The 54,599-nt window shown below is 58.5% G+C and carries 56 protein-coding genes and 6 pseudogenes (1 of these 62 running past the window's edge); 18 read left to right on the top strand and 44 right to left on the bottom strand.

All coding sequences use genetic code 11. From position 1 onward, the window contains the following. The 5 genes from AC1DYW_RS13400 to AC1DYW_RS13380 form a co-directional block, all read right to left on the bottom strand. Window positions 1-260, bottom strand: partial view of a hypothetical protein gene (locus tag AC1DYW_RS13400; protein WP_477226494.1) — the beginning only. Its footprint begins 520 nt before the window's first position; 260 of the gene's 780 nt are visible here — the first part of the coding sequence; the start codon lies at window positions 258-260; its stop codon lies off the left edge, out of view. Between the two features lie 11 nt (window positions 261-271). Further along, window positions 272-859, bottom strand: coding sequence for a protein-S-isoprenylcysteine O-methyltransferase (locus AC1DYW_RS13395; protein WP_477227068.1), 588 nt, complete (start codon window positions 857-859; stop codon window positions 272-274). 197 nt (window positions 860-1,056) lie between these two features. Next, complete coding sequence (locus AC1DYW_RS13390) at window positions 1,057-1,629, bottom strand: hypothetical protein (protein ID WP_477226493.1); 573 nt, start codon at window positions 1,627-1,629, stop codon at window positions 1,057-1,059. 139 nt (window positions 1,630-1,768) lie between these two features. Continuing rightward, window positions 1,769-1,909 carry an ABC transporter gene (locus AC1DYW_RS13385; RefSeq protein WP_477226492.1) on the bottom strand — a complete coding sequence of 47 codons (141 nt, stop codon included), beginning with the start codon at window positions 1,907-1,909 and terminating at the stop codon, window positions 1,769-1,771. 204 nt (window positions 1,910-2,113) lie between these two features. Beyond that, a complete protein-coding gene (locus AC1DYW_RS13380) occupies window positions 2,114-2,710 on the bottom strand; it encodes a L,D-transpeptidase (protein WP_477226491.1) in 597 nt (198 codons plus the stop codon). A gap of 366 nt (window positions 2,711-3,076) precedes the next feature. Here AC1DYW_RS13380 and AC1DYW_RS13375 point away from each other — a divergent pair, with 366 nt between their 5' ends. Beyond that, a complete protein-coding gene (locus AC1DYW_RS13375) occupies window positions 3,077-3,829 on the top strand; it encodes an SDR family NAD(P)-dependent oxidoreductase (RefSeq protein WP_477227067.1) in 753 nt (250 codons plus the stop codon). A gap of 1,090 nt (window positions 3,830-4,919) precedes the next feature. Here AC1DYW_RS13375 and AC1DYW_RS13370 read toward each other — a convergent pair. The 3 genes from AC1DYW_RS13370 to AC1DYW_RS13360 form a co-directional block, all read right to left on the bottom strand. Beyond that, window positions 4,920-5,165, bottom strand: a complete 246-nt coding sequence (locus AC1DYW_RS13370) for a hypothetical protein (protein WP_477226490.1) — start codon at window positions 5,163-5,165, stop codon at window positions 4,920-4,922. A 20-nt stretch (window positions 5,166-5,185) separates the two neighbouring features. Then, on the bottom strand, window positions 5,186-5,395 hold the full coding sequence (locus AC1DYW_RS13365; protein WP_477226489.1) for a hypothetical protein: 210 nt from the start codon (window positions 5,393-5,395) through the stop codon (window positions 5,186-5,188). Window positions 5,396-5,804: 409 nt separating this feature from the next. Then, on the bottom strand, window positions 5,805-6,095 hold the full coding sequence (locus tag AC1DYW_RS13360) for a DUF982 domain-containing protein (protein ID WP_477226488.1): 291 nt from the start codon (window positions 6,093-6,095) through the stop codon (window positions 5,805-5,807). A 76-nt stretch (window positions 6,096-6,171) separates the two neighbouring features. Between AC1DYW_RS13360 and AC1DYW_RS13355 the strand changes: the two genes are divergently transcribed. Beyond that, window positions 6,172-6,552 carry a hypothetical protein gene (locus tag AC1DYW_RS13355; RefSeq protein WP_477226487.1) on the top strand — a complete coding sequence of 127 codons (381 nt, stop codon included), beginning with the start codon at window positions 6,172-6,174 and terminating at the stop codon, window positions 6,550-6,552. 129 nt (window positions 6,553-6,681) lie between these two features. Here the strand turns inward: AC1DYW_RS13355 and AC1DYW_RS13350 are convergent. Both AC1DYW_RS13350 and AC1DYW_RS13345 read right to left on the bottom strand, forming a co-directional pair. Continuing rightward, window positions 6,682-6,959, bottom strand: a pseudogene (locus AC1DYW_RS13350) (hypothetical protein). A 467-nt stretch (window positions 6,960-7,426) separates the two neighbouring features. After that, window positions 7,427-7,864: a response regulator gene (locus AC1DYW_RS13345; protein WP_477226486.1), complete on the bottom strand. Its 438-nt coding sequence runs from the start codon at window positions 7,862-7,864 to the stop codon at window positions 7,427-7,429. A 405-nt stretch (window positions 7,865-8,269) separates the two neighbouring features. On the opposite strand from AC1DYW_RS13345, the gene AC1DYW_RS13340 reads away from it, so the two are divergent. Then, the gene (locus tag AC1DYW_RS13340; RefSeq protein WP_477226485.1) at window positions 8,270-8,563 is read left to right on the top strand and encodes a hypothetical protein; all 294 of its coding nucleotides are present in this window, start codon (window positions 8,270-8,272) and stop codon (window positions 8,561-8,563) included. A gap of 77 nt (window positions 8,564-8,640) precedes the next feature. Here AC1DYW_RS13340 and AC1DYW_RS13335 read toward each other — a convergent pair whose 3' ends face one another. The 7 genes from AC1DYW_RS13335 to AC1DYW_RS13305 all read right to left on the bottom strand — a co-directional run bounded on the left by AC1DYW_RS13335 (window position 8,641) and on the right by AC1DYW_RS13305 (window position 20,370). Continuing rightward, complete coding sequence (locus AC1DYW_RS13335) at window positions 8,641-10,716, bottom strand: response regulator (protein ID WP_477226484.1); 2,076 nt, start codon at window positions 10,714-10,716, stop codon at window positions 8,641-8,643. A gap of 10 nt (window positions 10,717-10,726) precedes the next feature. Then, window positions 10,727-16,432: a HAMP domain-containing protein gene (locus AC1DYW_RS13330; protein ID WP_477227066.1), complete on the bottom strand. Its 5,706-nt coding sequence runs from the start codon at window positions 16,430-16,432 to the stop codon at window positions 10,727-10,729. A 198-nt stretch (window positions 16,433-16,630) separates the two neighbouring features. After that, on the bottom strand, window positions 16,631-17,632 hold the full coding sequence (locus AC1DYW_RS13325; protein WP_477226483.1) for a YihY/virulence factor BrkB family protein: 1,002 nt from the start codon (window positions 17,630-17,632) through the stop codon (window positions 16,631-16,633). A 122-nt stretch (window positions 17,633-17,754) separates the two neighbouring features. Further along, window positions 17,755-18,843: a L,D-transpeptidase family protein gene (locus AC1DYW_RS13320; protein ID WP_477226482.1), complete on the bottom strand. Its 1,089-nt coding sequence runs from the start codon at window positions 18,841-18,843 to the stop codon at window positions 17,755-17,757. Beyond that, entirely contained in the window at window positions 18,840-19,271 is a 432-nt protein-coding gene (locus AC1DYW_RS13315; RefSeq protein ID WP_477226481.1) for a low affinity iron permease family protein, read from the bottom strand. Before AC1DYW_RS13315 ends, AC1DYW_RS13320 begins: the two co-directional genes overlap by 4 nt. A gap of 17 nt (window positions 19,272-19,288) precedes the next feature. Further along, complete coding sequence (locus tag AC1DYW_RS13310) at window positions 19,289-19,501, bottom strand: hypothetical protein (RefSeq protein ID WP_477226480.1); 213 nt, start codon at window positions 19,499-19,501, stop codon at window positions 19,289-19,291. 338 nt (window positions 19,502-19,839) lie between these two features. After that, window positions 19,840-20,370, bottom strand: a complete 531-nt coding sequence (locus AC1DYW_RS13305; protein WP_477226479.1) for an inorganic diphosphatase — start codon at window positions 20,368-20,370, stop codon at window positions 19,840-19,842. 113 nt (window positions 20,371-20,483) lie between these two features. On the opposite strand from AC1DYW_RS13305, the gene AC1DYW_RS13300 reads away from it, so the two are divergent. Then, entirely contained in the window at window positions 20,484-20,693 is a 210-nt protein-coding gene (locus AC1DYW_RS13300; protein WP_477226478.1) for a hypothetical protein, read from the top strand. A gap of 159 nt (window positions 20,694-20,852) precedes the next feature. On the opposite strand, the pseudogene AC1DYW_RS13295 reads toward AC1DYW_RS13300, so the two are convergent. Then, window positions 20,853-21,126 (bottom strand): annotated as a pseudogene (locus tag AC1DYW_RS13295) (hypothetical protein). A gap of 354 nt (window positions 21,127-21,480) precedes the next feature. Between AC1DYW_RS13295 and AC1DYW_RS13290 the strand changes: the two are divergent. Further along, window positions 21,481-21,672 carry a hypothetical protein gene (locus AC1DYW_RS13290; protein ID WP_477226477.1) on the top strand — a complete coding sequence of 64 codons (192 nt, stop codon included), beginning with the start codon at window positions 21,481-21,483 and terminating at the stop codon, window positions 21,670-21,672. Between the two features lie 162 nt (window positions 21,673-21,834). Here AC1DYW_RS13290 and AC1DYW_RS13285 read toward each other — a convergent pair whose 3' ends face one another. Beyond that, a complete protein-coding gene (locus tag AC1DYW_RS13285) occupies window positions 21,835-22,518 on the bottom strand; it encodes a DUF1236 domain-containing protein (RefSeq protein WP_477226476.1) in 684 nt (227 codons plus the stop codon). 1,099 nt (window positions 22,519-23,617) lie between these two features. Here AC1DYW_RS13285 and AC1DYW_RS13280 point away from each other — a divergent pair. Continuing rightward, window positions 23,618-23,824 carry a hypothetical protein gene (locus AC1DYW_RS13280; RefSeq protein ID WP_477226475.1) on the top strand — a complete coding sequence of 69 codons (207 nt, stop codon included), beginning with the start codon at window positions 23,618-23,620 and terminating at the stop codon, window positions 23,822-23,824. A 159-nt stretch (window positions 23,825-23,983) separates the two neighbouring features. Here the strand turns inward: AC1DYW_RS13280 and AC1DYW_RS13275 are convergent, their stop codons facing one another. Further along, window positions 23,984-24,589 (bottom strand): cysteine hydrolase family protein, encoded by a 606-nt coding sequence (locus AC1DYW_RS13275; RefSeq protein WP_477227065.1) that lies wholly within the window; start codon window positions 24,587-24,589, stop codon window positions 23,984-23,986. 215 nt (window positions 24,590-24,804) lie between these two features. On the opposite strand from AC1DYW_RS13275, the gene AC1DYW_RS13270 reads away from it, so the two are divergent. Next, window positions 24,805-25,104, top strand: a complete 300-nt coding sequence (locus AC1DYW_RS13270; protein ID WP_477226474.1) for a DUF1236 domain-containing protein — start codon at window positions 24,805-24,807, stop codon at window positions 25,102-25,104. A 70-nt stretch (window positions 25,105-25,174) separates the two neighbouring features. Here the strand turns inward: AC1DYW_RS13270 and AC1DYW_RS13265 are convergent, their stop codons facing one another. The 4 genes from AC1DYW_RS13265 to AC1DYW_RS13250 all read right to left on the bottom strand — a co-directional run bounded on the left by AC1DYW_RS13265 (window position 25,175) and on the right by AC1DYW_RS13250 (window position 27,019). Next, the gene (locus tag AC1DYW_RS13265) at window positions 25,175-25,444 is read right to left on the bottom strand and encodes a hypothetical protein (protein ID WP_477226473.1); all 270 of its coding nucleotides are present in this window, start codon (window positions 25,442-25,444) and stop codon (window positions 25,175-25,177) included. A 9-nt stretch (window positions 25,445-25,453) separates the two neighbouring features. Further along, window positions 25,454-25,696 (bottom strand): hypothetical protein, encoded by a 243-nt coding sequence (locus AC1DYW_RS13260; RefSeq protein WP_477226472.1) that lies wholly within the window; start codon window positions 25,694-25,696, stop codon window positions 25,454-25,456. Window positions 25,697-25,767: 71 nt separating this feature from the next. Further along, window positions 25,768-25,989 (bottom strand): DUF768 domain-containing protein, encoded by a 222-nt coding sequence (locus AC1DYW_RS13255; RefSeq protein WP_477226471.1) that lies wholly within the window; start codon window positions 25,987-25,989, stop codon window positions 25,768-25,770. A gap of 169 nt (window positions 25,990-26,158) precedes the next feature. After that, window positions 26,159-27,019 carry an ATP-dependent DNA ligase gene (locus AC1DYW_RS13250; protein WP_477226470.1) on the bottom strand — a complete coding sequence of 287 codons (861 nt, stop codon included), beginning with the start codon at window positions 27,017-27,019 and terminating at the stop codon, window positions 26,159-26,161. A gap of 1,001 nt (window positions 27,020-28,020) precedes the next feature. Between AC1DYW_RS13250 and AC1DYW_RS13245 the strand changes: the two genes are divergently transcribed. After that, a complete protein-coding gene (locus tag AC1DYW_RS13245; protein WP_477226469.1) occupies window positions 28,021-28,425 on the top strand; it encodes a response regulator in 405 nt (134 codons plus the stop codon). A gap of 995 nt (window positions 28,426-29,420) precedes the next feature. After that, window positions 29,421-29,753, top strand: a pseudogene (locus AC1DYW_RS13240) (BA14K family protein); the annotation flags it as partial. Between the two features lie 1,207 nt (window positions 29,754-30,960). Here AC1DYW_RS13240 and AC1DYW_RS13235 read toward each other — a convergent pair. The 3 genes from AC1DYW_RS13235 to AC1DYW_RS13225 all read right to left on the bottom strand — a co-directional run bounded on the left by AC1DYW_RS13235 (window position 30,961) and on the right by AC1DYW_RS13225 (window position 33,565). Next, a complete protein-coding gene (locus tag AC1DYW_RS13235; RefSeq protein WP_477227064.1) occupies window positions 30,961-32,883 on the bottom strand; it encodes a hybrid sensor histidine kinase/response regulator in 1,923 nt (640 codons plus the stop codon). Window positions 32,884-33,047: 164 nt separating this feature from the next. Then, window positions 33,048-33,263: a hypothetical protein gene (locus tag AC1DYW_RS13230; protein ID WP_477226468.1), complete on the bottom strand. Its 216-nt coding sequence runs from the start codon at window positions 33,261-33,263 to the stop codon at window positions 33,048-33,050. A 59-nt stretch (window positions 33,264-33,322) separates the two neighbouring features. Continuing rightward, on the bottom strand, window positions 33,323-33,565 hold the full coding sequence (locus AC1DYW_RS13225) for a hypothetical protein (protein WP_477226467.1): 243 nt from the start codon (window positions 33,563-33,565) through the stop codon (window positions 33,323-33,325). A gap of 344 nt (window positions 33,566-33,909) precedes the next feature. Here AC1DYW_RS13225 and AC1DYW_RS13220 point away from each other — a divergent pair, with 344 nt between their 5' ends. After that, on the top strand, window positions 33,910-34,665 hold the full coding sequence (locus AC1DYW_RS13220; protein WP_477226466.1) for a DUF4142 domain-containing protein: 756 nt from the start codon (window positions 33,910-33,912) through the stop codon (window positions 34,663-34,665). A gap of 25 nt (window positions 34,666-34,690) precedes the next feature. Next, complete coding sequence (locus AC1DYW_RS13215) at window positions 34,691-35,293, top strand: hypothetical protein (protein WP_477226465.1); 603 nt, start codon at window positions 34,691-34,693, stop codon at window positions 35,291-35,293. A gap of 97 nt (window positions 35,294-35,390) precedes the next feature. Here AC1DYW_RS13215 and AC1DYW_RS13210 read toward each other — a convergent pair whose 3' ends face one another. Further along, a complete protein-coding gene (locus AC1DYW_RS13210; RefSeq protein WP_477227063.1) occupies window positions 35,391-36,542 on the bottom strand; it encodes an extracellular catalytic domain type 1 short-chain-length polyhydroxyalkanoate depolymerase in 1,152 nt (383 codons plus the stop codon). Between the two features lie 565 nt (window positions 36,543-37,107). Here AC1DYW_RS13210 and AC1DYW_RS13205 point away from each other — a divergent pair. Then, complete coding sequence (locus tag AC1DYW_RS13205; RefSeq protein ID WP_477226464.1) at window positions 37,108-37,272, top strand: hypothetical protein; 165 nt, start codon at window positions 37,108-37,110, stop codon at window positions 37,270-37,272. Window positions 37,273-37,381: 109 nt separating this feature from the next. On the opposite strand, the pseudogene AC1DYW_RS13200 reads toward AC1DYW_RS13205, so the two are convergent. From AC1DYW_RS13200 to AC1DYW_RS13185, 4 genes and pseudogenes are all read right to left on the bottom strand, one after another. Further along, a pseudogene (locus AC1DYW_RS13200) lies at window positions 37,382-37,630 on the bottom strand (hypothetical protein); the annotation flags it as partial. A 166-nt stretch (window positions 37,631-37,796) separates the two neighbouring features. After that, window positions 37,797-39,905 (bottom strand): catalase, encoded by a 2,109-nt coding sequence (gene katE / locus AC1DYW_RS13195; RefSeq protein WP_477226463.1) that lies wholly within the window; start codon window positions 39,903-39,905, stop codon window positions 37,797-37,799. Between the two features lie 649 nt (window positions 39,906-40,554). Beyond that, a complete protein-coding gene (locus tag AC1DYW_RS13190) occupies window positions 40,555-40,731 on the bottom strand; it encodes a hypothetical protein (RefSeq protein ID WP_477226462.1) in 177 nt (58 codons plus the stop codon). A gap of 379 nt (window positions 40,732-41,110) precedes the next feature. After that, on the bottom strand, window positions 41,111-41,590 hold the full coding sequence (locus AC1DYW_RS13185) for a YidB family protein (RefSeq protein ID WP_477226461.1): 480 nt from the start codon (window positions 41,588-41,590) through the stop codon (window positions 41,111-41,113). Between the two features lie 415 nt (window positions 41,591-42,005). Between AC1DYW_RS13185 and AC1DYW_RS13180 the strand changes: the two genes are divergently transcribed. Then, window positions 42,006-42,452 carry a Ros/MucR family transcriptional regulator gene (locus AC1DYW_RS13180; RefSeq protein WP_477226460.1) on the top strand — a complete coding sequence of 149 codons (447 nt, stop codon included), beginning with the start codon at window positions 42,006-42,008 and terminating at the stop codon, window positions 42,450-42,452. 294 nt (window positions 42,453-42,746) lie between these two features. On the opposite strand, the pseudogene AC1DYW_RS13175 reads toward AC1DYW_RS13180, so the two are convergent. Both AC1DYW_RS13175 and AC1DYW_RS13170 read right to left on the bottom strand, forming a co-directional pair. Continuing rightward, window positions 42,747-42,875: pseudogene (locus tag AC1DYW_RS13175) on the bottom strand (Hsp20/alpha crystallin family protein); the annotation flags it as partial. Between the two features lie 84 nt (window positions 42,876-42,959). Beyond that, entirely contained in the window at window positions 42,960-43,427 is a 468-nt protein-coding gene (locus AC1DYW_RS13170; protein WP_477226459.1) for an Hsp20 family protein, read from the bottom strand. Window positions 43,428-43,656: 229 nt separating this feature from the next. Here AC1DYW_RS13170 and AC1DYW_RS13165 point away from each other — a divergent pair, with 229 nt between their 5' ends. Beyond that, complete coding sequence (locus tag AC1DYW_RS13165; protein WP_477227062.1) at window positions 43,657-43,866, top strand: hypothetical protein; 210 nt, start codon at window positions 43,657-43,659, stop codon at window positions 43,864-43,866. A gap of 238 nt (window positions 43,867-44,104) precedes the next feature. Here the strand turns inward: AC1DYW_RS13165 and AC1DYW_RS13160 are convergent, their stop codons facing one another. Further along, a complete protein-coding gene (locus tag AC1DYW_RS13160) occupies window positions 44,105-44,404 on the bottom strand; it encodes a DUF982 domain-containing protein (protein WP_477226458.1) in 300 nt (99 codons plus the stop codon). 685 nt (window positions 44,405-45,089) lie between these two features. On the opposite strand from AC1DYW_RS13160, the pseudogene AC1DYW_RS13155 reads away from it, so the two are divergent. Continuing rightward, window positions 45,090-45,215, top strand: a pseudogene (locus tag AC1DYW_RS13155) (co-chaperone GroES); the annotation flags it as partial. Between the two features lie 269 nt (window positions 45,216-45,484). Here AC1DYW_RS13155 and AC1DYW_RS13150 read toward each other — a convergent pair. Both AC1DYW_RS13150 and AC1DYW_RS13145 read right to left on the bottom strand, forming a co-directional pair. Then, entirely contained in the window at window positions 45,485-45,820 is a 336-nt protein-coding gene (locus AC1DYW_RS13150) for a low affinity iron permease family protein (protein ID WP_477226457.1), read from the bottom strand. A 191-nt stretch (window positions 45,821-46,011) separates the two neighbouring features. Continuing rightward, window positions 46,012-46,518 carry a YciE/YciF ferroxidase family protein gene (locus AC1DYW_RS13145; protein ID WP_477226456.1) on the bottom strand — a complete coding sequence of 169 codons (507 nt, stop codon included), beginning with the start codon at window positions 46,516-46,518 and terminating at the stop codon, window positions 46,012-46,014. Window positions 46,519-46,895: 377 nt separating this feature from the next. On the opposite strand from AC1DYW_RS13145, the gene AC1DYW_RS13140 reads away from it, so the two are divergent. After that, window positions 46,896-47,213 carry a plasmid stabilization protein gene (locus tag AC1DYW_RS13140; RefSeq protein WP_477227061.1) on the top strand — a complete coding sequence of 106 codons (318 nt, stop codon included), beginning with the start codon at window positions 46,896-46,898 and terminating at the stop codon, window positions 47,211-47,213. A gap of 81 nt (window positions 47,214-47,294) precedes the next feature. Here AC1DYW_RS13140 and AC1DYW_RS13135 read toward each other — a convergent pair whose 3' ends face one another. After that, on the bottom strand, window positions 47,295-47,903 hold the full coding sequence (locus AC1DYW_RS13135) for a cysteine hydrolase family protein (RefSeq protein ID WP_477226455.1): 609 nt from the start codon (window positions 47,901-47,903) through the stop codon (window positions 47,295-47,297). An 898-nt stretch (window positions 47,904-48,801) separates the two neighbouring features. After that, complete coding sequence (locus AC1DYW_RS13130) at window positions 48,802-49,233, bottom strand: hypothetical protein (protein ID WP_477226454.1); 432 nt, start codon at window positions 49,231-49,233, stop codon at window positions 48,802-48,804. A gap of 258 nt (window positions 49,234-49,491) precedes the next feature. On the opposite strand from AC1DYW_RS13130, the gene AC1DYW_RS13125 reads away from it, so the two are divergent. Then, complete coding sequence (locus tag AC1DYW_RS13125; RefSeq protein WP_477227060.1) at window positions 49,492-49,986, top strand: DUF72 domain-containing protein; 495 nt, start codon at window positions 49,492-49,494, stop codon at window positions 49,984-49,986. Here AC1DYW_RS13125 and AC1DYW_RS13120 read toward each other — a convergent pair. The 4 genes from AC1DYW_RS13120 to AC1DYW_RS13105 form a co-directional block, all read right to left on the bottom strand. Then, window positions 49,918-50,589 carry a hypothetical protein gene (locus AC1DYW_RS13120; RefSeq protein WP_477226453.1) on the bottom strand — a complete coding sequence of 224 codons (672 nt, stop codon included), beginning with the start codon at window positions 50,587-50,589 and terminating at the stop codon, window positions 49,918-49,920. The genes AC1DYW_RS13125 and AC1DYW_RS13120 overlap by 69 nt on opposite strands. After that, complete coding sequence (locus AC1DYW_RS13115; protein ID WP_477226452.1) at window positions 50,570-50,983, bottom strand: phage holin family protein; 414 nt, start codon at window positions 50,981-50,983, stop codon at window positions 50,570-50,572. Before AC1DYW_RS13115 ends, AC1DYW_RS13120 begins: the two co-directional genes overlap by 20 nt. Before the next feature lie 13 nt (window positions 50,984-50,996). Further along, the gene (locus AC1DYW_RS13110; RefSeq protein WP_477226451.1) at window positions 50,997-51,515 is read right to left on the bottom strand and encodes a hypothetical protein; all 519 of its coding nucleotides are present in this window, start codon (window positions 51,513-51,515) and stop codon (window positions 50,997-50,999) included. Window positions 51,516-51,976: 461 nt separating this feature from the next. Continuing rightward, window positions 51,977-52,816, bottom strand: a complete 840-nt coding sequence (locus tag AC1DYW_RS13105) for a PRC-barrel domain-containing protein (protein ID WP_477226450.1) — start codon at window positions 52,814-52,816, stop codon at window positions 51,977-51,979. 591 nt (window positions 52,817-53,407) lie between these two features. Here AC1DYW_RS13105 and AC1DYW_RS13100 point away from each other — a divergent pair. Beyond that, entirely contained in the window at window positions 53,408-53,692 is a 285-nt protein-coding gene (locus AC1DYW_RS13100) for an SDR family oxidoreductase (RefSeq protein ID WP_477226449.1), read from the top strand. Between the two features lie 428 nt (window positions 53,693-54,120). Here AC1DYW_RS13100 and AC1DYW_RS13095 read toward each other — a convergent pair. Next, on the bottom strand, window positions 54,121-54,599 hold a 479-nt coding region (locus AC1DYW_RS13095; protein ID WP_477226448.1), incomplete at its 5' end, for a hypothetical protein.

Here is a 54,599-nt window from a genome sequence, read left to right as displayed (position 1 = left end):
ACCGGATACTCGTAAAGCTGCGGCCAGGGCAATTTGACATAGGCGCGTCGAAGCTCGGGCGTCTCTCGGGCGAGAAGCGCGTATCCCTTCAGGAAGATCGCGGTCCAGGAGGGCCTGGTCTGCTGCGCCATTCTAGCCCTTACGAGTGGGCCGAGGTTCATCTGACGCTGCACCGCGACCCGTGGCACGCCGATCGAAAACCTCATCAGATCGCCAACAAGGCGCCGGGGCGCCGATAGCTTGAGGGCTCGGCCTCGCATCAAACGGACCTCTAATAAAGATAAGGGACTATTCGCTTGGTCTTTTCCATATAGGCACGGTATTGCGGGCCGAAATTCTCCAGCATCATACGCTCTTCCTTGTCCACTCTCAGCAGGAAAAGGACTGCGAACCCAATCAACCCCGATATGCCCGCAATCCAGTTCGCCAGCAGAAAGGCCTGGGCGAGGCCCATGAGCAGGAACGAGGTATACATCGGGTGGCGGACCAAGGCGTATGGTCCGGCGCAGATGAGTTCATGCCGTTCGCGAATCTCCAGCGTAATCGACCAGTTCCGGCCAAGTTCCTTGTGGGATCTGCGAAAAACCCATAGCGCGGAGCAGAAGATGATTGTGCCGAGAGCCAGGGTCCACGCGCTGGCCGGGTGGTCAGCCGCTGCGGGCATGCCGGTGACAACATAGAAGGCAGGCAGGATTGCGAGGCCAAACAGAGCAGATGCAAGCCCGACGATGTCGGAACGTGAGCGGTAGCCAGTTACAATTCGCACGCGCCTCGCCCGGCGCTCGAAGGGATACCGGATCACGTACCAAGCAACGATGCCGATCACCCAAATGACCTCGCCAAGTGAGGCTGCCGCAATGCTCACGTCAGGTCACCGGCGCCCTTTCTGCGATCGCGATTGTAGCAGCCCCTGAGTATGGCCACTTCACCCATCGCCTCGATTTCGTAACCGGCCGACCTTCAGGCGCAGCGATCCTCTCCGATTTGGTCCGCAGACGCGAAAGCCGGAGGGGCAGTACCGAACGCATTCGGTCCCATTCATCCCTCGAATCTTTGCTATGTATTCATCTTCCGAAGCTCGGTTATGAATTGTTGGGGCCGGAGCTGAATGGCGGGAGTCTTATATCCCATGGAATGCGCGATGTCCGCCACGAAGCCGTTGCAGTTCAAGACCGTCGCCTGCCAGACATGCGAGCTCGCCTGCAGCTTGCGGATGTAGGCAACGACTTTGTCGTATTCGGCCCGGGTCAATATGATTTGCCAGCTTGCGGATCTGTATGGTTCTTCCAGATCACCGTCGCTCCACCCGGTTTCGGCTGGCACCGGCACGAAATGGCCCAGAACATAGGGAACCGCACTGTTCGAAGCCGGGTGAAGGCCCGCGACTTGGGGATCAATCATTTTCCCGGCCCGGTCTAGGCGCCCAAAAACTGCGTAGGTGTGGCCGTAGCTTAGGGCGTAGCGGGAGCGGAACTCGATGAAGTACCGCTCGTCCTTTTTTTGAGGCGCAGCTCCGCCATCGGCAGAAGATACGAAATTCGGCTGGGGCGGCAGGTCTTTCGTCTGACATGCCGCTGCCGGGAGGGCCACCAACGCCACAAGCAAGAGACGGCTATTTACAAGCGTCATCGCCGCGTCCATTCCCCGAACTTCACAAAGCACAGACCTAATAACAGCCTATGCCCGCCAACCGCGCGGCAGGCTATGAAGCCGGCCAAAGCGTATGTATGGGGAAGGGCTTGGCACCCTTCCCCATACAAGCCGGTCCTTACTTAATCACTGGTTGCTCTACCGGAGCGGGTTCCGGCGGCGGGGCCTTCCCCTTTCCTTTGCCGATCCAGTCGGTCGCGCAGCCGCTCAGGCTGGCAACGGCGAGCACAGCAACCATTGCAATCAATATCCTGCTCATCAAGCAATCCTTTCCCCGAGGGCGGAATAGCCGATACAATCGCCACAAATAACTTGCGACCGCACTAAAATACTCGCGAACTGCATCAAGGCCTAGTGCAGAAATGACACAGATGGCACTCGGTGGCCGGGCGGCACGTTTACGTGACGTGCTGGCAGAATTCACCATCGGCCGGAGATCAGGCGTGCGACGCACCTCAGACTATCAAATAACCACCACCGTCGTGCCCAAAGGGGTACGGTCATAGAGGTCAATGATGTCGTCATTTATCAAACGGATGCACCCGTTCGACACCTCAGTGCCTATCGTCCATGGCTCGTCTGTGCCATGCACCCGGAAGTGGGTGTCGCGCCCGCCTTGATAGAGATAAAGGGCACGCGCACCAAGCGGGTTGTTTGGTCCGCCGGGGACCCCCCCTGCATACTGCACCAAGCGCGGCTTGCGCTTCATCATGCTGGCGGTTGGTGTCCACGACGGCCATTCCGCCTTGCGGCCGACGGTCGCTGTACCCTTGAACGAAAGTCCCTGCTCGCCGACGCCGACGCCGTAGCGCGTCGCCCACCCGTCCCTCTCGACGGCATAGAGGAAGCGTTGCGAAGTATCGACGACGATCATTCCGGGCGGCTCGCTTCCAGAATACCTCACTCGTTGCCGCGTGAAGCGAGGATCCAGGCCACTCCTTGCTGCGAACGCGGATGAAATCGGCTCCGCCGCCTGTCGTAACGCTGACGTACATCCGGAAACCATCAGAGCCAGACTACCCAGCACGAGCCCCCGGCGCGCAATGTGGTTATTGTCCATTTCTACCTGCTAAGAAAATGGTCAGCCTACCGCCGTCGTCTCTAACACTCCAAGGCCCCTCGGCCAAGTCTACGCCTTGCCCGAACTGACCTAGAACAACCGGAACCAGGCGTTGTTGCGTTGCCGACCGGCCACGCTCGCCAGACCGCTTCACTGGTGTGATGCCTAGAAATCCAATCAGACCGGCTGCTTGATGTAAACCTTTCATCCGCGTTAGGCGCCACGCAGGTTGGCTGAGGTCGTCGGGCGCCAGGAGAGTTCACAGGACAGACAGGGACCTTGGCTGCAGAAATCTGCTATGAACAAGCCTCATGCGACAACCACCTGGTTCCATTCGGTCATGAAGCAGTGGGCATAAGGAAAGAGATGAAGCCTGACTTCCAAGATAAGATCGCGATTGTGACCGGCGCAGGCTCCGGAATAGGAGCGGCTGTTTCACGGCAACTCGCGCAAGAAGGAGCCGAGGTTGTTGTTGCCGACCTTGATGCCGAGGCTGCGCACAGCAAAGCCGCCGAAATACGCTCGCAAGGAGGCAGGGCCCACGACTTTGCGGTCGATGTCACTAATGCGGCAGCTGTGGAAAACCTGGTCGATTTCACTGTTGAAAAATGCGGTGGACTGGATATGGCGGTCAACAATGCAGGTATCGATGGCGTTCGAAAAGCAACGGCGGACTATCCCCTCGACAACTGGCACAAGCTGATAAACGTCAATCTAAATGGCATTTTCTACTGCATGAAATACGAGATCGCCGCCATGTTGGATCGGGGCGGAGGCGCTATCGTCAATATGTCTTCCGTTCTCGGTTCCGTCGGATTGCCAACGGCGTCCGCATACACGGCAGCGAAACACGGGGTCGTTGGACTGACCAAGGTTGCGGCGATGGAATATGCGAGATTGGGAATTCGAATCAATGTCGTCGGCCCCGGCTGGATCGAGACACCACTTTCGGAGCAAGTGGAGGCAGCAGCTAACCGGCGCATGGCAGACCTCCAGCCCATGGGCAGGCGCGGGAAACCGGAAGAGGTAGCTGCTCTTGTGTGCTTCCTCTTGTCCGATCAGGCTAGCTTTATTACTGGAAGCTACCATCTGGTGGACGGAGCTTACACCGCCCATTAGCCGCAGTCGCGCCGCAGTTCGTCTCAGCTCTTGAATAGCGGGCGGGCCGCGCCGAGACGGCGTCATGCTATTGCCGCCCGTCGACGATGAGACGCGCATCTGCACGGAGCGAGGCGGAGTTTGGTGAGTCGACCTAAGCGCGGTTCCGGCGAGGCCGGTCGTCATCAACGTATCCGAGGCGCATTTCAGTTGCCGTCATGGCGCCGCTCCGTGGAGAAGGTTGGATTCCGGTTCCTTTCCCTCTACCACTCAAATCTCCCGCAATGTTCTCCGCGGAAACCTGGCAGCCCAGAAAGCCCGCAGAACTGCGGGCTTCTGGTCGGAAAGCTGTGGAGCGTACATCGTAAGAGGTTTGCTCTCTGTCGGCCGGTATTCTCCAAAGCTGGGGACTGCGCCTTTTTACTCCCCAGCTTTCTCACATTGAAAAAGCTAGGTATTTTAGGCTCGAAGCTTGGGATCGTTTGCGGCGAGGCCGCTCGAAGGGCTGGGCGGAGTCTATTGCGAGAGTTCCAACGTCGCGTTGGCCGTGCCGGCCGACTCCCAGGAGATACTCGGCGTCCGGCCCTGGGCGATCGCGCCGGATTTGGCTGAGCGACTCTGGTTGGTCAGCAAAAATCTGACTGGTGTGGCGTTTCGACCAAGCGCATAAGTGCCGCCAAGCCGCAAAGATGTTCACTGGCAAGTACGAGCATCGGCAGATCGAAGTCGCCGGTTCGTGAGACTGTTAGGCGAGCCATGACGGCGTGAGCGTGATTTCGCCCCAGCGAGGTGGCCGACGTTCTGTTCGCATGACCTTCCCTAAAACCATGGAGGGCGCGAAGTAGCCGTTCGTCGGCGGAGCAGTGAGCGACTGCTATTCACGCAATCGCAACCTCCGGCAAGATCGCCAGCAAGTCTGCTCTGAGGATGTGCAAAGCCGTTTGGCCTAGGCTATTGGACCGGCAAGGTCCGCCATTCGCTATCCTACGAAAACCTTCGCGAGAAGAGACGCAAAGATCCTGCCTAAAAGCCAGGTTGTTTCATTGCCGCCCTCCGCGGCCTCGCCTCGCTCGGCTTTGCCACGCGACAGGAGAAGACGGGCCATATTCTATTAACCAGCAAGGGGCGGACTTGGTGGGATCATAGCTTCCGGTTTTCTTTCACTGATCGATATGATCCCGTGCTTGAAGAAGACAGTGCTGGTTTCGCTGCCAGGAGCGCCTAATTCTGCCGAAACGACAACGAGCTCGAAGTGTCCGTTTGAACTGAGCTGATCCACAAGGCTTTCCAATGGTGCGTTTTCGCTCTGGCCGAGATGCTGTCTTCCGTCAATTGTGGTCACAATAAAATCTGTCACACTGACCTCCTACCAGCCAATCAGGACAACGAAGTCACAGGCTCGACCGACGGTCCAGACCGTGGCGTTTTGCTCTCTTCGGCTATCACCAACAGCGCTTCAAGGGTCAGCGCAATGCCTGACATCAGCGCGGAAATATCGGTGTTGCCGCCGGGCAGTGCGAGTTCCGCCGCCCTGGTTTGCATGCTGGTGCTGAGTTCCTTCAGTTTCAGGCACAGGTCGTCGTCCATGACATTCCTCCGTTAGCTGGATGTCTAACGTATCGACGAAGGGGAAGTTGCCCCCACGCGTCTAATAGGCTGTCTTTCGCCGTTTAGGTCCTTGGTTTTCACAAGGACCTTCCTTGGCTTCCCGAAAAGCGCGTGTAGCTTGTCCGCGACCTCAATAACCGCAGAGAAAGCTGCATAGAAAATCGACATGGTGTCGCCTGCAAGGCCGTTGTGAGGTCAACGCTGACCTCCATCTCAAGACCCCATGGTTGGCATTTGCCGCGAGACGATAAGCTTCATCGCGCGGCAGTCCGATCAAGGTTCGACCCGCGAAATCGGCCGGCAGACCGAAAATCCCATCGAACACCGCCCACGTCCCCGACGGTTCCTGTACAACCGAGAACCTCATCCAGCGCTCCCCACAATCGGCTCAGTGCTGGACCGTCGGATCATAGTCGCTGGTTTCATACGGGAGAGTATTTTCCCCTTCGAACAGGATGTCTTTCCTGCGAGCGAAGGCGATAAGCACCCCACGAGCTGTCTCGGCGTCGACGTCACCGGTCAGCGCTGCCTTACAGGCGCGTATCGCGGCCCTTTGCTCAGGACTGTTTCCGCACCATTCCGTGACGAACTGATATGCATCGGCCACGGTGTTGAGTTGACGAGGGAAGCCAAGACCGACCCATACGCGGACGGGCTTTTCAAAAGGCTTCGCAAGCATAGTGACCTCCTTAGCTCTTGGCCGGCAACCCGGCTCCAGTTTGATGAATGGCCGCAACGCGGCGTGAAAAGAATTTGTGAAGCGCTGGCATTTTTTCAAGGGGCTACGCGCCACGATTCGCAGCTGTTACCAGCGGGCGTTTCCAACCGCTAATTCCTCACGGGGAGTCGAGTTCCTTGGCCGCCAGATACATGACGGCTGCGGCTGCTTGTCTACGCTCCCAACCGGCCGCTTCGATCTCCAGATCATCCTTCGCCGTACTGCCTTAATGCTCCGCAACGTCTCTGGCGTGCCACTGGAACCGGCAACAGAGGATGCGCTGAAGTCCATAGCTGCCGAGATGGGAATCGGTCAGTCAGAACTCATTCAGATCGTGCTGCGACAGTGGCTGGAAACGAACGCCTATCTGCCGGTCCAGATGATCTATGAGGAAAGCGAGACAGACGGGAGCGCTTAGTCGGACTTCCGCCGTGTGTCGCGGAAGCCCAACCCGGCCGGCGCTTTCAGGCAACCTTAGGGTGCCGCCGGCCACTACTCAATCGACTCGAAGGTGGGACCGCCCTCGCCTTCGACGTTCAACCCAGATTTAGCCGCCCATCATCTTTGCCATAGCGCAAAAATCTGCGTGCGACCTGTTGAGTGTGGTGTCGCCGCATCCTTCAACACCGCCTTCTGTTCGTCGGGTTTCATCGCCATCCATGCGGTCTTGAAATCCCTTCCGCCTTCAACGGTTTTCATGCCGGCATCGGTGAAGAACGGCGACATCTTTGCCGGATCGTCGAGCGCGGATGTGCTGCCAGCAAGAGCCGAACCAGTCATCATCGCAAGCGCCATCGCGCCCATTGTGAGCATCTTGATGTTCATTGTTTAGTTAGGTCATTGACCTTCCGGAAAAACATCATCTGCTGAAGCCGGTTCCCAGCGCCTGCGTCTTATGTTCCGCCCGATCAGGCTCAAGCTCCCGCAGAGGCGCGCCGGGCATTATCCCCAAAAGGTTGTATTCCGACAACTCTAGCGAGAACGCTATGCTCACTTCTCGGCGCCGCTTCCCTCAAAGCGCCGCCGGTAAAGGCTCGGCGCCCTCTGGTTTGTTCAGTGTCAAAAGAGGGGCGCCGGGTCGCGCCGACTGACGTCCTAGGCCGCGCTCCTTCGGTCAAGGCCCGCCGCCCACTTGCGAGCGCCGGGCCCACCCACCCGACCTACAGCAGGTGATGGAGGGCATCATCTGCCGCATCGAATAAACAATTAGAAGTATCTAATGTTCCAGCGTAGCTGATGATACATGCCGCAGTGCTGGGCCGGCCAGTCCGGTCCCGCTGCCCTGATGTGTTTCAGCCACTCCGAACTCCGCCGCGAGCCTTGCTCGAACTGACCAAGGCTGGGCTGTCGTCGACATCGCCTGCCAATGTGAGCGCGGACCGGACGGCCTCGATCAGAGCAGATGGCAGACAGGGCTTTGCAACCCACTCGCCCGTGAGGAATATCGGGTGATGGAAGCCAGAGTTGGCAACGCTTGCCGAATGGACGACGAACGGAACGTTGCGACTGTAGAGCAACTGGGCGATTTCTATGCAATCGCCATCCTGCAGCTCGATGTCCATGACCACCACATCTGGTGAATGAGCACGAAACCAGCCGAGCGCGGCCCTGTTAGATGAAAAAGTGGCTGCGACCTGGAAGCCTGCGTCGCGCAAATGGTCTTCGAGATCCACCGCAACCAGCGCTTCGTCCTCCAAGATGACAACCGCTGCAGCCGTCCGGCCGTCCATGGCTTGGCCCTCCGTGGATTTGCCAGGAACATTTTAACATTTCTTGGAGGGTTCGCTACTTCTGTACGGAATCGTACGCTCGGCTTGGACCTGCGCATGTTAATCACGTGGCGGTCTGGGTTGAGGTTGCCCCCTTCGAGCGGTGCTCCTTCTCCACGTCGAAATTTAAATGTCGGCTGGCATGAGAGGTGGCCCGCTGCCAGGGCACGGCAACGGGCCTTTGACACAAGCCGGACAAGGATTTCTGAGACGGGCATCCGACCGGCATTTTCAACGAGGGATGCAAAATTTTGTTCCCGCGCCGTTTGCATAAATTAGCACGCGCTTGACTAAGCCTTGGACATGGTGCGGGGAATTGCATTGGAGATTTGGTGGCTGTGACAGCCACCGTGCGAAGGCGGGTCAATGACGACCACCGTCAGCGTCTCGATTCCGTCCTACGATTTTCCGCACTCGATCCGAGATTCATCCAAGGTCAAACGCGGCCAGCAGCTAGAGTTGACTGGTGAGGTCATGCGCATCGATGACAAGACCGTGACGATCGCCCTGGGGCCGCTGGTGACAGTCGCCATCGACAAGGCGCGGCTGGCAGAGAGGCAAAATCTCTGTTATTTGGGTAGGTGGAACAGCCATTGTCGTCTGGCGTTCGTCGCGGTCGTGTCCGTGGACTACATGAGCAACAGACGGAAGCCACACTGAAGCACTAGCGCTTCTTAGGGTTTCGGCGTGATCTCCTCGATCCGCACCTTGTCGCCAATCTCCCTTACTGGGCTCCTCTACCCAGCGTTGATCGCCTTGGAGCTGGCATGGGCGATAACGTGGAAGATGCTCTCAATGAGATCCTTTTCGCGGAATGGCTTGCTTAGCAGCGGGACGTCCGACGGACGATCGGCAATCGCGCTCGCATCAGCGTATCCGGTTATGATTACCGCTGGCCAATCCGAGCGGAGATTGCGCGCAAACCGAATGACCTCCACTCCGGATACCAGTGGCATAGCGAAGTCTGTGACGATTACGTCGAAATCATGTGGCGTCCGTTCAATAGCCGCCAGCGCCTCGGCGCCCCCTGCTGCACAGGTCACGGAGAAACCCCGCTGCCGCAACGATTCAGCTGTCAGATGCCGAAGTGCGCTGCTGTCGTCAATCAGAAGGATCGAAGGGCGTTCGTTGCCCGCATAGACCAGAATTGGCTCTTTCGCGGATTCAACCACATCGCGGGCAGGCTGCTCGACCGAACGTGGCAACCACAGCTCCATGGCAGTTCCGCGTCCAACAACACTGTCTATGCGCAGCGAACCGCCGGACTGCTTCATGAAACCGTAAACCGTGCTGAGCCCTAAGCCCGTGCCTTTGCCGACTGGCTTTGTGGTAAAGAATGGTTCGACCACCTTGGCTAAAATATCCGGCGCGATGCCGGCACCGGTGTCCCTGACAGCGATAACCACATAGTCACCAGGCGCCAGGTCTTCTGATGCCGTCGTAATCGTCCTATTTTGCGCGTGCACGCTAATTGTTCCACCCGATGGCATGGCGTCGCGTGCGTTGAAAACCAAATTCATCAAGGCGAGTTCAAGCTGCCCGGCATCGACAAGAACCGGCCAAACCGCATCATCGATCCGCCAGTCGAAGCGGATTAGCCCTCCCAGGACCGGAGCGACCAACCCGTTCATGGTGTCGCCAAGCGCTGCAAGCCGCACGGCTTCCGGCTTCAGGGTTTGACGCCGCGAGAAGGCGAGCATTCGCGTAACAAGGTCAGCACCTTGTTTTGCAGAACGCCGCATCAGGTCGAGAACCTGTTGTGACTGATCATCCAACGTCCCTTGACGTTCTAGCAGTCCCAATCCGCTGAGAATTGCGGCGAGCAGATTGTTGAAATCATGAGCCAAGCCGCCCGTTAGCTTGCCGATTGCGTCAAGACGCTGTGATTGTAGCAGCTGATTTTCAAGGCCGCGCCGCTCGGTAAGATCAAGCAACGTGCCCCGTATCTCCGGGTCGCGGCCATCAGAGCCGTTCGACATCACACCTTGATCAAGAAAGATGCGATACTCACCATTGGCGCATTGCCAGCGGAATTCGCACGTATAGGAGCCGGTGATTTTTGCCTCGCGAAGTGCCTGTTTCAATCTTGGTAGATCGTCGGGGTGGACCCGGCTGAGGCCGAAGGCCGGATCGGCGGTCAGATCTTCGGCCGAAAACCCGGTCAGGCGCTCGACACCATTGGTCACAAAGCGCGTCGCGAAGGGTGGCTCGGCTGCACGCGCATGGAAGCAGACAGGCAGCGAACTCAAGATAGTATCCTGCCGTTCCTCCGCGCTGCGCAGAGCCCGCTCGGCCTGGAGCTTTTCCTTCTGCGACTGCAGCGCCTGCGCAAGCAGCCCTTGTTCGACCGCCGCCTTTCGCTGGATCTCCAGTGTCTTTTCGTGAAGCTCGACGAAAACCGCGACTTTCGAACGCAGCATTATCGGATCGAATGGCTTGAACACGTAGTCGACCGCGCCGGCATCGTAGCCGCGCAGCATATGGGCGTCCTCTTTGTTGATAGCGGTGAGAAAGATGATTGGCGTGCGCTTGGATTGCTCGCGCTTGCGGATAAGCGCGGCCGTTTCATAGCCGTCTATTCCCGGCATAAGCACATCCAGCAGGATGACAGCGAAGTCCTCCTTCAGTAGAAAGCGCAGGGCCTCTTCGCCGGATTGGGCGCAGATGACGTCCCCGGTTGTAGCGAGAACTTCGCTGATCGCCAGCAGATTGCGTTCATCGTCGTCCACGGCAAGGATGCGTGCTTTTGCGGGCCGTTCGGCCAGTTGCAACGCCTCAAGTTTTCTGACCCTGTTTCTGGGAAGCTTTTGCATGGACCGGCCGTCAGTTCGCTGCCATGAGCATTTTTTCCGGAGTCTCGGTGCGTGACCGAGAACGACCGATCCAGACGCGAAGCAATGCCAGCAGCAGGTCAAGATCGACCGGCTTGGCGATATAATCGGAAGCACCGGCGTCCAAGCATTTTTGCCGATCGCCCTTCATCGCCTTGGCGGTAACCGAAATGAGCGGGATGTGGGCAATCGACGGCGTTCCTCGTATGCGCCGCATCGTCTCGTAGCCGTCCATCTCCGGCATCATGATATCGATCAATGCCGCGTCGACGTCGGGGGTCTGTTCCAGAAGCGCAATGCCGTCACGGCCCCGCTCAGCGTGCATAACCTGTATGTCGTAGGTCTCCAGGACGCTGGTGAGCGAGTAGATGTTGCGGATATCGTCGTCGACGATGAGAACCTTCGCCCCCGCCAGATCGGACTTGCCGTTCTGTTCGGTTGCGCCCTCTTCGCGTCCTTCTCCCGGGAGTGTTGCCGACATATGAAGCGAGAGCTGGGCAAAATTTTCGGCCCGGGGCGCATTCGCAAAAGCCGGGTTCAATGCCAGCACCTGTTCAAGCGCATCCGGATGAGGGGCAAAGAACAACAACTGCGGTAGGCCGTCGCCGAATTGGCCAGTAACCTCGTCCAGCGTTTGTGCGTTGTCCTTGGCAGAGCGCCCAAAGCCAAGCACGATAGCGTCATACGAGGCCACGCCAACGTCGTCCGCATTTGCCGCGAGACGACCGACCGCAGTGACGGAGGTCACGCCGTCGCGGATCGCTTCGACAAGCGATAACCGGCGATCCGGATCGGCATCTGCGACCAGCACGCGGCGCTGGATACGAAGCTTCTTGGAATGGATGTCCTGGAACACCTTGATTAGTTCATCAGAGGACACCGGCTTGGTTGAAATGCTGGACGCTCCCTTGCGCGCAAGACTTTCGATGTCTTCCGCACCTGAAATGACGTGGACGGGAATTCCCTTGGTCTTCTGGTCATGACGCAACAGATCGAAAAGCACCCACCCGTCGATGTCCGAAAGCCCGAGATCAAGCGTAATTGCGTCGGGAACGAGCTTACGGGCCAGTGCAAGAGTGCCGGAGCCCGCGTTCGACAAGACGCCTTTCAACTCGGCCGCGCGTGCGAGACCAAGCAGCAACCCTCCAAAGGTCGGATCGTCTTCGACGATCAGCACAACCCGGTCGGTCGGAGATATGGAATCGCGGTCGTCGATCAGCTCTGCTGAAGGCTGACTGCCAAGCGATGCCGACACTGCGACGGCGTCCGTCGGAGGAAGCAGGGCTGATTGCGCCGCCGCCACCCGGGGACCAGCGAATGGGATGACGAGAGTAAACGTCGACCCTTTGCCCGGTGTGCTTTCGACCCGCAGTTCGCCGCCAAGTAAGCGTGCGATCTCCCTGCTGATCGAGAGCCCGAGCCCAGTACCGCCATATTTGCGGCTGGTGGTGCCGTCGGCTTGCTGGAAGGCCTCGAAAATTAGCTTCTGCTTGTCTTCCGGAATACCGATGCCGGTATCGGTCACAGCGATCGCGAGCGCCTTCGCCGGGTGCGCGGCGCTGTTGCGCCGCCCGGTCTTCTCAACCCGGAAATTCAGACTGACTTCACCCTCCGAGGTGAACTTGAATGCGTTCGAAAGCAGATTGAGGACAATCTGCTGCAGTCGCTTCTCGTCCGTGCGAACGGTATCGGGAAGTGCCGGGTCGACCTTGATGGTGAAGCCGAGGCCTTTGTCGGCCGCAAGCTGACGAAACGTGCGTTCCATATGCTGGCGCAGATGCGACACCGGCATATCGTTGATATCGATCGAAACCGTACCAGACTCGATCTTCGACAGATCGAGGATGTCGTTGATGAGGCTGAGAAGGTCGGTTCCGGCAGAGTTGATAGTGCGTGCGAACTCGACCTGCTTTTCGTTGAGATTGCCCTGCTGGTTGGTCGCAAGCAGGTTTGAGAGAATGAGCAGCGAGTTGAGCGGTGTGCGCAGTTCATGGCTCATGTTGGCCAGGAACTCGGATTTGTACTTGGACGTAAGCGCCAACTGCTCGGCCTTCTCCTCCAATGCGCGTCGCGCCATCTCGATTTCGAGATTCTTGTTTTCCACCTGCTTCTTTTCGTTTTCGAGCAGCTGCGCCTTTTCCTGCAGCTCCTCGTTCGTCGCATGCAGCTCTTCCTGCTTCTTGGTCAGTTCCGTCTGACGCGCTTGCAATTCCGAAGTCAGCAGCTGCGACTGCTTGAGCAGGCCCTCGGTGCGCATCGTTGCGGCAATGGTGTTGAGAACGATGCCAACGGACTCCATCAGCTGATTGAGGAACGACTGATGCGTGTCGCGGAATTCGCCGAACGAGGCAAGTTCGATGACGGCTTTCACCTCGTCCTCGAACAAGGCGGGGAGGATGATGACGTTGGCAGGCGATGCGCTGCCGAGACCAGAGGTGACGCGCAGGAATTCAGGCGGCACATTGTCCAGCATGATGGCACGCTTGTCGGCAGCACTTTGCCCGACCAGACCCTCGCGCAGATCGAGGCGCTGCTTGATGGACGCCTTGCTTTCGGCACCATAAGACGCCGCCAGCTCGAGATAGGATTCCTCCTCGTCTCGATTGGTTACATAGAACACCCCGTATTGCGCGTTCACCAGAGGAGCGAGCTCGGACATGATCAGCCGCGAAACGGTCGCAAGGTCGCGCTCGCCTTGCAGCATTCGCGAAAACCGGGCGAGATTGGTCTTCAACCAATCCTGCTCGGCATTTTTCAGCGTCTGATCCTTCAGGTTGCGGATCATTTCGTTGATGTTGTCTTTGAGGGCGGCGACTTCGCCGGAGGCTTCGACGCTAATCGAGCGGGTCAGATCGCCCTTCGTGACGGCCGTTGAAACCTCAGCGATGGCGCGCACCTGGGTGGTCAGATTTGCGGCGAGCTGGTTGACGTTGTCGGTCAGATCGCGCCAGAGGCCGGCCGCTCCCGGCACGCGCGCCTGTCCGCCGAGCTTGCCCTCAATACCCACCTCACGAGCCACGTTGGTCACCTGGTCGGCAAAGGTGGCCAGTGTTTCGATCATCCCGTTGATGGTGTCGGCCAGAGAGGCGATTTCACCTTTGGCGTCCACTGTCAGCTTGCGCTTGAGATTGCCCTGCGCCACCGCCGTCACGACGTCGGCGATGCCACGCACCTGATTGGTCAGGTTCGTCGCCATCAGATTGACGTTGTCGGTCAGGTCTTTCCAAGTGCCGGCGACACCTTCGACACGAGCCTGACCGCCAAGCTTGCCTTCGGTGCCTACCTCACGCGCGACCCGGGTCACCTCGCCGGCGAAGGAGTTGAGCTGGTCCACCATGGTGTTGATGGTCGACTTCAGCTCAAGGATTTCGCCCTTCACGTCGACCGTGATCTTCTTCGACAGATCACCGCGTGCGACGGCGGTCGTCACTTCGGCGATGTTGCGCACCTGACCAGTCAGATTCTCGGCCATGGAGTTCACATTGTCGGTAAGGTCCTTCCACGTCCCGGCAACGCCGCGCACCTGCGCCTGACCGCCGAGCTTGCCTTCGGTCCCAACCTCACGCGCCACGCGCGTCACTTCGCCCGCGAAAGAGTTGAGCTGGTCGACCATGGTGTTGATGGTCGATTTCAGCTCGAGGATTTCGCCCTTCACGTCGACCGTGATCTTCTTCGACAGATCGCCTAGCGCCACCGCGGTCGTGACCTCGGCGATGTTACGCACCTGGCCGGTCAGATTGGCGGCCATGGCATTGACGTTGTCAGTCAGGTCCTTCCAGGTGCCGGCAACCCCGCGCACCTGTGCCTGACCGCCCAGCTTGCCGTCGGACCCGACCTCGCGGGCGACGCGTGTCACTTCCGACGCGAAAGAATTCAACTGGTCGACCATCGTGTTGATGACGTCCTTGATCTGCAAAATCTCGCCCAAGGCATCAACAGTGATCTTCTGTGTCAGGTCGCCCGTCGCGATGGCTGTCGCCACCTTCGACACGTCGCGCAATTGTACGGTCAGATTGCCGGCCATCGCATTGACGTTGTCGGTCAAGTCCTTCCAGGTGCCGCCAACGCCTTCGACATGAGCCTGTCCACCAAGCTTGCCTTCCGACCCCACTTCGCGGGCGACGCGCGTGACTTCCGAGGCGAAGGAATTCAACTGATCGACCATCGTGTTGACAGTGTCTTTGAGCTCCAGGATCTCGCCTTTGACGTCGACGGTGATCTTCTTTGACAGGTCTCCACGAGCGACCGCCGTCGTCACCTCGGCGATGTTGCGCACCTGCCCGGTCAGGTTCGCGGCCATCAGATTGACGTTGTCGGTCAGATCCTTCCAAGTGCCGCCGACGCCCCTCACCTCGGCTTGGCCGCCGAGCTTGCCTTCGGTGCCGACCTCGCGCGCCACGCGGGTGACCTCCGAGGCAAACGAGTTCAGCTGATCGACCATCGTGTTGATGGTGTCCTTAAGCTCAAGGATTTCGCCTTGTACCGCCACGGTGATCTTCTTCGACAGATCGCCCGAAGCGACCGCCGTCGTCACCTCGGCAATGTTGCGCACCTGACCGGTCAGATTCTCAGCCATGGAGTTGACGTTGTCGGTGAGGTCCTTCCACGTGCCAGCGACGCCGCGCACTTGTGCCTGACCGCCGAGCTTACCCTCGGTCCCAACCTCACGCGCCACGCGGGTCACTTCGCCAGCAAACGAGTTGAGCTGGTCAACCATGGTGTTGATGGTCGATTTCAGCTCAAGGATTTCGCCCTTCACATCGACCGTGATCTTCTTCGAGAGATCGCCCAGCGCCACCGCGGTCGTGACCTCGGCGATGTTACGCACCTGGCCCGTCAAGTTTTCGGCCATAGAATTCACATTGTCGGTCAGATCCTTCCATGTCCCGCCGACGCCCTCGACGCGCGCCTGGCCACCGAGCTTGCCTTCTGTGCCGACCTCGCGAGCCACGCGCGTTACTTCCGACGCGAAGGAATTGAGCTGGTCCACCATCGTGTTGATGGTGTTCTTCAACTCGAGGATCTCGCCCTTAACGTCGACGGTAATCTTCTTCGAGAGATCGCCCGAGGCAACCGCGGTGGTGACCTCTGCGATGTTGCGAACCTGTCCGGTCAGGTTGGTCGCCATTGCGTTGACGTTGTCCGTAAGATCTTTCCACGTCCCGGCAACGCCTTTCACGCGCGCCTGGCCGCCAAGCTTGCCTTCGGTGCCGACCTCGCGTGCGACGCGTGTCACTTCCGAGGCGAAGGAGGCCAGCTGGCCGACCATGGTGTTGACGATCTTGCCGATGCGCAGGAATTCACCGCGCAGCGGTCGGCCGTCGATTTCGACCATCATTGTTTGGGAAAGGTCCCCCTTAGCGACCGCGCCGATGACGCGGGCAACCTCGGCTGTCGGCTGAACCATGTCCTCGATCAGATCGTTGACCGACCTGACGCTGGACTCCCAACTCCCAGTGGCGTTTCGAACGCGACCGCGCTCGCCTATCCGCCCATCCTTGCCGACGACCCTGCTGAGCCGCTCGAACTCACGCGTCACCTGATCGTTGAGATCAACAATTTCATTGAAAGTCTCTGCGATCTCGGAATCCAGACCTTCGTAAACGTTGTCCATGCGAATTGAGAAGTCGCCGCGCCGAAAGGCTTTCAGAGAATTCAATATGCTTCGACGGTCCAACTGCTTTTTGGATGCCTGCACGGTCACAGCGCCACTCCCAGCCTTGGTGGATTCTATGTTGGATGAAAATGCCCCCGCGGCGAGATGGTGCACCCCGCCGCAACGCCGAAAACGTACCAGTCTGGATATGGTTCCATGTTGGTTGTCAGGCTTCGAGCTTTCGATGCTGAGCCGTCAGCAGCCTGCGCTGTCCCGACGTGAGTCATCGGCTTCATCACGTCACGGACGGCCAAGGACAAGCAAAAGCGCGGTCATCGTTGCGCTGGCGCACGCAACCGCTATCAGCGCTACAACGCCACCGGAGTTGGATTTTCGCTTCGCGCGAAAGGGAACCTCTGTTGTGGGCGAAGCACTGTGAACCAGAGCGTCCAGATCGGACCGGCTGCCGTGTCGAACGGAATAGGCGCGAGTGAATTCGGCTCCGAGAAGAAAGATCTCCGATGAGTAGTAAACCCAGAGGAGGATGACGAGCAGTCCACCGGCGGCACCATATGAGGATGCGATCGCACTGGTGCCGATATACCAGCCGATAAGTGACTTTCCGAGCGTGAACAGAGCAGCGGTCACAACAGCACCAATGGCTACATCGCGCCATTCTAGGGTCCGATCGGGTAACACTTTGTAAATTGCGGCGAACAACGCCGAGATCAGGAAAAACGAAACGATGGCGTTAATCACGCCGAGTACGATGGTTCCAAACGGCAGATAGGCATTGATAAAATTGCCCAAAGCCGAAATGGCGGCACTTGCAATAAGAGAAACCAGCAACAGGAAGCCGAGCGCGGCCACCAAGCCCAGACTGGCGGCGCGGGCCCGCATCAGACGCGACAAGGAACTGCCTTGCGACTCGACCTTCCAAATTGTGTTCAGCGATTGCTGCATTTCGCCAAAGACGCCAGACGCGGCCACCAACAAGGTGACTAGCCCGATTACTGTAGCCCAGGTGCCGTACAGCTTGCTCGATGCACTCTCCAGCGCGGTCTGAAGGAGATCGGCGCTTTCTGGCCCCATCAGTCCTGAGATTTGGGCAGACAAGGCCACTTGTGCGGCATCATGACCGAAAGCGAGACCCGCGATAGCGACCACAATCAGCAGGATCGGCGCCAGCGACGTGGCGGCATAAAAAGCCATCGCAGCACCATGACTAAGAGCATTGTCGTTGATGAAGCCGACTACGCTTTCTCGCACCAATTGCCACACATTTGCGAACGAGGGCTTCACTTTAAGTCCGTAGCCAGGTGAGTTATAGCGTCATTAGAATGCGCCAGAACTCCCGATGTTCCGAACGGGTCGCGCCATTGGGTGCGACCGCTAAAATGCGCAAAGCCAGGAGGTGCTCTGGCTTAATCGGCTGGCTTTTCAACAGTATCCTGCATATCGCCCTTGAAGTTAACTTTCGTGCGTTTCTGCACCATAGACGCGAGGTCTTCGGCATCCCAATTGGTCAGCCGAATGCACCCATGCGAAAAAGTTTTGCCGATCTTGCCTGGTTCGGGCGTGCCGTGAATACCGTAGCTCTCGATTGAGAGGTCGATCCAGATCGACCCCACGGGATTATTCGGGCCGGCAGCGATGGCAAAAGGTCGCTTAGTCTTGACCCCCTTGAAAGCGAAGTCCGGATCATAGTGATAGGTAGGGTTGTGCACCACACGTTTGACCTCCGCCGTGCCGCTCGGCGCCGGCTTCTCGCTGCTTCCGATTGATGCGGGGTAAACGGCTATCAATTTGCCGGCTGGATCGAGCACGCGCACCAGGCGAGCGTCCTTGTCCACCTCAACGCTGATAACGGCAACAGGAGGACCGCCCCGGCCGACATCGGGTACCGTCAAGATCACGCCGGCCCTTCCGAAGCCGGCGCGGGGATTGAGCCTTCTCAGCAATTGTTCGCTAATATGGAAGCGTTCCGCCAGCTTCTCTACCGCGTTGCGATAGCCCAGCCGCGGCAGACCGGCCATCCTCTCCATGCGGGCCGGAATCCGCCTGGTAAAGGGCCCGCGTACATCCTTGGGTGTCAATTCGTTGGTCACCAGGACGGGGTTGGCGGAGGTCGCCATCAGCTTGTTCCAAGTCTCCAGGGAGAGCTTGCCATCGGAGGGAAATCCGTTAGCGGCCTGAAAGGCGCCAACCGCCTTGGCGAAGTTCTCTGAAAGCTTGCCGTCGATCTGGCCCGGCGAGAAGCGCGCGCGATCCAAAAGAACCTGCGCCTTGAGGACGGTCGGATCAATGCCCTTCGGTTCGCCGGTGCCGAATTGGGCCTGATTGACGACGGTTGGCGTCAGTTTGGCCGCCTCTGTTTGGCCGCATGCTAGGATGAGTGCGGCGGCAACGACGAAAAGGAGCCTGCACAGCGAGTCAATTCCGGGACTGGCCTGGAACGTCCTTCCATGACGTGGAACGGCCCCTCTGGTTCTGATCGCAAACCGCTGCTTCATCGGAATATCCTGTGGAGGCCCGCTATGTGGGTCTGACGAGCCCCACTGCGTGTTGCACTGTGGGCGGGACTGCTTGTTGCTGCCGTCATGCGGGCCTCATTGATCTGGGCAGCTTCTTCTTCGAGCATCACAAGCTTTTCCCAGATCTCCTCCGGGTCGGCATGTTCCAACCCGACAAGGTCGTTTCGGGTTTCGTCAAGTGCAATGATGATCTCATTGAGTTTGGCGTGAATGGCGGCAGTGTCGCGATAGCCCTGCATAAGGACAACACCAGTGATTGCGATGGCCGCAACCGAAAGGGCGTATGTAACCATATTTGTCATGCCAAAAGGTACAAGCGCCGTGCAAAGCACCATGGCTATGAGCATCAGATAGAAACCTGGAGGCCGCGAAAGGAAATCGGCTGCGACGAAAAGGAAGCGGTTCACTCTAATCGGGCTATTTATCATAACCTGGCCGAGGCGAAGACAGCGAACAGCGCGGTGACCGCCACGCAAATAGGCACAGCTAGAAGTAATCCCGCCTCAAGCAACCGGGTCTTCTTGTCGCTGACCGCTTCGCTGAAGATAGAGGGCTCGCACGCTTCAACAAAGAGAGGCGAGCGAACCCAATCGGCGCAGGAAGGGACATAGCTGCGACGATCTGGAAATTTAGCCAAGAAATATTCCGATCGCGAGAAAGGTGACGGCGGCCGCGAATACCGGAGCGAGCAACCAACCGCCTGAACAACACTTCTATCCACCTGATTTCTCCGAACTTTTCCGGAGAAACAACATCCCTGAAGGCAGGCCTGTTCCACGCAACGTCACGGGTAAGACCATTGCGTCTTTTGGTGGGACTTTAGCCCCATGCCTCGGCGTGTAAGCAAAGCGATTAGGCGATGGCCTTTCGTTCGGCTCATCTTCAGCGAGAGATCGAGATGGATCCGCAACCTCAGTCCGGCGCAGCGATGAGTCGAAACTCCTGCCGAGACGCTCAAGGTCGCGCCATGACACCTCAATGACTCGCTGCGAAAGCATTCATTCCTTTTTTGATTGCCCTCCGAGCTTCCGCACCGTTCTGCCACCCCTTGAACTTTATGGTCTTGCCGGTTCCAACCACGGACGAGTGAAAGAACAGCTCGATCTCGCGCCGCAAGTCATCGGGGACATGATCCGCCGCCGGCTCGGCGGGAGCATCTTCTTTGTGGGGACACAAGACATAGCGGTCGTTGCGCAGGACCTTCCCGCCCTCGTCTTTTTGCTTGACCCGCAAGGCGCCCAGCAGATCGCATTTGATCACAACGCCAGGCGCGGTCGATGCCTGATGGATCACAAGCCCATCCAGAGGGTCACCGTCTTCGCCCAACGTAGAGGGAATGAAACCCCAGTCATAGGGATATGTCATTCCGACCGGTAGGGGCCGGACGTAGCCAAACACCTGCGTTCCCGGATCGAACGCAAGCTTCGCCGCGGCGCCGCGTGGGGTTTCGATCACTACGCGAATGAGGCCTTTGGTGGTCGTCGGGAGCTTCAGGTAGTTGGGCATCGAGACGCCTCTCTTTCGGGTTGACTATCTGTCCGTCGCCAATCGCTCGGGCACGCGATGGAACTTCAGAGCGCACGGAATGTTCCGAAGAGCCGACTAAGGAGAGGTCCGATATGACAAAAGCTTCTTTGCACATGCTGAAGGGAGTGGGTTATCTCATCTCGACGACGAGCGTCATCATGCTCGCTATCGTAAGCTGGTCGAGCGCTTCGAAAAGCGATGTGCTCACAGCCTGCCTGGTTGGCGGCGCAGTCTTATCGATCCTCGGCATGTTCTGCCGTTGGATAACATATGAAATTGAGAAGCGCCGAGAGAAGAACTAGCCGGCGGATGGGTGGCTGGCGCGTTCTGGATATCCGCAGTTTCGGCGACGCCTGACCTGGAGGATGTGGGCGGCTGCGGGCAACCTCCCCGCCATGGCGCTCGCCTGCAATTGGTCGAAGGCGGGCTCGGTGCGCTCGCCTTCGACCTTCGACCTAAATTCAGCCGCCCATCTTCTTTGCCATAGCGCAGAAATCTGCGTGCGACTTGTTGAGTGTGGTGTCGCCGCAGTCCTTCAACACCGCCTTCTGTTCGTCGGGTTTCATCGCCATCCATGCGGTCTTGAAATCCCCTTCCGTCCTCAAGGTTTTCATGCCGGCATCGGTGAAGAACGGCGACATCTTTGCCGGGTCGTCAAGTGCGGATGTCGGCAAGAGCCGAACCAGACATCATTGCAAGCGCCATCGCGCCCATTGTGAGCATCTTGATGTTCATTGTTTCCTCCGTCGTTAGGTCATTCGTCTTGACCTTTCGGAAAAACGTCATCTGCTGAACTCGGTTCCCAGTGCATGCATCTTATGTTCACCGCACGGCGCAACCTCCCGTCGGGGGATCGTCCAAAAGGTTGTATTCCGACAACTCTGGCGAGAACGCTATGGTCGCTTCTCGGCGTCGTTTCCCTCAAAGCGCCGCCGGTAGGCTCGGCGCCCTCTGGTTTATTCAGTGTCAAGGTAGGGCGCCGGGCTGGCCGCACCGGTCGGCCCTTTGCAACAACATTTGATATTGAAATTCGTCTCGGATGAGCTTTATAAAAATGGACGTTCCCCATTGCTTTCTAGGGAGGCTGCGATGGATAGCGTGACGACGAACGGCAAGGTTTGCGCTTGCGTTGAAGTGGTCGAAGCCTGCGGAGAATGGTTCGTCCGCGTGGTCGATGGCGACGAAGAACTTACCCGATCATTCGAGCTGGAATCTTTCGCTCTCGCCTATGCAGAGGGCCAGCGGCTACGCTTAGGGCTTGCCGCATTCAAACGGATCTAGGCAGCTGCGGGTTCGAGCCGGGGGCTTTTTGCCGCGCCGGAATCTGCTTTCATGACGCGAAAGCCATTCTCCGTTCGCCCATAGTTGATTCATCGGTAGATTTTCATGGAAACGCCCGCCACCTGGATGTGGCGGGCCATTGGAGCGTTGGCCATAAAGTAGTCAGGTCAGGATAAGCACGATCTTCAACGTGTCTGGATCGACTATGATGATCCGACCGTCGGCCAATACGAAATACTCGTAGCTTTCATAGGCTGGTACGATCTTGACGATCCGCGCGGGCAGACGATGCAGCCGGATCTTGTGCCGGGGAACCTCGACGCCGACCGAGATGTCGAAATCGACATTGGACACCGGCTCGACGCGGGTCTCCTTGATGACCTGGGTGATCTGGGTTTTCTGTTCGACCGTCACATTGCTGATGGAAGCAGTTGACCCCTGATCAGTCTGTGTCGAGGTCTTGCCCTGGGCCTGCTCGTCGGTCTGGGCCTTGGCCTTCCCTTGAGCCTGCTGGTCCGTCTGGACCTTGGCCTTTCCCTGAGCCTGCTGGTCGGTCTGGATCTTGGTCTTGCCCTTGGCCTGCTGATCGGTCGCACCTGCCTTGCCCTGGGCCTGTTCGTCGGTCTTGAGCTTAGGCTTGCCTTGAGCCTGCTCATCCGTCTGGACCTTCGCCTTGCCTTGGGCCTGGTCGCCCATCTTCATCTTCGAGCCCTTTTGACAGTCTGCTGCGCCGGCCGCGCAATTGGCGTCGCCGCCCGACTGAGTTTCAGCCGGCTGTGTCTGAGCAACTGCGACACCGCATCCGATGCTGAGCGCGAGCATGCTGGTAATCAGAATATGCTTCATTGGAGGTCTCCTCGAAAGCATCAGTCCCTTCGCGGGGGTAAACCTCGACGAAAAAACTTAGTTCCAGGCGAAGGCAAAAGCCACAGGCAGAGACTTCTCGGAACAAGCTGAATAGAGTGCAGGCTGACCTTAGAGGACCGCTGCCGACAATAGCAGAACGAGGCCGATCCCCATCATCAGCAGGCCAGGCCAGTTTTGCGACGGGCCAAGGAATCCGAGACCGCGCCGACGCGGCTCAAGTGTCGGACCTGGGGTTGCGAGACTTGGCTTTGGGCGATCAGGCCTAGCAGCAGAAGGCACGGGATCGCTTAGTCGTCCGCGCCATAAGACCGCGCCGGCCATGTACACAATGCCAGCGACAGTAAGCAACGCTCCAACGATGATAACGGCCATTTCGAGAGAACGGTTGAAGATCCCCAGCGGTTCCACCAAAAAGCCAGGCCCAACAGGCGCCGGCCATCTTCGACGCGAGCGCCTTTTTCTTGTCTTTGGTGGCAAGCGCGGTGCGGCAATGCGGTTTCTCGAAAATGCTGACGAGATAGGTCGCGAGAGGCTTGTCAGACATCGCCCGGCGCGCTCACCTCAGCATCCACCAAACGATTGCGGAACACAGCAAAACCACGAGCGCGGCACACGTGATCAATATACCGCTTCGCGTTTGCCACCTTGGCGGCTTAGCCGGCACAAGCCTGAACTGCTGCGCATGCTCCGTAGCGATTTTCAGCAGGGATAAAGCAGTTTCGTGCGGCGTCCACCCCTGCGCTTCCGAGGCCGTCACCAGCGCTGCGAATGCGGCTTCCAAGGCGACTTCACAGTTGGCCTTCCGGTCTGGGCTATCCTTTGGCAGTATAGGCGGTTCGACGGCTCGGGACATGCAGACAAATCGGCTCGCCGATGAAAGGTTCCCGCGTTTAAGGCCTTCACTTTCGAAAGCCGGCTTCCAGTCGCGATTGCGCTTCCTCTGGCGGACCTGATTTTCCGCTTGGCCGGCGCCTTTCAGGCAACCTCCCCTATGGCGTCGGCCTTCTTCCTCCTAGCTTGCCTTCGCGCACAGGTTGCGCGATGCTGCCCTCGGGGAGTAAAGAGATGGGGCAATCCAATGGCAGCCGAGATCAAGAGCGAGAAGCAAGCAATTACCATCGACAAGTGGGAGGTAGCCATGAGTGAAGCAGTCGGAGGCGTCGTTCTACTACTGTTCCCGACCGATGGTGATGTTGTCCCGATCATACTTAGGCCTGCTCAGGCAACAAAATTGGGCCACGATTTACAATCGCCCAAGTTCGTACCGAAGCCGACAGTCCAATGATCTAGCGGCTACTGGCAGCCGCCAATGCGGCTCAAACACGCTCACCACGTAGGCCCTTGCGGGATACCTGTCATCGCCAGGTCTATGCGCTCTAGGCGCGTAACGTGGCCGGTCCGGGTTCGGTGGACCCTCGTGATAGCGCCGCATTCAACTTTGACATCACCAGCCTGAGAGAACCGTCTCCATCTCGACGGTCTCGACCTGCTGCGCGAAGCGCTGGTGATAGACTGTGAGGAGCGCATCATGTGTCGCGTCAGAAGAGCTGCACAGAGCGTCGGTGACGACAACCACCCGATAGCCGAAATCGATCCCGCCGAGTACCGTGGCCAGAACACACACGTCGGTTTCGCCGCCTGTGATGACCAGCGTGTCGACGTTCTGGCCTATCAGATGGGCTCTTAGGGGGCCTTCGAACCAAGGCGAATAGATATGCTTGTCGATCGTCGTTGCCGGCGGACAGTACTCCGCGAGTGTCGGCAACAGTTCGACCATTTCGGGGCCCATGTTTTCGATCGTCATCGAGGCCCAACGTTCATAATAGCGCTTCCATGTTCCGGTGCCTTGCCCGGATTTGCGAGCAGGAAGGAAGCGCGTGAAAACCGTCTGCGGCGCGCGCCTTGCGACAAGCCGCTCTATCTGGGGGAGGACGCGGCTGATCCAGGGTGTCGCCCATGGTGACGGTTCGGCAAACAGGCGCTGCATATCCACACAGATGTGCATACATCGATCGCCTAGCGGGCCATATACTAGTCCATGCATCGACATGCAGATAGACCTCGGCAGGCTGCGAATGTTCCAATGCTTCGGCGCCGCGCAGGAAGAGAAGCTGCGCCCGCGGCGGTCTGTGTTTTGCGACAAGACTTCGGTCCCATGTCCCGTCCGACCGAAGCCCAACCCTGGAACGTTTGCACTTGTCCAAGGTTCGGGTGACTTGGCGACTGACGATGTGGTCAACGCCTAGTGTCACGAAGGAGGAAATCATGAGAATGCATCTTACGGGCGCCGCTGCGGCGTTGTTGCTCTTCGCTGGTGTCGGCGCGGTCGCTGCTCAGGACGTCGTCATCACGCCTGAGCAGGATACGGTCATCCATGAGTATGTGAAGAAGCAGCCCTTGGCATCCGTGAAGATTCCCGGCGTCGAACTCAATATCGGCACAGCTCTGCCCGACACGGTCGAGCTTCATGAAGTGCCCAACGTCAAATACCGTTATGTCGTTGTCGACAACCGGACGGTTCTTGTGGATCCCGGCACGCGCAAGATTGTCAAAGTCTACAACTGACGAATCTAACTGTTGAAGCCCGTCGCCCAAATTGGCGGCGGGCTTACCCGATCATTCGAGTCAGAGGCGCTTAGTCTAAGCGCCGCTGCCCTGCTGTCCTCGGATGGCTGGTGAACGAGATGTTTCGGTCAGGGCGCCCCGCGTGCCGGCAGGGCTGGCAAAAGAGCACCTTGATCAAGTCCCAATGCAGGCAGCCGTAGTCCGCGCCGAGACGGTCAACCAGCGCCTGGATATCGATGTCCACATGGCGGCGGCATGTCATGCAGTCGACCGAAAGCCCCGACCCGATCTGCAGCTTCTTGCCGAGCGTGTCCTCGACAAACGGATATTTCATGGTCATGGGATTGCGCTACCCATCCTTGGGAGGCCGCACCGGTCCTGTCCCGAACCATTGAATGAAGGGCGCATCCTTGCCGGTGATGTCCTTCACCGTCTTCAATAGCGCTTCGTGGGCACGCTGGAGTGCCCGGTAATGCTCGCTGCTGGGTGATAGCAACGGCTGGACGATGCTTTTATGAAGTCGTTCCGCCGCCGTCAGGAAGCGCTCGATCTCAGCCTCTGAAAGCTGCTTGGAAAGCTTGGTTCTGGCCATAGGCGAACTCCGTTAAAGGGGATCGCCGCAACGGGAGGATTCTATTCCTCATCTGGATTGGCCGGCAAGGCCTATTCGGGCAAGCCCGATTCGTAATGCACAATCGCGTCGAGGATCGTTCGATAGAGGCTGTCGACTTCCTCGTCGATCTCGTCCCGCTTGATCCCGATCGACTTGGCGTCAGCGATCAGCTTGTGGGTGAGTTCGTCGACCGAAATGACATCGGCTTTCGTCGTCTCCGGCACGTTGTTGGCCAGCCATCGATCTAGGAAGTTGATGCCGCGTGTGCTCATTTAAAGATCCACCACCCAGCCAGCGCGCAAATGGCGACCACCAATGTTGCAGCCAAGATCAATATCCCCTTGCGGTTCTGCCGACGGAGGGCTCGGCACCAGTTTTTCGGGGTTCGATCGGTCGTCCATAGTTGAATGAATTTGCGTGCGGATATTAGGTTCCGCTAACTCATTTTTCCCAAAAGTCCTGAAGCGAGGCGTGACGCAGTTGCTCCTCGCCTTTCAGAAACTTGACGCGGCCCACAAGGCCAGGCTTGAGCCATTCGGCGTTTTTCTTCGCCAAGGCTACCGGCGCTGGAGCGCCCACCTTGCCTTCGACGCGATCCCAAAGCCCCTGGCGCTTGTCGTGCTTGAAGATGACAACGGCCCCGCCGACGTAGCGACCTTGGTCCGCCATCAGCACCATCGCCGGCTTGCCGCTTTCGCGCTGCACCCCGATGATGTCCATCTCCTTTTCGTCGTAGCACTTGATCTTGCGCCAGTTCATCGTCGGCCCGCTGCGATAGACGCTGTCCCTCCGCTTCGAAACCATGCCCTCCAGGCCAGCGTGATCCACAAGCCGATAGACAGCGTCACCTGTGCCCGGCATGGCTTCGCTGAATTGAATGCGGCTGGCGGCCGGGATCATCTCCCGCAGAATGTCGCGGCGGTCCCTCACCGGCATGTCGCGCAGATCGTGGCCGTTGATGTACAGAAGATCGAACGCTACCAGGTAGAGATCCTGTGAAGGCCGGCGCTTGGTGACGGCCGATTGCAGAGCATGGAAATCGGACAGGCCCGCCTCATTTGTCACGATGGTTTCACCATCGAGGATGAAGTTTTCAGCGTCGATCGAGGCCGCTTCCTTGGTAAGGTGTCGGTATCGGGACGTCCAGTCGTAGCCGTTCTTGGTGAACAGGCGGATGCCATCGGCATCCTTGATGATTTGGGTGCGGTAACCATCAACCTTGATTTCATGGATCCAGTCGTCGCCTTCGGGCGGCCAGTCGACCAACTCCGGCTCCATCGGCTTAATGAATTTCAGACGCATGCACTGACCCGCTAGTCGCGCTTCAATTAGCATACGCTAAAATATCTATGGAAACATTTTAGGCAAATTGAATGTTTGAAGGTGATGACAAAGCTATCCGACCTTGGACCGCCCATTCCTGGTAAGCGTCACGCGGGCGACCATTCCGACGAACAGGACAATTTCTATACCTGTCCAATCTGCGGCCAGATGGTCGACATGTGCGATCTGCGATAGGTCATTTGGCACGAACGGCCGAAGCACAAGCCGTTTATCGTGCTCGTTGATTAGACGCGGCGCTTCAGGAAAATTGCCCTTTCCGTTCCATTAGCGGCCAGTGAAATGTTGGTCGGAACCTTCTGCCCGGTCCACTGTTCTGCAGAAAAGTCCGTGGAGTGGAGATGTCACTTTGCGAAACCTGACGGCAGAGCAATCGCGAGCAGCGCGCGCGCTATTAAACTGGTCCTGCGTGAGGCTTGGCGCCAAGTCCAACCTGAGCGAAGACACGATCCGTGAGTTTGAGAACGGCCACAGAATGCCGGGTCCGGGCACCTCACGCGCATCCGACAGGCATTGGAAGCAGCCGGTGTTGTCTTTACCTCTGGAGAGCCGTCGCTAACCAATCTCTCTGAGGGTGAGGCCGGCGTAATCGGATCTAATGAGATGTAGTCCTCATGGCTAGCCACCGCAACGAGCCGAAAAACTAATCGTTCCAACAGGTCACAGAAAGCCGCAAGTAGACAGCGATCCAGCGCTTTAAACGGAACCCCGCCGACCGGAGCCAGCGGGGCCTTGAAATGCTGTTTTCAAACAGCCTGCCTGTGAGGCAACAGGCTTCTTTGAGAACTTCCTGAGAGTGTCGATGTTCCGCCCGAAAAACAAAAAGCCCAAGGCCTCGAGGTAGCGGGCGATGGGCCCAAAAAGACGCCGCCGAGGCCTTCGTGCATGCTTTCGACAGTTGACCAATTGGAACAAATACCGGCCTCGCGCGTAATCGGTGCGCAAACTGGGGAGATTAACAAATGTATGTCGGGGCGGTTCTGGTCGTTGAGGACGAGCCGCTAATCCTGCTCGATCTCGAATCGGTGTTAGAGGAAGCCGGCTTCGAAGTAGCGTCGGCCCCAGATGCCGCACAGGCTATCGCGGCTTTCGATGCAGCCCCGGACAAGTTTAAGGGCCTCATTACAGACGTCCGCCTAGGGGCCGGCCAGTCCGGTTGGGAGGTAGCCAGGCATTTGCGGCAAGCCAACTCAACCATTCCCGTGATCTACATCAGCGGAGACAGCGCCATTCACTGGGGCGCTGAGGGTGTGCCTAGTAGCGTGATGATCACGAAGCCGTTCGTCCTGGCCCAGATCATCACGGCTCTTTCCACGCTGCTGAACGAGCAGCCGACCATCGACCCAAATAACTCCACATCTCTTTGACGTTGGTCGTATTCGGCTGCTGCCAACAAAAGAGCCCGCCATCGGGAACGATGGCGGGAGCTTGGGTGGCTGCTCGGTGAGGGGAGCCGAGCAGGATCAGAACTTCCACCGTCTGCAACGGGTTCCAGCCTGGCACGCAAAAAAGCCCGCCACCTTTCGGCAGCGGGCCAGCTTTGGCGGAATCACTGGGTACAGTGATCTCGCCGAACGTCGTCGGTGCGAGATTGTTCCAACGGTCAGGAAAAATGCCCGCCCGAAATGGGATACGGGCGGGCAGGGTCTGGAGTGCGCCGGGATCAACCAGCATAGGGTCAACGATCGGCGCAATGGCCGGTTGCCGCTCATTTAGAAAATTTGAATTTTCGGATAGCGGCCTATAATTCGTCAGCCGGCAAAACCCACCCCTCTTTGCCGGTAGGCCCGGCGGTCAGTCCCCGAGCCCCCCGCTATGGCCGCCGGACCACGCGCTACAACGCGGCCTTGAGCGCGCGGTCCTGCCAGCGGATTGTGTTCACCCAGAAGCGGACAGTCAGACTTTCTGTCCATCACCAGGGCCACGCCCGGAGCCGCGAAGGGCATTCCCAGCCACGACATCGACGGCACCGTGCCTCATCGAACGTGACGAGTGTCAACTTGGGTCGTGAGCCGAAATTCAAATTTAGACACTCGGCTCATGCCGCGCCAGCGCACTTCCTGGAACCAGATCCATCGCCCCGCATTTTGTTTGGATGGGTAGGGTTGAAGGAGCGCAGCGTGAAGGCTTTGTTGGGAATCGCCGGAGGTTTCTTGCTGACGCTCGCGGTCTTCGCCAGCGGCCTTGCATTCGCCGCATGGCTTCTCGCGGCCCTGTGAAGACGGCGGCACAGTCCTTCGAGCGCATTCCGGCTGAGCAGGCTGAGATACCCGACGCCTCCGCCATGGCGAAAGCGCTACCCGACCCCATCGTGACTTCCGCCGTCCAGCCTTCGACAGGCGAGGTCAAGGCAACAACGGCCGAATTGCCGGCCGCCCATGTCGAATGGTGCGCGAGCCGCTACCGGTCCTACAACCCCGAGGACAACAGCTACAGGTCTTACACAGGGCGGCAACGCCCATGCATATCGCCCTATTCCGCCACAGCGCAGCCGCCCGATGCCGTCAGCTACGTTGAGGCAAACGATGCGTCGATGAATGGATACGTTCCGACGGATGAGTGGGCGACGGCGGAGGGCAGCCCCCAGCTTTCGTCCGACCACATTGACTATTGCTTCAGCCGTTACCGCTCCTTTCGGCCCGAAGACAACACCTACCAGCCCTATTCCGGCGGCCCGCGCAGGCAGTGCCAATAGCGCTGGTCGCTCAATCTCTCCATGAACGCAAAAGGCCCGCCACCTTGGGTAAAAGGTGACGGGCTCCAAAGTCGCCAGCAGAGGGACATTAGCTGGCAGAGAGGTAACTTTCTGCAGAAATATTAGTTGCGTCTAAAATAATAAACTCGCCTTTGGCTAGCCCGCCGGCCGAAGCCAGCGGGCGTGAACGACGTTCTTAGCGTCGGGATATGAGCAAGCAGAGCTCGCGGAGGTCGCGATCATAGGAGCCAGAGCTGCTCAGCACGTCCGCGCAGCGCTTCTTCATCCGCGCTAGTTGGCTGTCAGGCATGTCGGCGACGACACGTGTCAGCCTTGCCCTGCTGGGATTGGACGCGATGCTCGAGTTCGTCGGATTGGTTGGATTGGTGCCAACGCCGGCACCAACGCCGGTCCCTACCCCTGCACCGACGCTATTGGCCCCTCCTATATTCGCACCGGCACCGGCAGTGACGCCGCCAGTCCCGCCGACATTGGCGCCAGCACCTGCATTGACGCCATTGCTGCCACCGACAGAAGCACCGAGGCCAGCGCTGGCTCCATTGGAACCGCCAACATTTGCGCCGCCGCCAGAGCTAACCCCGCCGCTGCCGCCGACTGAGGCGCCTGTACCAGCGTTGACCCCGCCTCCACCGCCAACTGAGGCGCCAACGCCAGCATTGATACCGCCGCCGCCACCGACTGACGCGCCGGCTCCGACGCCTATGCCCGCAGTATAAGCCGGGAACGACAATGAGATTGCAAGTATGCTGCCAGCCAAGGTCTTGGCCAGACTTCTGTTCAGGGAGTACATGCGATCCTCCTTGGTTGCCTTAAACAGCCGTGAATGACTGTGCAGGAACAACTTGCGAAGGGCACATTAGCGCCATCGCATAAAAACTTACGCGGGAGCATGGCTTTCGAACCATCAATGCAGCTGTCTCAATTTGATTCGAACCTTCGGCAATAAAAAAGGCCCGCCGCCTTTCGGCAGCGGGCCGGGGTCTGGCATAGGCCTCGCCCCGCCCGGGGCGGACAACTCGGCCAGCCAGCCTGTGACCGCGCTTTCGGAAAAAGCCCGCCACACCATTCGGCGGGTGGGCAAGAGGCAGCAAATGGGAGGTGATTGGGGTCACCTTTGCCGCGTATCAGAACGCCGGGCGGCAGGCATAGTTCCATATGGCTGGCGCCCTACTCTCAAGGCAATGCGTCACCTTCGAAGCGCGAGATCCATGGCCTTCTCCAAGTCGTCGTCGAAAAACGGTTTGGCCAGGCGGGTTGCGGTCGTCTGTGTCCCGGAAGGAAGCTCGGCATAACCCGTCGCGAGAATTACAGGCAGGTGCGGGCGCTCGGCTCTAACCAGATCAATCAGTTCGACGCCGGTCATGCCTGGCATAGCATGATCCGTGATGAGCAAGTCCAGCTTCGGCTCCCCCCTGAGTACTTCCAGCGCACGTACCCCTGAACTTGCTTGGGAAACGGAATGTCCAAGATCCTCCAGCATCGCGACGGTGTTCATCAGCACCAGAGCATCGTCGTCGACAGCCAGGATTGTAAGTGGTTGCCGGTTCGTGCCGGGCATCTGCGGAGCAGGCGTGTCATCTGCAGGCCGCGACGACATCGCCGCCGGGAGCCAAATTTCCACCTTGGTGCCGGCACCGGGTCGACTGTCAATCATAAGCCGGCCTCCGGACTGTTCGGAAAAACCTTGCGCCATCGCGAGGCCTAGGCCGGTCCCTTTACCTACGCCTTTCGTCGTGAAGAACGGTTCGGTCGCACGGGAAAGTGTCGCGGCATCCATCCCTTGCCCTTCGTCTTTCACGGAAAAGCGGACGTAGCGACCGGCTTTAAGCTTGTGATCGTTGAAGACGTCCAGTTCTTCAGCGTGAGCGCTTATAACAAGCGATCCTCCAGAGGGCATGGCGTCGCGCGCGTTGACCGCGAGATTTAGAAGCACGGACTCCAATTGGTTGGGGTCAGTGACGACATTAGGCAGTGACAACGGAAATTGGGTTAGGATTGCGATCGTCGGACCAATTGCCCTTTCAAGCATATCCGTCATCCCACGCACGAGATCGGGAATCGAGACCGTTTGTTGATCGAGATCCTGGCGGCGAGCGAACGCCAGCATCCGCTGGGTGAGCGTTGCTCCTCTAGCAGCGGCTTGCGACGCGTTATCCAAAAGCGAGAGAAGCCTGGAATCATCCGAGACGCGTCTACGTATCATGGAGAGGCTGCTCTGGATCACCATCAGAAGATTGTTGAAGTCGTGCGCTACGCCTCCGGTAAGCTGGCCAATGGCTTCCAATTTCTGGACCTGAAAGAGCTGTTCTCGTGTTTGCTCCAGCTCCCTTAGCGCCTTGCTGCGCTCCGTCACGTCGCGGGTGATCTTCGCAAAACCGATCAGTTCCCCGCCCTCATTTCGAATTGCATCGATGATGACATGGGCCAAAAATGTGCTGCCGTCTTTGCGCACACGCCAAGCTTCGCGCTCGAAACGCCCCTCCTTGGCAGCAGTTGCAAGACTCTCTTCCGGAGCGCCGGCCTTTCGATCGGCCTCGGGATAAAAGCGCGAGAAATGCTCGCCAAGAATTTCGTGCGCCTTATAGCCTTTGATCCGCTCGGCGCCCAGGTTCCAGCTGCTCACAAAACCCTTCGGATCCAACATGTAAATGGCGTAGTCAGCGACGCTCTGGACCAAAATCCGGAACTGTTCTTCGCTGCTCCTCAGCGCTTGTTCAGCGCTTTTCCTTTCCGTTAGGTCTCGCGTGATCTTTGCAAACCCGACGACTTCGCCATCTGTGCCGCGGACGGGATCGATAACAACATGCGTCCAGAACTCGGTGCCGTCCTTGCGGACGCGCCAGCCCTCGGCTTCGAACCGACCTTCCGTTGCAGCCGTCTTCAGCGCCATTTCGGGCAAACCCGCAGCTCGGTCGGCCGGCTTGTAGAATGTGGAAAAATGCTGGCCAATGATTTCGTCAGCGGTGTAGCCCTTAGACTTCTCTGCGCCTGGGTTCCAGCTGATGACTGTCCCGTTCACGTCGAGAAGATACACCGCGTAGTCGGTAATCGATTCAACAAGCACACGAAACCGATCCTCGACCGGCAGAGACGAGGCCGTCCGTACGATGGGGGACTTTTGCAAAAGGTGCTGCTCCAAACGTCAACTAGCTGAAACGCTATGAAGCGCTTCCGGTTCCGACATCAAGGATCAACGAAATGGCGCTTGAACGAAGCGCTGTATCCGCAGCGGCACCGGTGCCAGCCATCATTTCGCGACTTGCTGGCTACCGCTCAGTCGACCTCGATAATCTTTCGTCCTGGTGTCTTGACGGCGCCTCGACGGCGTTTGGCCGGAGCCGTCTTTTCGACAGACGCTTCCACGGAAAGGCGCTGCTCTCGCAGTCGCGCCGTCTTGGCATCTCTCGCTAGGCGCTCAGCCTCGATCGTCAGTTTCGATTCGCGATCAGCGCGCTCAATCCGTTCCTTGTCGACGCGTCGTTGGGTCATGAAAGCCTCCACCGCCAGAGACCATGAATTCCTAGCCGGCAAAAATGTTCCTAAATCCATCAGCTGGTCGACTGACGCGGCTCGCTCACGCCAGTTTCGTCAACTTCCGCTTCCATCTGGTCGCCGACCAACCTGGCCTTGTCCGCGCCGATGATGGGTTCACCATCAAATCCCTGCAGCCATGCATCGGCGTATTCGTCCCAGACCTCGGGCACCACGCGCTCCTTGCCGTCCTTTCGAGCCTGCACGCCGTACATCCAAGCGTAGGTGATGCGCTCCTGGTCCTTCTTAGCCAGGGCCATTTTCGTCTACCTCCACTCCTCTCCTCGCGAACCCGAAATGCCCGCCTCGGTTTGTTTTGCCCCACCCCGAGACGGGCTGTGGAAGCTGTAGAGGCAACTTCCATGCCTTGGCCACGGGAGCAAACCAAGGCACAGTCAAAACTTCACTCCAATGAGAATGTTCCTCGGCGAATATTAGCAATCTTTTGACAGCCAAACCGACCGGTCCAGAGCGCGGTCGCCACTCTCCGAGCCATAAACAGGGTGCGCCGATCAATGCCAGTTTATCGCTGACCGTCCGGAACAAAGCCGACTGGCGCAGGTTAGGCCCTTAGCACATGTGTGCACAAACAAGGACCTATCCCATGAAAACCCGCCTACCCTTGGCCTCACTGGCCACAGCTACAGCTATGTCTTTCGCCCTGCCCGCCCTTGCTGCCGACAGCGCGCAAGACTTTGTCGACAAGGCCGCGGCAGGCGGAATGTTCGAAGTGGATTCCAGCAAGGTTGCCGAAACCAAAGCACAGGACCAGAGCGTCAAGGACTTCGCGCACAAGATGATTGACGATCATGGTGCGGCCAACGCCAAGCTCGAGACAATCGCCGGCGAGCAGAAGCTAACAGTCCCGAAGGAACTGGACGCCAAGCACAAGGGCGATGTCGATACTCTGCAAAATGGCAAGGATCCGATCGACACACCCTACGTCCAAATGCAGCGCGATGCGCATTCCGATGCGGTCAAGCTGTTCGAGAGCTACGCCAAGGATGGCGACAACGCTCAGCTGAAGACCTTCGCCCAGGAGACAATCCCGACACTCAAGATGCATCAGGAAATGATCGAAAAGATCGCGTCCAAGATCGATGACAAATCGGCGGCCACCTCCTCGACGACCCCGGCCGTAGCCACCACCGACACCGCGAACCCCTCCGCTCCCGTTCCTGGTGCGAACAGCTTCACCGAGGATCAGGCCAAGGATCGCATTCAGGACGCCGGCTTCTCCGATGTGTCCAAGCTGGCCAAGGATGATCAGGGCATCTGGCGCGGCCAGGCGAACAAGGGCGGCAAGACCACGGCAGTAGCGCTCGACTACCAGGGCAACGTCGTTGCCGGCACCAACTAACCAAACAGAAATCAGGAGATCCAAAATGAAAACCGTGACCGGACTATTCGACAATTATGACGACGCTTCCGATGCCGTTGGCGAACTGGAAGCGACGGGCATTCCGCATTCCAACATCAGCATCATCGCCAACAATGCGGACAACCGGCGCGACCATGACGAATCCAAGGCTGCGGACGATGCAGCGGGCGGCGCCGGACTTGGTGCCGTTGTCGGCGGCGCTGGCGGACTGCTGACCGGGCTTGGCCTCATGGCCATCCCGGGCGTTGGTCCGGTGGTGGCCGCCGGATGGTTGGCTGCCACTGCAGTCGGTGCGGTTGGGGGCGCCGTCGTCGGCGGCGCTGCCGGCGGCATCGTCGGAGCCCTCACTGATTCCGGCGTCGCAGAGGACGATGCCCACGTCTATGCAGAGGGTGTGCGTCGTGGCGGCACGTTGGTCACCGCCAAGGTAGACGACCCGCTGGTGGCAAACGCCGAAAGGATTCTGGGGCAGACCAAGTCCGTGAACCTGGAAGAGCGTCGTGGAGAATATCAGGCCGGCGGATGGACAGGTTTCGACGCCGATGCCGAGAACTACGCCTCGAATGAAATTGGGCGAGACGGCGCTCGTCGCGTCAATCGCATCTAACCGCGCGAAACTTCCCGGCCGGAACTTCGACCTTTCGGCCGGGAAACCTTCTTGGCATCAAGCCTTGTCGGTCTTACCCAGCCAAAGAGCTTTTGAGCTAACGCATCAAACCGGCTGCGCGCAGAGCGTCCTCAATCACCTTGGTAATGCCTGTGGCCGAACCGCCGCGAGCATCAGGCTGAGGCGCCTTTGCGGCATCGGCGCGTACTGCTCGCGGATTTTCCGCAGGTGCATAAGTCCTCACTGCTTTGCCCGCCGATCTTCCCGGCGCTTCCCCAGATCTGGCTTCAGTTCGGCTTGTAAGACCCCAGAAATCCGCAATATGGCGTGTTGATGAAATGCCGACGTTCAGCATGAATGGGGCGGCAACGCCCAAGCCATCATCACCGAGCGTCTGCAGTGGCGTGCCATGGCCCATGCCGGCAATCGTGTATTTCTCGATCAACTCCTTGCCGTCCGCGCCGCACCACACCTGACGTATCTGTCGATCGACCGTTTCTTTTCGGGTGGGGCTGGCGCCCACGCCGTGAACCGCTTGCCATTGGGCGAGAATGGAATCCGCGTTCGACGCGACCACGGTGGTGTCGGCCGCGCCCTGCCAGATTGAAATCTTCGGCCAAATCCCTTTGTGGGGCGAAGCTTCCGCAAGGCGCCTTTGAAGTTCAGCCTTCGAAGGGCCCCCATGGCCACGCATACGATCGAAGGCTTCCGGGATCGTCGACGCGCTGCCGTAGGCGAGCCCTGCTATGATTGCGCCGCCAGCGAACACTTCCGGATATGTTGCCAACATTGCCGCCGCCATGGCGCCGCCGGCGGAAAGACCCGTGATAAAAATGCGCCGGTCGTCGAGGCCATGCTTTGTCACCATGGCTTGGATCATCTGGCGGATGGAGAGCACTTCTCCACGGTCGCGCGTGATATCTTCGGGCACGAACCAGTTGAAGCAAAGATTGGGGTTGTTGCCGCGCTGCTGCTCCGGAAACAGCACTGCAAAACCCTGGTCGGTCGCCAGCTTCGACCATCCAGATCCATGATCGTACCCATCCGCCGTCTGCGTGCAGCCATGCAGGACGACAACTAACGCCGCTCCCCGCGGGAGATTCTCAGGTGCGTAGAAGCGCCCACGCAAGGCACCGGGATTGGATCCGAAACCGGCTATGTCGGACAAGCGGTCGTCGCGGTGCGCGGACAAACCCGGCCGGCCACGCATAGCGGTCAGGCGAGTGATTGTATCTGAGAGGTTTCGCAAATCGAGATCCTTAGCCGCCAGGGTGACGAAAACCGCGCACGATAATGCACAGGCAACAACATCGTTGCTGCACTGCACAATAGCAAGCTTACGTGATTCCAGCCGGCTCATGAGCGGCTCCGGTCGGCCAAATCGACTTTGTACGGAACCCCGAGCCCTCGCGTTGGAGCCCAATTGGACGGCATTCGGCTTATTCGAAGGAACCAAAGTCGCGGGAAGAGCTTCAATCATTGAGCGCCCCGACAGCGCGCATCGGACATGCAGGAGGAACGAATGGGGTTTTTCGGCAAGGTGTTCTCGGGCCTAACTGGCAGGAGAGCCGATGACAAAAAGACCACAGGGGACATGCGCAAGGCGACAGGCGCCGGGCCAGCCATAGCGGCGCACTCCAAGGACGCAAGAACCTCCGCTGCCACCGGGCAAAACCAGCAAGCCGCGCGGAAGAAGGCGCAGAAGTAACGACGGAAATGGCTTGATGCCATGCACGGGCACCTGCCTTGCGCAGTGGCAGAGGGGAACCGACCTGCGAGTTTGTTGTTGTCCTTCACACACCGGAGACAGCACCATGCCGAAGGACCAGACCAAATCCCAGGATTCCGACCGCGAGGCGATGCACCTCGCCGAGACGACCGACGTGTCGCCGAAGCAGGCGAAGGATCTTTTGCGCGAGCATGGCGGCGACAAGAAAAAAGCCACCGAAAAGGCCAAGAATTTCAAGGCTGAGGGATAGCGGTGCAAGCGGCGCACAAAGGCAAGTTGACACTTGGTCAGGCCAAACGGTCTTTTACCGCATTGGCCGCCCAAACGGGCATCCCGGTTGAGTATGGCGCAGAGTGAGGCGCTATGCCAAGGCCGATGAAGAAGCCGGTTCCGAGAGCACCCGGTTTCTGCTTGGCCAGGGCCTGCAACTGGTCGCGAATGAGATCGAGCCCGCCCGACGGCAGCAAACCGCCCAGATAGGCGACATGATCCGCGACCGTGACAGGATCCACGACGAAACCATAGATCGAAATGAGGGCCGCCAGCGCCGGAAAGCGATTAACCCTTCGGAGGCGAATGCCCCCGAGGGGATGGTAGCGCTTGCTCAGTTCCTTATTGGATGCACTCGGAAAGAGCCAGCCACTGGACTGCACCCCTGTGGCAGGCTCGTCAGGCATTACCGGCCCCGACCGAGCAACGCGTCAGCGCGGCGCCACCAACTGAACTTGTCTATCTCGTCGTTCTCCTGAGATGGCCCGATGTTGCTAGCGGAATTTAACCCAACTTCACCTTCGGCTCGCGCGCCCACCAGCGCAACTCTCCAAGCCTTGCAACAAAGCCCGAAATATCCTTGGCCGATCCAAGGGAGATAACCGCCTCATCTTCGACAACTCCGACCTTAGACAACAGCGGAGCTGCCGCCTCGACGAAGCCGATGAACTTGCAATGCGCGAACGCATCCGCGACGAAGTCGCGGGCGGTCGATTCCTTCATCAGGTCGTCCATCGCAGGCTTTGCCGGCAACAGCGCGATGGCGTCGTAGAGAACCGATGGCGCGCCCGATATCATCTGGTGCGCATCGATCCAGCTGCCGTCGCTGGCCTTGGCCCCGCCGACCTTCGGCGCGATGATCTCGAAGCTTGCGCCAGCCTTGGTCAACGCCTGCTGCATGCCCTTCAGCAGGCCGGCGTCTGTCCCGTCGGTCACCAGGATGCCGAGCTTGCGACCTTCAAAACGACCAGGTCCGTTCTTGAGGATGCTGAGCGAATCCAAAGCTGCGAGATCCCGGCGCGTTGCCACTGCCGCATCGGCAGGCTTCGGCATAGCCTTCAGACCGAGCGCGTCCGCCACCTTGCCGGCCAGCCCATCGTCGATGTTCAGAAGGTGGGAAACGATGCGCTCGCGAATGACCGGGGTTTGCACCTTGCTCAGCTCAAACGTGAGCGCCGAGGCGATGTGCGCCTGCTCTACGGGGTGCTGACTGATGTAGAACTGGCGTGCCTGGCTGTAGTGATCGGCAAAGGTTTCAGACCGCAACCGGGCCTTTGGGCCAGCTTCGACTTCGTCAAAGGACCGGGCACCCCTAGCGGGCGATTCACGTGGTCCTTCGTCCCATGAATTCGGCTGGTAGTTGGCACGCCCGACCGGGTTGCGCATCGCCATGTGTCCATCCTGTTGAAAGTGATGGAAGGGACATTTGGGTGCGTTGATCGGAAGGTGGGTGAAGTTGGTGCTGCCCAGCCGTTTGATCTGCGTGTCGAGGTAGGAGAAATTTCGGCCCTGCAGCAGCGGGTCGTTCGAAAAGTCTACGCCGGGCGGCACGTTCTGCGTCATGAACGCGACCTGCTCGGTCTCGGCAAAGAAATTGTCGGGCATACGATCGAGCACAAGACGGCCAACCGCGATCGGCGGCAGCACCTCCTCGGGGATGAGTTTGGTGGGATCGAGGATATCGAAGTCGAAGCTGTCGGCGAGCGCCTGATCAAACAGCTGCAGTTGCAGTTCCCATTCGGGGAAGTTGCCGGCGTGGATGGCGTCCCACAGGTCGCGGCGATGGAAGTCGGGATCCGCGCCGTTGATCTTGACCGCTTCATTCCAGGCGACGGACTGGAGACCGAGCTTCGGCTTCCAGAGGAACTTGACGAAGGTCGATTCATCGTTGGCGTTGAGCAGCCGGAACGTGTGAACACCAAAACCTTCCATGAAGCGCAGGGAACGCGGGATCGCCCTGTCTGACATCGCCCACATGATCATGTGCATGCTTTCCGGAGTGAGCGAGATGAAGTCCCAGAAATTGTCATGCGCTGTCTGCGCCTGCGGGAAGTCGCTGTTGGGCTCTGCCTTGGCGGCGTGGATCAAGTCGGGAAATTTGATCGCATCCTGGATGAAGAACACCGGCATGTTGTTGCCGACGATGTCCCAGTTGCCTTCTTGCGTATAGAGTTTGACGGCGAAGCCACGCACATCCCGGGCAAGGTCGGCAGAACCCTTGTTGCCGGCAACGGTGGAGAAGCGGACGAAAGCCGGTGTCTTTTCGCCGGCGCGCTGGAAGATGTCGGCACGCGTGTATTTCGCCAGCGATTCATAGGTTTCGAAATAGCCGTGCACACCATAGCCACGGGCATGGACGACGCGTTCGGGGATCCGCTCGTGATCGAAATGGAAGATTTTTTCGCGGAAGTGAAAATCTTCGAGCACGGTCGGTCCACGTGGGCCGATCCTGAGCGAGTTCTGGTCGTCCGCAACCGGCCCGCCCTGGGCCGTTGTCAGCACCGGTGTCGAGCCGGATGCGACCTGATGCAGTTCTCCGCCAACGCCACGCGCCAGTTTCTGATCATGAATTGTCGCAGCCGTCCCGGCCGATTTGGATGTTTGCTTCGCCATGCTGGAAATCCCTTGAGGTGAACGCGCAAGCTGCACTGCTTGCTCAATGTCCCGAATGGATTTGCGTTCCTTCTCGATTCCAGATCCTTAAACGACGAAGGCCGCCCGGTTTTGCCGGCGGCCTTTCATTGCCCTCAAAGGGCGAATGCGGTCAGAAGTTCTTGTTGATCGCGGCTGCCGTCTTTTTTGTCGCATCCTTGACGGCGGACTTCGCCTCGCCTACGCCTTCTGAACCTTGCCGTTGGCTTCCCGCGCGGCGGCCTTCAGCCCGCAGATGGTCATTGCCGACGGCCTTGCCGACGCCTTCCTTGGCTTTGCCTACTGCCTGATTGGCGCGACCCGAAGCCTAGTCGCTGGTGCTTCCCATGGAATTTTCCTCTTCCCGCCTGGCTTCTTGGCGGTACGACGACGTTTGAAACCGGAGAAGGCTGCTCGGCAGACAGGCGCTGCTCTCGCAGCCGCGCCGTCTTGGTCTCTCTCGCCAGACGCTCAGCCTCAATCGTCAGTTTCGATTCGCGATCAGCACGCTCAATCCGTTCCTTGTCGACGCGTCGATGGGTCACGAAAGCCTCCTTGGCCGACCGACCTGAATTCTCGTCCGGCTGAAATGTTCCTTCACCGGATCGAGACGGTAAGCCCGGCGGCGACCCTACGGTTTACGGGCAGTCAGAATGTGTGCTTCCCGCAATAGCGACGCCCAGCTGTGCACACCCAAGAATGCGATTAGCTCGCGGGCTTGCGTTTCCGTGATGCCAGTTTCATTGACCAGGCGACGCGCGACAGGATCGTCCGGCTTGCTGGGCGCTTTGCCCTGTTCGTCAGTCATCATCGTGTCCCTTGACGACCCAACGACAGGGCAGAGGCAATGGTTCCTTCGCCGGAATGACTCGCTAATCCTATCCGGAAGCGTACACTTCCTTTGGCGCTCGATATTGCAAGGCAATGGGCGCTTGGAAGAGTCGATCACGCTTTCACCCTACTCGGTAAGGGATTGCGGATATGAGGACTCTCTGGGGCATTGCCGACCCCGAACAATTGACTGCACTCGCTAAGCTCTTAGAGGAATACGCCCAGGACATGGGTATCTCCGGCGATCAAGAAGCACGCGACCGTTTGGCCGAGCGTATCCTCGCACTGTTCAACCAGGGTGCGACACCTCAGGAAATCAGACGGCGCCTGAATTCCAGTCCCGCAGCGCCTTCGCCTTAGGTCGTCCGGCCGCGGGTGGGTGTTGGTAACGAATCGAGGAGTGAAGGCTCATCGGTCTTCTGGGAGGGATTTGCAGCCGGCAGTTCACCTTCTGGCGTCAGCTTGTCGACTGCTTCGGGCAAGTCTTTCGTGATCCTGGCAATCAACTCATCGCGCGACAGACCGGTCTGCATCGAAAGAGAAGTGAGGGTGTCCTCGTCTATTGCCGTTTCCACGTCTTTCGGTTCGATCGGCTCGTTGGGTCCGGTACGAACCCACGAATCTACCTTCGACCCGACTCCTGCATTTCTGAAGCGGTCTAGGATGTCTCCAAGCGCCGTTCCGGACACACCCTTGGACAGCTGATCCATAAGCCCGCCTTGCGGGTTGTTGGGATCGCGATTTCCTGCACCGCGGATCAAGTCGCCGATCTTGTCGCGATTTTGGTAAGCCAAAATGCCGAGCATTGCGACAGCCAGTCTTCCCAGATTTGCCATTGTTTTCCTCCCTTAGGTCACAAAGGAGAAGGTTCCGTGCTCGTAAAGGTTCCTTCTGTTCGATCCCGGTAGACTTTTTCACACGAGTCCCGCGCTGGCCGGTCTCCTCCCGAACGCGTGGCGCAGTTTCGCCTCGCCCTCACATGACGGACCCGAGCGGTGAGGCCTGGCTTGACCCACTCGACGCTTGGGTCCGCCACCGCGGCAGGAATACCCGCGGGCCGTTCGGCACGACCGCGCTATGGACGCCTGAAGTCGCCGTGTCTAATGCCCCCGGGTCGCTTCCGGCGCTCGCTCGCCGAAGAGCTTCCGAGCGCCGCCGATCGCATCGCGGGCCATCGCAAGCCAGGCGTCCAGGTTGCGCACTTAAAGGCTCTCTAATAAAACATTGATCAGATAAACGAAGGGCCAGCATATGACCGACGAAGCCGAACATCGCGCCGTTGAGCTGGCTGAACTAACCGTCGAAATTGTATCGGCATTTGTAAGCAACAACTCAATACCAGCAGCAAGTCTGCCGGACCTGATTGCCTCGGTTCACCGGTCATTGTCCGGCCTAAGTCAGCCAGCGCCACCCGAGCCGCAGAGACCAGCGGTCAATCCTAACAAGTCCGTGTTTCCCGATTACATCGTAAGCTTGGAAGACGGCCGCAAGTTCAAGTCCATGAAACGGCACCTCGGATTGCTCGGCATGACACCAGAGGAATACCGCGCCAAGTGGAGCTTGCCGCTTGATTATCCAATGGTCGCCCCGAATTACGCCGCGAAGCGATCAGCCCTGGCGAAGGAATTTGGTTTGGGCCGTAAGGCTGCGCCTGACGCGCCAGCCACTAAGGGGCCCGGGAAGCGGAAGGCGAAGTGACCCGTCTAGCTATCGCCGAAGATCTTGAAAGCGCCGCCGGCGGCGCTGGCGTGAGGCTCAGGAAGGCTTAGGCTCGGGTTCAGGAGGCGGCGCGTCGGGTCGGGGCAATCAGACGATTGCTCACACGGAGAGGGCCTATCGCCAACGCCGCCATAGCGTTCCACAAGTTTGCGAAGCCGTAGGCGAGGCGGACAGAAGCGCCAGGATAACCACCATTCGGACGGCCATACGGATTGTAGCAGCATCATCCCGCGTTGGATGCCGCAATCCGCCGCGCTAACGCCGACCCACAAGGAACACCTCGTCGAATAGCCGGTTGACATTACGGTGCAACGACAGGAACGGATCCATGTCGTCACTGCGATAAATGCTCGGTGCCTGGCTGCCGCCACGGCTCCAGGGAATCAAGTCACGTACGCTCATTTGTCCTTCTCCTTTCCGTTCTATGGGTCGGACCCGGACCCCATCCACGAGGACGGGTGTCTGCTGCAGGCCGACCGCCAAAGATCAGGCCGCCGCGCTTTCAATGCCCTTGGAGGCCGCATTCTTGCCGGTATCGACATTAATCGCGATGCGGCGCGGCTTCATCTCCTCGGGAATCTGCTTCTTGAGGTCGATGATCAGCAGACCGTTTTCGAGCGTTGCCCCGACAATGGTCACATGGTCGGCAAGTTCGAAGCGACGCACGAACGACCTCAACGCCAAGCCATGATGGAGGTACTGAACCCCGTCGTTCTCTGTCTTGGCGCCCTCGATCATGAGCATATTTGGCTCCTGCGTGATCGTAAGCTCGTCTTCACCGAAACCGGCGACCGCGAGGACAATGCGGTAGGTGTCTTCGCCGAGCTTGGCAATATCGTAAGGCGGCCAGCTATCCGCGTTCTGCGGGGGGCTGGCGTTTTCAAGCAGGTTGAAGATGCGGTCAAAGCCGATGCTCGACCGATAGAAGGGGGAAAAGTCCAGGTTCGTTCTCATAACTACATCCTCGTTGGAGCAACATAGATACGAGGGAACGCCAAGAAGCCTGGCGCTCCCTGACACATCGGCCCCTTACGTGGCGACCGACGAGAATGAATTGGGAATTGACTTCCGCCGCGTCAAGAGGGTCCGCCAAGGCAGTTTCGCGACCGCCTTCAAATGGCTGGGTGGCAAGCGTTCCATCGAATACCCATCTGCTCGCTGGTATTTCGAACGGAGGAAAAGGATGACCATGACACGCCAAGACGTTGTCTCGGTCCTCGGATCCATAGACGGCGTGACGATTGCGGAGATCATCGCGTCCGGTGCCTCGCTCGAGGAATTGAGAGAGGCGTGGGCCTGGGCCTTTGGTGATGAGGCGCTGATGAGCCAGGGGCGACCGCTGCCGGGAACCCGGGTAGCAGCGCTAATCGACCTTATCGAGCCCGATGACTAAGGCGACCTGGCAGATCCGGCCCAGGTGCATCCGGGCGAAGCGTGAAGATGCCGCCGGCGGCTTGCTATTCAGGCAGACGCGCTTAATCCCGCGATCCGCTTGGTAGTTTGTCTGTGCTGACCGCACCTATATGAACAGACAACGAAAAGGGACTCGGCTTTCCGCTCCCCATGCCCCGGTGACGAACCGCTTTGATGCTGCGGCGGTAGATTGCTGCCACAGTATTAACCCTGACTATCTAAAGATGGTCTACTTTGCTGATCTTCGGCCCTGTCATCCAGTGCGGCGCTGCGGGCAGATCCTCGATGACGGCGACCCTGCGTGCCCAGATCGTAAAGGCCCTGTTCGCCGCCTCGACAGGCTTCCGGCCATCGTACGCGGAGTAGCATGCATCCGACGCCGCAGCGTGGAGGAGGCCGCGCCTTTCAATCGGCCATTCTTCCAGAAACTCTATCGCATCCATGACACAGCCGATCTTTTGGACAACATGGCCCTCGTCTCTTACGAAAACCGGTTGTTTGAACGTCGCACTTTCCATAGTGACCTCCCTTCAAATCATGGGGCAACCGGATCCTGCCTCACCGTGCGCGGCTCCTACAAACGAGGCCGGTGAGCTTGGCGAACGCCACGGCAAACCGCGGGGGAAACGGGATATCAAAGAGCATCGTTTCCATGCGATCCTTCCGCTCCTGCTCAACTCGACATCCGGCAAGCCGCGCTGGACACATAAAAAGATTGGAAACGCCTCTTTTCAGTTCAAGGGGAGCGGACCCGATGCCGGCAAATGAATTGTGAAGATGCCGTCTTACGCGGGCTCGCAGCACGCGGTAGTTTTCGCAGCGAGGGCATGGAGTCAACGGCGCAGTGTTCTTCGACAAAGTTCGTTCCACGATGGTCTCTGTTCCTAACAATATCCTTGGCGTCTTTGGTGTTGTCGTGACCCTTTCGGGACTCAACTGCAAAAAATTCGCGGAGTTCGGACCGAATCTCCAGAGCTGAAAATCGCGCGCCCTGGCAAAATAGCTCCATAAATTCAGTCGCTAGCACTCTGAAATGCCGAGTGCCAAAATTTCTTCGGCCACCTCTTGAAACTCAAACATGCAAAACTAGGTCGATATGCGCGCGATGCCTGTAGAAGGGTCGCGGCGCCCCGCACCTGCCCGATATTGCCGGTCCGGTGTGGAGGAACTTTTAAAAATCTGTTTGTCCTGAAGGAGAACGACATGACGTTCCGTCCACTGCACGACCGTATCCTGGTTCGCCGCATCGAGGTCGAGGAGAAGACGGCCGGCGGCATCATTATTCCCGACGCTGCCAAGGCGAAGCCGCAGGAGGGCGAAGTCGATGCGAGACGTGGTCGACTAAGCGAGAGCGGCGTATAATTCGCCAGCCGGCGAGTGCCCCAACCCCGCGCCGGTCAGGCCCGGTGATCTTACCCCAACCCGCCCATGACCACCGGGCCGCCATCACGAGAAAAACCTCGCTGGTGACAAATCTATATTACATTAGAGATCACGCAATTGAGACTGAAGTCCTTGGCTTCCCGGCTCTAAAGACCCACGACCGCGCTATGGACGCCTGAAGTCGCCGTGTCTAATGCCCGGCTCGACGGACATGCTCACGGCGGCCTGCAGGCCGCTTCTTCTTCGAGTTTCCCAAGTTTTTCCCTGATCTCCTCCGGCTCGGCATGCTCTAATCCAACCACATCGTTTCTGGTTTCCTCCAGTGAAACGATGATCTCATCGAGTTTGGCGTGGATGGCGGCGGTGTCGCGATAGCCTTGTATAAGGACGACACCAGTGATCACGATGGCGGCAACCGATAGGGCATAAGTAACCACATTTGTCAGTCCAAAGGGCACCAGGGCGGTGCACAATACCATGGCTATGAGCATCACGTAGAAACCCGGTGGCCGAGATAGAAAGTCGGCCGCCATGAAAAGGAACCGATTCATATCCTGGCCAAAGTCAACAAGGCGATCATTGGAAATCCAATTTAACGTTGAGAATGGGAAAAACGCAGGCGTAAATTCACGCTCAAACGTCCGGCGGGAGCGAGCCCGGTGGCCTGCCCATTTCCTGCGCACAAAGAACTGCCAGCCAGTCGGCCGACCTAATGCTGGCTGGTCGCCTCCGAGTGGTTGGGCTATTCGGCTGCCTGCAGATTGATTTTGTTTTCCGCCATTTCGGTGAGCTTGCGATCGGTCGCCTGCTCTTCCTTCAGGTTCTTGGCCAGCACATTGGCGCAGTCAGTACGGCCTAGCTGCTTCGCCCAGGCGATGAGCGTGCCATAACGTGTCATCTCGTAGTGCTCGACGGCCTGTGCTGATGCAATCAGCGCCGCATCGAGAACCTCCTTGTCGTCGACGTCGCCGCTCACATCGTCGGCTTCCTCGAGAATGCCGTCGATTGCAGGGCAGTTGACCTCCTTGGCCTTGACGCCATGCAATTTGAACACCTGTTCGACGCGCTCGATATGGCCCCTAGTCTGGTCCAGGTGTTTTTTGAATCCGGCTTTCAATTGCGGGTCGGTTGCCTTGTCGATCATCTTCGGCAGCGCCTTTTCGATCCGCTTTTCAGCGTAATAGATGTCGCGCAGCGTGTGCACGAAGAGATCGTCGAGTGTTTTGATGTCCTTCGAAAAGAAGCCCATGGCCTTGCCTTTCATTGCTCTTAATTTGATTTCGGTGGCGAGTTTACGCGCCACCCGCTAAGACCGGGATTGGCCCGGCTTGCGTGGTCAACGTGCCGATAGCGGAGGGGTTCCTCCCGGGACGAAAGGTCAGTGCTTTTTTCGAAAACCTGCGATCCTCCGATAAGGAGCCTTTGTCTCGTCACACGTTAAGGGCAGCCTCCGTCTCGAAGAAAATATTCTTGGCTCATCGTCTTGCTGCTACTGTCGTCAAAGGCCGATGCGGGAGCCGAAATCATTGCCGACAGCGTCCCCAAATGGAGTTTGGTTTTTCTCAAGAACGGTTGGAACTCACGCTTACCCTTTTCGTTCAGATCGTTTCAAAAGGAGAAATGGCCATGCCACGAGGCGACAAATCGAAATACACAGAAAAGCAGGAACGCAAAGCCGACCACATTGCCGAAGGCTACGAGAAGCGTGGGGTTTCCGAGAAGGAAGCCGAGCGCCGGGCATGGGCAACTGTCAACAAGGACGATGGCGGCGGTAAGAAAGAGGGCGGCTCCGGCCGTGGCAAGCACACAGGTCATCCCGCGGCCCACAAGGGCGGTGAAGCTGGCGGCAAGGCATCCGCCGCGCGCTCTGCTGCGAGCCGCTCGCAGTCGGCGAAGAAAGCTGCGGCCACGCGCAAGCGGAATGGCGAACATCGAGCCCATTGACCGCGACTTGAACCCCTCGAAAACTCGGCGCCCCTTTGATTGACCACGCCCGATCGGTCGACGATCCAGTTCAGGCGTATTTCAAACCCAGTTCGAAAGAACCGTCTCCATCTCCACGGTCTCGACCTGCTGTGCGAACCTCTGGTGATAGACGGTGAGCAGTGCGTCATGCGTTGCATCTGAAGAACTGCACAGTGCGTCTGTGACTAGGACCACGCGATAGCCGAAATCGATGGCACCGAGCACCGTTGCCAGAACACACACATCGGTTTCGCCGCCGGTGATGACTAGCGTGTCGACGTCACGCTCCCTCAGAAAGGATTTGAGGCGACCTTCGAACCAAGGCGAGTAAATGCACTTATCGATGACGGCAGCTGGCGGGCAGTAGCTGGCCAATGTCGGCAAGAGTTCGATCATATCGGGACCGATATTCTCGACCGTCATCGATGCCCAGCGCTCGTAGTAGCGTTTCCATGTCCCCACACCCTGCCCCGGCTTCAGCGCAGGCAAAAAGCGCGTGAAGACTGTCTGCGGCGCGCGTCTCTCTACCAACCTCTCGATCTGCGGGAGTACGCGGTTGATCCAGGGAGTCGCCCAACCCGATGGCTCAGCAAACAACCGCTGCATATCAACACAGATATGCATGGATCGCTCGCCCAAGGGACCATATGCCAGACCTGGCATTGACATCAGCACCTCCCGACCAACGGTGCCTTCTTGATTACTCCCCACCGCGGTCAAGGACACGAAACGTCACTTGTGCGGACTCGTTCCTAAGCCAGGTACAAGGAACCGACTCGGCGAGCCGGCGTCGCAGACGTTGTCCTGAAGGTCTGGGGCTCTGCCGGGAGGGCTAACGGGCCTGCCGCTCGCCGGGCGAAAGAGCAATACCCCTCCACGAAGCTCGCGCGACGAGGCGTCGAACCGCGGAAGCGATTTTCGTGTCGAAACGCAGTCACTTCTGGTCGATCGTCTCGACAGCGTCAAAGACCCAGTGGCCCTGCTCAATTTAGGATCGACCAGTCTGGACGCGTTGCGCTGCGTGAACTTGCTCTGCAATCTTGGCCGCCCAGTAGAAAATGCTCACTGCGACTGTCAGGAGCTGACTCGGACGACCAGCATTCTTTTGTGTCATCCGCAGTAGTCGCTTCCACCTCCTGCTTGATGTCCCGCCACGACGTCAAGCCCGAACGCAGGCGCGACGCACCGAACCCGCAAAAAACCAGGCACTGACGGGACTTTGCGGGCAAGGCAGCCAACTCCTGCGCCCAGTTCGGCGACCTGCCGCTAAGGAGCTTGTTCTGCGGGTTCCGCTGCCTCTCGACATCGAGAGTGTCGCGTTTCGCTTCAGCGTGCGCGAGGACATACACGGACGGCGCGTCCCAGGCGCCGAGGGTATCTTGCCGCCTGTCATCTTGAGTGGCGACCTCGGTATGCCCTCGCCTAAATCGTACTACCGGGCGTCACCTTAGCTGGAAAAACTTCCTCAACGCCAAAGCGGGGGACCAACGAAGCCAATAGCCCCCGCCAAATCGTGTTCTACATCCCTCCGAAAAAGGTCAAATGGATTTAGCTGTCTCAGGTGACCTCAGTGCCACATCCTCTCTCTGAGCCATCTGAAAAACCTGTTTTCATTGATCGTCCGGCGCACTCTTGCAGCAGCCCATTGCCCTCGCATCGTGGTCCCGACATGACAACTGCAGACGATATCGTGCAATTGCCAATCTGTCAGTTCGAAGAAGCGCTTTGCTTCCCCATAGGTATCATTCTTCAGGCCCAGTGAACGCAGTATTGGATCCTCGAAGGCCACCGTGATCGGCGAGTTCTCACTGCGTATTGCGTTGCGGTCTTCCCCCCTCTGATGCTCAGTGCCGGTAAGCGCTCCTAGGCGCCGCTCGGGATGTTCTTCCAGCAGGTCTGCCCAGCGCTCCATGCGCTGCTGCCGGGTCATGATCGGGTATGTCGAAAAGGGTTCCACTTCTGCGATTGTCTGCAGTTGGTCCAGGGTTTGGTGTTTCATAATCGGCTCCTTTGATCGAAGTCCCCTTCCCAACAAAAATTATCGCGCCCGGACGCGCTGACAAGAGCAGGCAGACGGCATCTCAACAGACAATCGCGGTTGCCAATTTTGACTGACACTTCGCATTGTGGGGCAGTCGGAGAAAACTCCTTAGCCTTGCAGGCGGGACCGTCGATTCATCCTTCATCGTTTGGAAAAGATCGCCCTTGGCGCCCGCGCCGATGACGCGGGCTACGTGCGGCTTCACGGCCCAGAGCGCTGGTACCGGGACGACTACGAAGACAGCTAACAGAATGGGCCGACAAAATCCGAGCCAGCGGCGCAAAGAGAACCTGGGTTTATTTCAACAACGACTATGAGGGCTTTGCGCCGAAGAATGCCCTTGCAATGCGACGTTTGCTAAGGAAACAAACCTCAGACTGCGCTTCCCGTTGCCCAATCCGGAAATCCGCCCCCGTGAGTAGCCAAAGTGCGACTGCCATGAGCCAAGGTTGCGCGCCAGGTCCGCATACTTTGCAGCGTCGCTGGACGGTTAAATGTGTGATCTTGGAAGGCGTCCTCATTCCGGACAGCACCTTCTTCTTCACCGATTATCCAGCAAACCTGCCAGGAAGGCGCGTTGAAGCGCTGCGAAATCTGAGTTCTGCACAGCGTGCTGGAAAAAGCCGCCATGATGTTGAGGATTTACTCGGGGCGGTCGCCACCATCGCTCGCACCCTTCATGTAATCGCTAACCGCAGCCATAACCGCTAGGAACGCGGCAGAGTATCTAGCGAATCCGAAGGCCTGAGCCGCCACAAGCTTTGCGCCATGCAAATGCTGACTGAAAAATTCGGAGGCTGCTTCCTGGACTTCGCCCGACGCTTTCCCGAACAGCTTACGTTCCGTTGCGGTTGGATCAAACGACCGGGCAATCACGTGGCCAATCAACAACCCTCCAACTGAACCGGCGAGCACCTTGGTCCGAGCAGCGTTGGTGACGGGCTGTCGTGAGGGTTTCGCCCTTGGAATAGTCGCCCCGCCCGGGCCATCCGGTGCCAGATGTGTTTCACTCGCCCAAGGAAATCCATTGGGGTTCGTCGGCGGTTTGCGGCTGTCAACACTTCTTCTGCCCGCATCAAATACCGCCACCGCGCCGAGTGCTACTGCAGCCGCAGTGCCGCCGTTTTCTTTGATGGCGTCTGACACACCACTCACCGCCTCGGCTACCTTGTCCTTGGCATACCGCGTAGTCACGTCGACCAAATGCCGGGGTTGCAAGCGGCGGCTTATTTCACTGACCGGGCCGAACAGGGCCTGACGTTCGGCCCTGCTTTGCGCCATGATCTCGTGGAGGTCATCGTTGTGTGGTGCCATAGCGTATTCCCTGCTTCAATGCGGCGATATCGCTTCGCACCTGATTTACGGTCTCGACGGGAGTGATGGTCCAGCCGATAAGCGCCCGCTTCGCCAGGTGAAGGGAGAGCAAACCTCCGCCAAACAAGACGATGCCAACTGCCAAGCAGGCGACTATGGGGCTGATGCCAAGATGGATCATCACCAGAATCAAGAATTGGACCATGGCAAACGATGCCAAGACAAACAGGGCAACAGCCGCTATCCCACAGGCGCCGGACGAGACGATTGTGGAAGTCTTGCTCTTCATTTCCGCCTCTAGCAGGCGCAAATCCAACCGGATCAACGATGCGAATTTTTCGAGCGCCTCGTTGACGATGCTGCCGAAGGGCCGGCGATCGATACCATCGTCCATCTAAGCAAGCCTCTCAGGAACGATCCGAGCTTCGCATGAGGCGGGTCAGCATCACGCCGGCGAGGATCCCGACTCCAAAGAACGCCGCCGGTTGGCGCTGCGCGAATTTCGTAACGGAGTCGAGCAGTTCGCCGACGTTGCGGTCTCTGACGTCGGTGGAGATTCGTTCCACACCTTCCGCTGCACTCCGCACCATGCTCGCGACCTGAGGCGATTGTTTTTCGATCCCGTCAGCGGCCTCCTTGACGGAGTGCGCGATGTTGGCAATCGCATCGGCTCCGGCAGTCTTGTTGGACTCGACCGCTTCCTTGAACGCACCAGCGGCGTCGGAAGCGACAGAGCCGGCATAGTCCTTAGCGTCGGTCGACACTGAGGCCGCAGCGCTTTTCAGGTGGGCGGCTGTCTCGGCAGCGCTCGTCTTCAATTTGCCGAGCGCCTCCTTGCTTTTGCCGGCACGGTTGGCATCAGCTTGCCATTGATTCTCGTTGGACAGACCCGATCCGAGAAAGTCGTTTGTGTCTGACGTGTTCACGATGTTTCACTCCTGTTGTGTAGAGTGGAACTTCGCCACAAGCCTGCGGTTCCTGCGTTTGCAGAATAATCCTGTTGCGCCTGCCCAGCGCCGCGAACGGCATTGGAGGCGGTCCTAACGTCTAACCAATCACCTCTGTCGGAAATGACATCGCGAGCAATCGACAAGGCTTACGCAGCGCTTTTTGCGAGCTCGCCAACTGGTGCAAATCAATCCGGGGCGGAAGGATCTAACATGAAGCGGGTATCGGCTCGCCACCGTCAATTTTTCAGAGGGAATGCTCGACCATTCCCAGCACCAAGAAATCCTGGCCACGGAAGAGCCGTGCGTCATGCGACCGGCATCCGAAGCACTAATTCAACTATCCGGAATTGCTAATGTTCCGCCTTCGCGATTCTCGCCAACCAGCATTCCCTCTAACTGGCTCGCGTCACGATCGACGCGAGCCAGGCCGAAAAGCTCTACTTGCCAAGAATTATGCGCTGCTTGTCGCGATTCTGGGCATAGGTGCCCTTGTCGTAGGCGGCCTGCGCTTCGAGCTGCGCCTTCGTAAGGTTTGTATAGAGGTAGCGGTTGCCGTTCTTGTCGGTCATGAACTTCAGCTGCTCCATTCCAACCGCGACCGACTTTTCTCCGATGCCAAGGAAACCACCGACGTCGACAACGATGGCATCAACCTTCTTGTCTGTGCTCAAAACAACGTCGCCGATCTCTCCAACCTTGGCATCATCGGCGCCGTACACGGTGGTTCCGATCAAATTCTCCGCGCTGATCTTATCCGCTGGCATCTCGGTCAGCGCCGACTTGTCAATGGCGGCGGTGGCGGTGTTGTCAGTGGCAACCGCAGGCGCGGCAGTGGGGGTGGCGACTGTGTTATAGGCCTTGGTGTCGAAGTTGGCCTGGGCCTGGAGATCTTCCTTTGTCGTCTTGGCGACCAACCACCGGCTGCCGTTCTTCTCAACCCATTCAGCCTTGCTGAAATCATAAGCGACGTTCTTTTCGCCAATCCCCAGGAAGCCTCCTACACCAATGATGATGAACTTGGCTTTACCGTCCTTGGCGAGAACAATGTCATTAACGTCACCGATCTTCTCGGCATTGTCTGCAGCACTGTTGTAGACCGCAGTGCCCATGATCTTGCTCACGAGGCTCCCGTCAGGGGCCATCACAGGCTCGGTTGCAGCAGCATTTTGCGTTGTGTTGGCAGGCTTTGTGGCATCTTCAGAATGGGCGCCCGATACCAGCAGGCCTGATGACATCAGCGTGACCACGGCGGTGGTGGTCAAAAGTTTGCGGATCATGGTATGTTTCCTTGTGCGTTTCGTTGATGCACGCCGCGCTCGGCTGAACCCGTGCAAGGCGGCTGGGCGCGGCATCTATGCACAGTGACAACGAGCCTCTCGTGGACAAGTTCCGTTTCCGCAGACCTGTGGTCTGCGCGTTGATATGGATTTTCCCGAACATGCAAGTCCGGGCCGAGATCGAGTTGAGCGGCGAGCTTGCCCTACCGTGCCTTGAATGCCTTAGACTGGTGAAAGATGCTCTCGATGAGATCCTTTTCGCGGAATGGCTTGCTTAGTAGGGGACGTCCGATGGCCGATCGGCAATCGCGCTAGCATACCGCTGGCCAATCCGAGATCGGGCCGCCCTGGGCTGTGGGCCAGAACGTCTGTTTTTGCCGGCAGCCATCTTATGCAGGTCCCGCCCTCCCTTCGAACTAGGGTTTGGTCGTGGGCGCACCATCGGGGTTAGGAAACGACTGCCTGTCGGACCCGTGCGACATGCTTGATTGAACTTGCGCCGAAAGGGGCGAATGTTCGAAAAGTTCAATCTCGAGATGTTGGATCTGCCTGAGGGTTCGCTACGCGGCTCCGGGCCACTGCTTCTGTTGCATGGCCACCCCCGACCTGCATGGTGGAATCGTTCTCGATCTGTCGGCAATGAACCATACGTCATTGACCCCGTGTCCCGCGCCGCTAAAGTCGAGGGCGGTGCATTGCTTGGGCATCGAGCAAGTGGAGGCAGCAGCTAACCGGCGCATGGCAGACCTCCAGCCGATGGGCAGGCGCGGGAAACCGGAAGGGGTAGCTGCTCTTGTGTGCTTCCTCTTGTCCGATCAGGCTAGCTTTATTACTGGAAGCTACCATCTGGTGGACGGGGCTTACACCGCCCACTAGGTGGATGGTCGCGTCAAAGCGCAGAACGACGAGCAAGCGTGGCGACCCAATTAAGCTTGTCAGCCTTCTGGGTGGCAGCAATTGGTCGCTCATGCGAGAAGCCAGGTTGCTGAGCCGAGCCGCTGGACGGCGCTATACGATTACAGGCACGGCAGAACACGGGGTCTTCCTCTGACTGGTCTATACCATCCTCGCGCAACCCAACCCCTCCGCCGCTCGTTGACCCATGTTGGTTGATCCCCAGCACTCCAACCCTTAGCCCGTTGCCGAAAGGTGGCGGGCTTTTTTGTGCACAAGAAGGGAACCTGTTGCGGAAGGTGAAGTTCTGATCATGCTTGGTCCCCTCAACCAGGGACAGAGAAAAAGGCCCGTCACGGCTTCCTCCGTGGCGGGTCTTTTGCGTTCCTATGGCCGGGTTGCTAGGCCATCTAATCAACGAGCACGATGAACGGTCTGTGCTTCGGCCGTTCGTGCCAAATGACCTGTCGCAGATCGCGCATGTCGACCATCTGTCCGCAGATTGGACAGGGATAGAAATTGTCCTGTTCGTCGGAACGGTCGCCCCCGTGACGCTTACCAGGAATTGGCGGTCCAAGGTCGGATAGCTTCGTCATCTCGCTCGAACATCCTGTCGCGGTAAAGGTTCCGATCGGCCGCCCGGTCGATACCGCGACTTCAGGATCGGCCGTGAAGAGATTGGCGCCACGGCCGCGTAGCTTCAGCAAGATCGAGCTGTCCATGTGGCTATGAAGCCTCCTCAAGCCGAGCTCGTTGTAGACATGGCCGGTCGAGCCGGGATTGATGCCCGATATGACGACAGTCGACGCGCCGCTGTTGAATGCATAGAGCACAGCGGTGATGCCGTTCGAAAACTTCCGTGCATTGTCCAACTCGCTGTGGCGCGCGC

This window comes from Mesorhizobium sp. P2_D5 (genome assembly GCF_056404355.1).
This window is presented reverse-complemented; position numbering and strand designations above follow the sequence as displayed.

What these genes read in the sequence shown, in the direction of transcription:
- AC1DYW_RS13390 (WP_477226493.1), bottom strand. Translation starts at nt 1,629, where the DNA reads ATGACGCTTGTAAATAGCCGTCTCTTGCTTGTGGCGTTGGTGGCCCTC.
- AC1DYW_RS13385 (WP_477226492.1), bottom strand. Translation starts at nt 1,909, where the DNA reads ATGAGCAGGATATTGATTGCAATGGTTGCTGTGCTCGCCGTTGCCAGC.
- AC1DYW_RS13380 (WP_477226491.1), bottom strand. Translation starts at nt 2,710, where the DNA reads ATGGACAATAACCACATTGCGCGCCGGGGGCTCGTGCTGGGTAGTCTG.
- AC1DYW_RS13375 (WP_477227067.1), top strand. Translation starts at nt 3,077, where the DNA reads ATGAAGCCTGACTTCCAAGATAAGATCGCGATTGTGACCGGCGCAGGC.
- AC1DYW_RS13365 (WP_477226489.1), bottom strand. Translation starts at nt 5,395, where the DNA reads ATGGACGACGACCTGTGCCTGAAACTGAAGGAACTCAGCACCAGCATG.
- AC1DYW_RS13360 (WP_477226488.1), bottom strand. Translation starts at nt 6,095, where the DNA reads ATGCTTGCGAAGCCTTTTGAAAAGCCCGTCCGCGTATGGGTCGGTCTT.
- AC1DYW_RS13345 (WP_477226486.1), bottom strand. Translation starts at nt 7,864, where the DNA reads ATGGACGGCCGGACGGCTGCAGCGGTTGTCATCTTGGAGGACGAAGCG.
- AC1DYW_RS13340 (WP_477226485.1), top strand. Translation starts at nt 8,270, where the DNA reads ATGACGACCACCGTCAGCGTCTCGATTCCGTCCTACGATTTTCCGCAC.
- AC1DYW_RS13335 (WP_477226484.1), bottom strand. Translation starts at nt 10,716, where the DNA reads ATGCAAAAGCTTCCCAGAAACAGGGTCAGAAAACTTGAGGCGTTGCAA.
- AC1DYW_RS13320 (WP_477226482.1), bottom strand. Translation starts at nt 18,843, where the DNA reads ATGAAGCAGCGGTTTGCGATCAGAACCAGAGGGGCCGTTCCACGTCAT.
- AC1DYW_RS13305 (WP_477226479.1), bottom strand. Translation starts at nt 20,370, where the DNA reads ATGCCCAACTACCTGAAGCTCCCGACGACCACCAAAGGCCTCATTCGC.
- AC1DYW_RS13300 (WP_477226478.1), top strand. Translation starts at nt 20,484, where the DNA reads ATGACAAAAGCTTCTTTGCACATGCTGAAGGGAGTGGGTTATCTCATC.
- AC1DYW_RS13290 (WP_477226477.1), top strand. Translation starts at nt 21,481, where the DNA reads ATGGATAGCGTGACGACGAACGGCAAGGTTTGCGCTTGCGTTGAAGTG.
- AC1DYW_RS13285 (WP_477226476.1), bottom strand. Translation starts at nt 22,518, where the DNA reads ATGAAGCATATTCTGATTACCAGCATGCTCGCGCTCAGCATCGGATGC.
- AC1DYW_RS13280 (WP_477226475.1), top strand. Translation starts at nt 23,618, where the DNA reads ATGGCAGCCGAGATCAAGAGCGAGAAGCAAGCAATTACCATCGACAAG.
- AC1DYW_RS13275 (WP_477227065.1), bottom strand. Translation starts at nt 24,589, where the DNA reads ATGTCGATGCATGGACTAGTATATGGCCCGCTAGGCGATCGATGTATG.
- AC1DYW_RS13270 (WP_477226474.1), top strand. Translation starts at nt 24,805, where the DNA reads ATGAGAATGCATCTTACGGGCGCCGCTGCGGCGTTGTTGCTCTTCGCT.
- AC1DYW_RS13265 (WP_477226473.1), bottom strand. Translation starts at nt 25,444, where the DNA reads ATGACCATGAAATATCCGTTTGTCGAGGACACGCTCGGCAAGAAGCTG.
- AC1DYW_RS13260 (WP_477226472.1), bottom strand. Translation starts at nt 25,696, where the DNA reads ATGGCCAGAACCAAGCTTTCCAAGCAGCTTTCAGAGGCTGAGATCGAG.
- AC1DYW_RS13255 (WP_477226471.1), bottom strand. Translation starts at nt 25,989, where the DNA reads ATGAGCACACGCGGCATCAACTTCCTAGATCGATGGCTGGCCAACAAC.
- AC1DYW_RS13250 (WP_477226470.1), bottom strand. Translation starts at nt 27,019, where the DNA reads ATGCGTCTGAAATTCATTAAGCCGATGGAGCCGGAGTTGGTCGACTGG.
- AC1DYW_RS13245 (WP_477226469.1), top strand. Translation starts at nt 28,021, where the DNA reads ATGTATGTCGGGGCGGTTCTGGTCGTTGAGGACGAGCCGCTAATCCTG.
- AC1DYW_RS13230 (WP_477226468.1), bottom strand. Translation starts at nt 33,263, where the DNA reads ATGACCCAACGACGCGTCGACAAGGAACGGATTGAGCGCGCTGATCGC.
- AC1DYW_RS13225 (WP_477226467.1), bottom strand. Translation starts at nt 33,565, where the DNA reads ATGGCCCTGGCTAAGAAGGACCAGGAGCGCATCACCTACGCTTGGATG.
- AC1DYW_RS13220 (WP_477226466.1), top strand. Translation starts at nt 33,910, where the DNA reads ATGAAAACCCGCCTACCCTTGGCCTCACTGGCCACAGCTACAGCTATG.
- AC1DYW_RS13215 (WP_477226465.1), top strand. Translation starts at nt 34,691, where the DNA reads ATGAAAACCGTGACCGGACTATTCGACAATTATGACGACGCTTCCGAT.
- AC1DYW_RS13205 (WP_477226464.1), top strand. Translation starts at nt 37,108, where the DNA reads ATGCCGAAGGACCAGACCAAATCCCAGGATTCCGACCGCGAGGCGATG.
- katE (WP_477226463.1), bottom strand. Translation starts at nt 39,905, where the DNA reads ATGGCGAAGCAAACATCCAAATCGGCCGGGACGGCTGCGACAATTCAT.
- AC1DYW_RS13190 (WP_477226462.1), bottom strand. Translation starts at nt 40,731, where the DNA reads ATGACTGACGAACAGGGCAAAGCGCCCAGCAAGCCGGACGATCCTGTC.
- AC1DYW_RS13185 (WP_477226461.1), bottom strand. Translation starts at nt 41,590, where the DNA reads ATGGCAAATCTGGGAAGACTGGCTGTCGCAATGCTCGGCATTTTGGCT.
- AC1DYW_RS13180 (WP_477226460.1), top strand. Translation starts at nt 42,006, where the DNA reads ATGACCGACGAAGCCGAACATCGCGCCGTTGAGCTGGCTGAACTAACC.
- AC1DYW_RS13170 (WP_477226459.1), bottom strand. Translation starts at nt 43,427, where the DNA reads ATGAGAACGAACCTGGACTTTTCCCCCTTCTATCGGTCGAGCATCGGC.
- AC1DYW_RS13165 (WP_477227062.1), top strand. Translation starts at nt 43,657, where the DNA reads ATGACCATGACACGCCAAGACGTTGTCTCGGTCCTCGGATCCATAGAC.
- AC1DYW_RS13160 (WP_477226458.1), bottom strand. Translation starts at nt 44,404, where the DNA reads ATGGAAAGTGCGACGTTCAAACAACCGGTTTTCGTAAGAGACGAGGGC.
- AC1DYW_RS13150 (WP_477226457.1), bottom strand. Translation starts at nt 45,820, where the DNA reads ATGAATCGGTTCCTTTTCATGGCGGCCGACTTTCTATCTCGGCCACCG.
- AC1DYW_RS13145 (WP_477226456.1), bottom strand. Translation starts at nt 46,518, where the DNA reads ATGGGCTTCTTTTCGAAGGACATCAAAACACTCGACGATCTCTTCGTG.
- AC1DYW_RS13140 (WP_477227061.1), top strand. Translation starts at nt 46,896, where the DNA reads ATGCCACGAGGCGACAAATCGAAATACACAGAAAAGCAGGAACGCAAA.
- AC1DYW_RS13135 (WP_477226455.1), bottom strand. Translation starts at nt 47,903, where the DNA reads ATGTCAATGCCAGGTCTGGCATATGGTCCCTTGGGCGAGCGATCCATG.
- AC1DYW_RS13130 (WP_477226454.1), bottom strand. Translation starts at nt 49,233, where the DNA reads ATGAAACACCAAACCCTGGACCAACTGCAGACAATCGCAGAAGTGGAA.
- AC1DYW_RS13120 (WP_477226453.1), bottom strand. Translation starts at nt 50,589, where the DNA reads ATGGCACCACACAACGATGACCTCCACGAGATCATGGCGCAAAGCAGG.
- AC1DYW_RS13115 (WP_477226452.1), bottom strand. Translation starts at nt 50,983, where the DNA reads ATGGACGATGGTATCGATCGCCGGCCCTTCGGCAGCATCGTCAACGAG.
- AC1DYW_RS13105 (WP_477226450.1), bottom strand. Translation starts at nt 52,816, where the DNA reads ATGATCCGCAAACTTTTGACCACCACCGCCGTGGTCACGCTGATGTCA.
- AC1DYW_RS13100 (WP_477226449.1), top strand. Translation starts at nt 53,408, where the DNA reads ATGGCCACCCCCGACCTGCATGGTGGAATCGTTCTCGATCTGTCGGCA.